The organism is Lentilactobacillus parafarraginis DSM 18390 = JCM 14109 (assembly GCF_001435895.1).
Lineage (GTDB): Bacteria > Bacillota > Bacilli > Lactobacillales > Lactobacillaceae > Lentilactobacillus > Lentilactobacillus parafarraginis.
On sequence record NZ_AZFZ01000019.1, the window covers coordinates 1 to 44309 of the forward strand.

Sequence of the window (44309 nt, forward strand, 5' to 3'; positions counted from 1 at the left end):
TTTTCATCCAACTATGGGGGTTCACTTCAATGAGATGATCAATCGTCCCGGCTTTTTTCTGTCAATTTTCCCGATTTTAAGGATCCTCATTTTCTGATTCGGCCTGTTTTTAAAAAAGCCGTAAAGAATCATGGAATTTGGCAGTTTTATTGTTGCAGTCAACCCGAGTATGCTAGAATTGAAGTTAATGATTAACTATGGGAGGCACTTTGATGTCTAAAGTAAAATATAACCGAATCATCTTAAAATTAAGCGGGGAAGCCTTAGCTGGCGACCGTGGATTCGGCATTAATCCACCAGTGATAAAGGACGTTGCGACAGAGATTAAAGACATTTTCGAAATGGGTGTCCAGATCGGAATTGTTGTCGGTGGCGGAAATATGTGGCGAGGTGTCGCCGGCCAAGAAATGGGCATGGAGCGCGCTCAGGCTGACTATATTGGCATGCTGGGGACGATCATGAATGGTTTGGCGCTTCAAGATAATTTGGAATCCCTTGACGTTCCAACCAGGGTGCAAACTTCCATTGAAATGCGCCAAATTGCTGAACCCTATATTCGGCGCAAGGCTGTGCGGCATCTTGAAAAGGGCCGCGTCGTCATTTTCGCTGGCGGCACCGGTAACCCGTACTTCTCAACCGACACAACTGCTGCATTGCGGGCAGCGGAAATTGATGCGGATGCCATTTTAATGGCTAAGAATGGTGTTGATGGGATATACTCAGCTGATCCTCGCAGTCACAAAGATGCCGTGAAGTATGATTCGTTAACTTACATGGATATTTTGGAAAAGGGATTGAAGGTTATGGATTCCACTGCAAGCTCACTTTCAATGGATAATCACATTCCGCTGGTTGTGTTTAATCTTAACAAGCCCGGTAATATTCGTAAGGTTGTTTCCGGTGATAGTATCGGAACAACTGTGAAGGAGAAATAACAATGGCAGATTCTCAATCAATCATTAATGAAGCAAAAACAAAAATGAAAAAGGCTGAAGAAGTTCTGGAACGTGAACTTGGCACAATCCGGGCAGGGCGCGCAAACGCCAGCATTTTAAGCAGTGTCACCGTGGATTACTACGGTGCCAAAACACCGCTGAATCAGATTGCTTCGATTTCAATTCCGGAAGCCCGGGTGATTTTAATTACTCCCTATGATAAGTCTTCGTTGGAAAACATCGAAAAGGGCATCTACGAAGCCGATCTGGGTTTGAGCCCAGCAAATGACGGTTCCGCAATTCGGCTGGCAATTCCAGCGTTAACTGAGGATCGCCGTAAGGAGATTGCCAAGCAGGTAAAAGCAACTGGCGAAAAGAGTAAGGTTGCGGTTCGTAACGTTCGTCGTGAAGCCATGGATACCTTTAAACGGGACAACAAGGCTGATGATATTACCGACGATGAATTACACCGCCTTGAAGATCAAGTTCAAAAGTTGACTGATAATGCAATTAAAAGTGTTGACACGATTGTTGCCAACAAAGAAAATGAAGTTATGAACGGCTAGAAAGAGGGGCTTCCTATGGCAGACAAGAATGATGGTAGCAACGACGAAGTATCCGTAGTACCTGGCACTGATGAATTTCAAAAGATGTTATTTAAGTTGAATAAACCGGTGACTCAGGATAATCTAGGTGACCTAGATTATAATGGCAGTCGGCTTCAGCCGGTCCAGGATGATATGTACGCGATGCCGGCGTTTGTAACTGATGACTTTAACCTATTTTTCATCGTGTCTCAACTTGTAGAAGATGATTGGGTGATTGCGTTCTCGACAGCAACAATCGAAAATGGCAATGAAATTACCGATTTATCAGAACCAATGACAACCGGCAAGGGGCTAAACGAATTAGGGCAGAAGAGCCCGGCAGATGCTAACAAATTATTGAAATATTTCAATACGTTGGCCGAAGCAAATCGCGGTGAATGGCGAATGGTTGAACGTCCAGATAGTGCAGAAAACTAATAATTAAGTGCATTTTAGGATGAGTTTAACTTCTCATCCTTTATTTTTTCCTTAATTACCCAATAGGAGAACGCAATGTTTAACAATACCAAAAAGGATGCAATTGATGGCAATGAACTGGATCCCAATCGAATTCCAAATCATATTGCCATTATCATGGATGGTAATGGTCGGTGGGCACAGAAACGGCACCTTCCGAGAATTGCTGGTCATAAACAAGGCATGGAAACTGTGAAGACCGTCACGAAGGCTGCGAGTCACCTTGGCGTGAAAGTACTAACCCTCTACGCATTCTCTACTGAGAACTGGAAGCGACCAAAGGATGAGGTCAGTTTTTTAATGAGTTTACCCGTCAAGTTCTTTAACAATTTTGTTCCAGAACTTATCGAGAACAACGTTAAGGTTGCCGTAATGGGAGAAATTGATCAGCTGCCTCAGGCAACTCAAACGGCCGTTCACGATGCAATCGAGCAAACCAGCAAATGCACTGGTATGATTTTGAATTTTGCTTTAAACTATGGCAGTAGATTGGATATTCGCTTGGCAGTTAAGCAACTTGTCGAGGAGGCAAAAACCAATGCGATTTCGGTTGACGATATTACCGATCAGCTGATCTCTTCTCATCTGATGACTGGATTTCTCGGTCAATATCAGGATCCGGACCTTTTGATTCGGACCAGTGGGGAAGAGCGAATTTCCAATTTTTTGCTGTGGCAAATAGCGTATAGTGAGCTGGTGTTTACGGATACGCTTTGGCCAGATTTTGATGGTCAAACACTCACTGAAATGATTGCTGATTATCAACAACGGGATCGGCGCTTCGGTGGGATTAAAAATGAAAAGCAGGGGAGAAAATCTTGAGACAACGTGTCATAACCGCAGTCGTGGCGTTAATTATTTTTATTCCAATTATTGTATTAGGCGGTATCTGGATTGACATTGCCGGAGTTGCCCTGGGGGTTGTTGCCGTCTCGGAAATTTTGGTCATGAAAAAGCGAATCCTGGTATCCGGGGAATCAATTATTGCCTATTTGGGTGCTAGTGCGCTGATTCTTCCTGATAAATGGACGAGCTTTTTGCCAAGTAACTTTACGCCAACGTTCATTTTTTTCTTATTCGTTTTGGCACTCCTTTTAGTGACCGTTTTGAGCCGAAACCTATTTACATTTGATGACGCGGGTGTCATTATCTTAGGGATGCTATACGTTGGGATGGGATTTCACTACTTTATTGCTGCCCGTGGCGAATCCTTAACAATCTTGCTTTACGCATTGTTTATTGTGTGGGTCACCGACAGTGGGGCCTATATCTTCGGCAGGAAGCTTGGTAAACACAAACTTGCACCGCGAATTAGCCCGAATAAAACTTGGGAAGGATCCATTTGTGGGTCCTTAGCAGCGACAATTCTTTGCTCAATTTTCATTTTTTACTATCCAATTGCCGGATACTCAATGATCGAAATGGTTCTTATCACTATCTTTCTGTCAATTGCCGGCCAATTCGGCGATCTAATTGAATCCGCCTTGAAGCGTTACTATGGCGTGAAGGATTCTGGCAAGATTTTACCTGGACACGGTGGGATTCTGGATCGATTTGACAGCTTGTTACTTGTATTGCCAATGCTTCATTTGGTTGGCATCATTTAAGTCACTTTAGGAGGAAAACGCCGCTTGATAACTACAATAATTGTATTCGTGATTGTCTTTGGAATCCTGGTTATTTTTCATGAGTTCGGTCACTATATCATGGCAAAGCGATCGGGGATCCTAGTTCGCGAATTTTCTGTTGGAATGGGGCCGAAGGTTTTTTACCACCGAAGCGGCAGCACAACCTTTACATTGAGGCTGTTACCGCTGGGTGGCTATGTTCGAATGGCCGGTGAAGTTGATGATGGTGAAGAGGAGCTCAAGCCTGGAACACCAGTGACCCTTCAGTTAAATGATTCTGAAGTGGTTACCCGGATCAATACGAGTAATAAGCACTCCCTGTTTCAAGGAATTCCGTTAACCGTAACCGGTGTCGACCTCGCTCGTGACTTGTACATAGAAGGTTACGAAAATGGTGATGAATCAGCCGTTAAACGTTATTCGGTAGATCATGATGCTGTGATTATTGAAACTGATGGTACCGAGCTTCAAATTGCTCCGGAAGATGTCCAGTTTCAGTCTGCTCCCCTTGGACGGCGGATGCTGACCAATTTTGCCGGGGTATTTAACAACTTTATTCTGGCAATTATCGTGTACACCCTCTTAGGTTTTGTTCAGGGCGGCGTTCAGACGAATACGAATAAAGTGGATGTGATGCAGTCAAACTCGGTTGCCCGTTCAGCAGGGATCAAGTCCGGCGATCGAATTGTTGCCATTAACGGCCATAAAACCGCCGATTGGAACAAGCTGGCCGTTCAGATTCAAGCGAATCCCGGTAAGCGGGTGACTGCTAAAATTTCACGTGATGGCAAGTCAAAATCAATTCAACTGACACCTAAAGCGAACGTGCAAAATGGAAAAAAAGTTGGTATGATTGGGATTACCCAATCTCTTGACACCAGCTTCAAGGCAAAGGCGTTATCTGGCTTTACGACCACGTGGACGATGCTGACAACGTTACTTGGAGCCCTGTGGTCAATGGTCAGTGGTCACTTTAGTCTGAACGATTTGGGTGGTCCAGTGGCAATTTTCGCCACCACATCACAAGCTGCCTCAATGGGGCTTGCTGGGGTTTTGAATTTCCTGGCATGGTTATCCTTGAACCTGGCGATCATCAATTTAATCCCGATACCAGGTCTCGACGGTGGCAAATTAGTCCTAAATATTATTGAGGCAATCCGGAGAAAACCGGTTTCTCAGCGAACCGAAACCATTGTGACCTTAATTGGATTTGCGTTCTTAATGATTTTGATGATTTTGGTGACCTGGAACGATATTGAACGATACTTCCTGCATTGATTCTTTGTGGGTAAATAAAGGAGAACAAACTTAATTATGAAGCAGTCCAAAATTTTGATTCCGACTTTAAAAGAAACGCCAAAGGGTGCTGAAGCTCTGAGCCATAAGATGTTGGTGCGTGCCGGCTATATTAAACAAATTTCTGCCGGAATGTATGCGTATCTGCCGCTTGCTTACCGCGTTTTAAGGAAGATTGAAACCATTGTTCGTGAGGAAATGGAAAAGACTTCCGCTCATGAAATGTTGATGCCGGACGTATTACCAGCTGATTTATGGCGGGAGTCCGGGCGCTACGACACTTACGGACCTGAACTCTTCAAGTTCAAGAATCGTCATGATACTGACTTCATTCTGGGACCAACCCATGAGGAGACGTTCACGGAACTTATTCGTGATTCTGTCAAATCTTACAAGCAGTTACCGTTGGTGCTGTATCAAATTCAAAACAAGTATCGGGATGAAGATCGGCCCCGATATGGGCTTTTACGCAGCCGTGAATTTATTATGAAAGATGCTTATTCATTTGCCGCCAATGAAGGTGATCTGGATGTTGCGTATCGCGACATGGAGAAAGCTTACCGTCAGATTTTTGATCGGATGGGGCTTAAGTACCGGGTCATTATTGGTGATGGCGGTGCGATGGGTGGATCGGACTCGAAAGAATTTTCCGCAATGGCTGCCGTTGGTGAGGATACCATTGTCTATTCTGATAAAAGTGACTACTATGCTAATCTGGAGATGGCAAAGGCTAAAGTTACTGACGAGCCGTCAACCGAAGCAGAAGAGTCCCTTAAAAAAGTTGAAACGCCAAATGTAAAATCAATTGATGAAGTTGCGGACTTTCTAAAAGTTTCACCTCAGAAAACGATCAAATCCATGTTATACATGGCCGATGATAAACCAGTACTGGTTCTTGTCCGTGGGGATTATGATGTCAATGATGTGAAGGTTAAAAACTACCTCAAAGCTGATTTCCTTGAGCTGGCAACTGACGAGCAGGCCCAGAAATACTTAGGCGCTAATTTTGGTTCTCTAGGACCGGTTGGAGTCAGTGAGGACGTCAAAGTGCTGGCAGATTTGCGGGTTAAGAACGTTAAAAATGCCGTTGTTGGCGCCGATACCGATGGCTATCACTACATGAATGCCAACGAAGGCCGTGATTTCCGGGTTGATGAGGTGGATGATTTTGTCGTTGTCAAAGAGGGCGAGTTATCCCCTGATGGCAAAGGAACGCTGAAATTTACCCGCGGGATTGAAATTGGTCATATCTTTAAATTGGGGACCCGTTATTCTAAGAGTTTGAATGCAAACATTCTCGATGAAAACGGGCGTTCTATTCCAGTAATTATGGGATCTTATGGTATTGGCATTAGTCGGTTACTCTCGGCAATCTCTGAACAAAATGCTGATGAGAATGGTCTGGTATGGCCGGTTTCAGTTGCCCCGTATGCAGTTCACGTGATTCCGGTTAACGCTAAGAAAGCCGTTCAGATGGATCTGGCGAACCGGATTGAATCCGAGCTAACTCAGAGTGGCTTAGACGTTCTGGTGGATGACCGTAAAGAACGGGCCGGCGTTAAATTTGCCGACTCAGACTTGATGGGGATTCCCCTACGAATCACGATTGGTAAAAAAGCTGAAGAGGGGATTGTTGAGATCAAAATTCGTCAGAATGGCGAGACCGTTGAAAGCAAGGTCGAGGAATTAAGTGAGACCGTCAAAATTCTGTTAAAGAACCTCAAGTAGTTTTATAATTGCTAACAAATTGGATGTGGTGAGAAGATCAATGCTCATCACATGCAGGTAACGATGTTGAATTGAGAAGGTGAGACGACGCGTTGTTCTCAGCTTCTTTTTGTACTAATGAGGAGGATGCTCTTTGAGTTTGGATCAAAATGCGTTATTTGAAAAGTTGTTAGAGCAGCTTCAGTGGGACGATGCCAAAGCATCCCCATTTTTTCAAAATGCTAAAATTAATCGCCTGGAGGTTCACCAACAAAGCTTGCGGTGGCAGTTTGATGTTACATTGCCAAAAATTCTGCCTTTCGAAGTCTTTACCGACTTTAATGCGCGCCTTGCCTCGGCTTTCAAGGACATCGCAACGGTTTCGTTGAATATCACTCCTGAAAATGATCATTTTAATGAGCAATTACTGCGGCAATACTGGCAGTGGGTGGTGATGAATAGCGGCGTAAACTCACCTTTAATTCAGGAACTCTGTGAGGATCGATCGCCATCAATTGTGGATAATCGGATCGAATTTATTGCTGAAAATGAAATTGTGAAAGATTTTATGACCAATACCGCTTTGGGGCCGATTGAAGACATGTATCAAAAAGCGGGATTTCCAAACTTTACAATCCATACAATTGTTGATGAGTCCTCCTCACAAAAAAATATCGAGGCCCTCAAAAAGAAAAATGCCGCTCAAAACGCTGAGTTGGTGAAGAAAGCCAACGAAGCAATCAAACAAAATAATGAGATGCGGGCCAAGCATCCTGCCGGAAAGTCCGGGTCGATGATTGGTAAGAAAATCAAGCCGGATATTCCTGTCATGAAGATGGTTGACATTGTTGAAGAGGAACGTTCAGCCGTGGTTTCCGGTTATGTGTTTAATAAAGAGGTTCGCTCATTACGTTCAGGCCGGCAGTTATTGATGCTGAAAATTACGGATTATACCTCTTCTATTCAGGTAAAAAAATTCTCTAACCGGGGCGAAGAGGCGCTGTTTGAGAACATTAATGAAGGTGACTGGGTAAAGGTCCGGGGCAGTATTCAAGAGGACAACTATTCTCATGAACTGACGTTGAACGCTTATGATATCAATCCAGTTAAGACGGTTTCAAGAAAAGACACGGCCCCTGAAGGCGAAAAGCGGGTGGAGCTTCATCTGCATACTTCTATGAGTCAAATGGATGCCACCAATAACATTGCTGATTTTACCAAGCAAGCCAAAAAATGGGGCCATCCAGCCCTTGCGATCACCGATCATGCGGCTGTTCAAGGATTTCCGGACGCCTTTCATGCCGCTCAGAAGAACGACATTAAGATGCTTTACGGGGTTGAAATCAACTTGGTTGACGACGGCGTGCCAATCACTTACAACGATAAGCACGTTCCGTTGAAGGACGCCACCTACGTCATTTTTGATACCGAAACGACAGGTTTGTCAGCAATTTATGACCGGGTGATTGAATTGTCAGCGGTCAAGATGGTGAATAACAACGTTATCGATCAGTTTGAAGAATTTATTGATCCGGGCTTTCACCTGTCCGAACAAACCACTAATCTGACTTCAATTACTGATGAAATGGTTCATGGGTCCAAATCAGAAGAAGAGGTTTTCAAACTATTCCGTGACTTCTGCGGTGACGCGATTGTCGTTGGCCATAACGTGACCTTCGATATGGGATTTATGAACACCGGATACGCCAGACATGGGATGCCGGCGATTCCGAACCCAATCATCGATACGTTAACGTTAGCCCGTTTCCTTTATCCAAATATGCGGGGCTATCGGTTAAATACGTTGGCCAAAAAATTTGATGTGAGCCTCGAGCATCATCACCGGGCGATCTATGACGCGGAAACGACCGGTCATTTAAATTACCTGTTTGTTAAGGATGCTGAGGATCGGTATGGGGTTGTTTATCATGATCAATTAAACGATCATATGACTGAGAACGACGCCTATAAGCACGCCCGACCATCCCACGCCATTTTGCTGGCCAAAAATCAGGTCGGTCTGAAGAATATGTTTAAGATTGTTTCGTTTTCTAATGTTGACTACTTCTTCAGAGTGCCGCGAGTGCCGCGAACCGTTCTCGAAAAGTATCGGGACGGGATTATCGTTGGCTCCGCTTGTTCATCGGGTGAGGTCTTCACCGCGATGATGCAAAAGGGAGTTGATGAGGCGCGTAAGAAAGCCGCGTTCTATGACTATCTTGAAGTTCAGCCAAAGCGGGCCTACGCACCACTAATTGAAAGCCACTTGATTTCAGATGAAGCCAATTTGGAAGAAATTATTGGAAATATCGTCAAATTGGGGGATGAACTGGGCAAACCGGTTGCCGCAACTGGGGATGTGCACTACTTAAATCCCCAGGATTATATTTATCGAAAGATTTTGATTAATTCCCAAGGTGGGGCGAATCCCTTGAATCGCCAGGAGCTGCCCGATCTTCATTTTTTGACCACCAACGAAATGTTGGATGATTTCTCATTTTTGGGCGCTGATAAAGCTAAAGAAATTGTGGTCACAAATACCCAAAAAATCGCCAATGATATTGACGATGTACATCCGCTTAAAGATCGCCTGTACACCCCGAAGATGGCCGGATCCGAAGATGAAATTCGGCAGCGAACTATGGATACCGCCCATAAATGGTACGGGGACCCGTTACCCAAGATTGTTGATGACCGGCTTAAGACCGAATTGAAAAGTATTATTGGCAATGGGTTCTCGGTGATTTATTTGATTGCCCAACGACTCGTTGCAAAAAGTAACAAGGACGGGTACTTGGTAGGATCTCGAGGATCGGTTGGATCAAGTCTGGTGGCAACGCTCACTGGAATTACCGAAGTTAATCCCTTGCCGCCACATTATCGGTGTCCCAACTGTCAGCATACTGAATTCTTTACTAAGGGTGAGTATAGTTCAGGCTATGATTTGCCCCGTAAGAAATGTCCTAATTGCGGCACCCAAATGATTGGCGACGGTCATAACATTCCTTTCGAAACCTTCTTGGGCTTTACTGGAAACAAGGTTCCGGATATTGATCTGAACTTTTCTGGCGATTATCAGCCAATTGCGCATAACTACACGAAAGTCTTATTTGGTGAAAAGAATGTTTTTCGGGCCGGGACAATCGGCACGGTTGCCGATAAGACGGCCTACGGTTATGTAAAGGCTTATGAACGGGATAAGGGAAAGACGTACCGGCAGGCCGAAGAGGACCGACTGGCTAAGGGCGCGACCGGTGTTAAACGAACTACCGGCCAACATCCAGCTGGGATTATCGTTGTTCCAAGCGATATGGACATTTATGATTTCACGCCGATCCAGTATCCGGCTGATGATCAGGATGCCGCCTGGAAGACCACCCACTTTGATTTCCATTCAATCCATGATAATATCCTAAAAATTGATATTCTGGGACATGATGATCCGACTATGATTCGAATGCTTCAGGATCTGTCCGGAATTGATCCCAAGTCAATTCCCATGGATGACCCTGGGGTGATGTCGATTTTTTCCAGTCCCAAGATCCTTGGGGTTAGCGAGGATCAGATTCAGTCTAAAACCGGAACACTTGGCGTTCCAGAATTTGGGACCCGATTTGTGCGGGGGATGCTCGAGCAGACGCACCCCAGCAATTATTCGGAACTGCTCCAAATTTCTGGGTTGTCTCATGGTACTGATGTGTGGTTAGGCAATGCAGATGAATTGATTAAAAATGGGACCGCAACAATCGCTAACGTGATTGGTTGCCGGGATAACATTATGACCGATTTAATCCAGTGGGGTCTAGACTCCGAACTGTCCTTCCAGATTATGGAAAGTGTCCGCCATGGGCGTGGAATTCCCGATGATTGGCAGGCAGAGATGCGAAAGGCAAAGATTCCGGAATGGTATATTGATTCCTGTTTAAAGATCAAGTATATGTTCCCGCGGGCCCATGCTGCTGCATATATCTTAATGGCTCTGCGAATTGCGTACTTTAAAGTTTACTTCCCGTTGGTATATTACGCAGCGTACTTCTCCGTCCGGGCTGACGATTTTGATATCGTGTCCATGGCTCGCGGTAAGGAAGCCGTCAAGAATGCGATGCGGCAGATTAACGATAAGGGAATGGAAGCGTCGACCAAGGAAAAGAATCTATTGACCGTTTTGGAATTGGCCAACGAAATGCTTGAGCGGGGTTATCAGTTTAAGATGGTTGATCTTGATAAGTCGGATGCCAATCAGTGGTTGATTGACGGCGATACACTGATTGCGCCATTTAACTCGGTTCCCGGTTTGGGGCTAAACGTTGCCAAACAGATTGTGGCTGCCCGTGAAGATCGACCATTCATTTCTAAGGAAGATTTAGCTAAACGCGGCAAGGTTTCCAAAACGTTGATTGAGTTTATGACTGAAAATCATATTGTTGACGGATTACCTGATGAAAATCAGCTGAGCTTGTTTGATATGATGTAATCACTTGCCAGTTATCTTTCCCGTTAGTTAAGTTTAAACAATTATTTGTATAAATAAGGATGGTATGTTATACTTTATTTACTAAATAACTTGTAAGGGAGTGAGCAGAAATGCTCGCTCTTTTTAATGGAAAATTTTAGGAGGCCTATTATTGAGCAATGTAGTTGAAACGGTCAAGCAAGTTGTTAAGCCGATTCTAGAGAAACAGTCATTCTCCTTATTTGATGTTGAATTTGTTAAAGAAAATAAGAGCTGGTATCTGCGGGTATACATTGATAAAAAGGGTGGCGTCACCATTGATGATTGTGTCCTCGTCAGCGACGAACTGGGCGAGAAACTTGATGAAATGGATCCCGATCCCATTCCCCAACAGTATTTTTTGGAGGTTTCATCCCCTGGTGCCGAGCGCCCGTTGAGAAATGATGACGAGCTTTTACAGGCAGTTGATGAATACGTCCATGTATCGCTATACCAAAATTTGAACGGTCAAAAAACGTATGAAGGTTATTTAAGAGCGGTTGATAAAGACTCACTGACGTTGCAAAATGATCAGTGGGGCAAGCAAGATACCGTTATAATTCCCAAAAAATTGGTTGCTAAATCACGACTCGCAATTAAATTTTAGGTAAAGGAGACAGACGGAAATGAGTAAAGAACTTTTAGGGGCGCTATCAGCCCTTGAAACAGAGAAGGGTATTAAAAAAGAAGTCGTTATTGAAGCAATGGAAGCAGCACTCGTTTCTGCTTATAAGCGAAATTATGGGCAGGCCCAAAATGTGGAAGTTTCATTTGACGGTGTTAAGGGAGAAATGCACGTTTATTCAGTCAAGACGGTTGTTGAAACGGTTACTGATGAACAACAGCAGGTTTCCCTTGATGATGCCCTGCAGATCAACAAAGGGTATGAACTTGGCGATGATATTAAGTTTGAAGTTACCCCAAAGAACTTCGGCCGAATTGCGGCTCAAACTGCCAAACAGGTCATTATGCAGCGAGTTCGGGAAGCTGAGCGGGAAAACATATTTGATGAATATTCAAAATATGAAGACGATTTAGTTACCGGGACCGTTGAGCGTCAGGATACCCGGTTTGTTTACATTAATTTAGACAAGGTCGAAGCTGTCATGGGTCCCCGGGATCAAATGCCAAACGAAGTTTATCGGCCCCAGGAACGGTTGAAGGTTTACGTTACGCGGGTTGAGAATGCCACCAAGGGTCCCCAAGTGTTCGTCAGCCGGACTGATCCGGGAATGTTAAAGCGGTTATTTGAACAAGAAGTTCCGGAAATTTATGATGGAACCGTTGAGATCGTTTCGATTGCCCGTGAGGCTGGGGACCGTGCCAAGATTGCCGTGCGTTCCAATAATTCTGACATCGATCCCGTTGGTACGGCCGTTGGTCCCAAGGGCCAGCGAGTTCAGACCATCGTTAATGAACTCCATGGTGAAAATATGGATATTGTTGAATGGGATGAGGATGACGCTCGCTACATTGCTAACGCGTTGAATCCAGCGGAAGTCATCGATGTCATTTTCGATGAAGACAATGATCGGGCCTGCACGGTGATTGTTCCCGATTATCAACTGTCACTGGCAATTGGTAAGCGCGGACAAAATGCCCGGTTAGCCGCGAAATTGACCGGCTTCAAAATCGATATCAAATCCGAAACTGATGCCAAAGAATTTTTTGCTGAACGTCAGGCTGCTTCTGATCAAGCGGCCGATGACGGCGAGCAAGTAGCCGATCAGCCGGAAGATGTTGACAGCCCTGATGAAGAAGCGCAAACTAATTTGGATGAGGCTGATTCTGCCGATACCGATGACGCTTCAACTGATTTGGATGACGACACTTCAATTGATGATTCGGCAAACGATCCGCAAAGTGATTCGACTCATCTTGACTCTGATGACTCAGAATCATCCGACCAGGATTAAGGTTTAGGAGGCGATCATGATGAAAAAGCGAAAGATTCCAATGCGAAAAGACATTGTAAGCGGTGAAATGGCCCCTAAGAAAGAACTTGTTCGTATCGTTCGCGACGCTGACGGGAACGTCTCAATTGACGAAACCGGCAAGAAGTCCGGTCGGGGAGCTTACATCTCTATTAATGTTGATATTGCCAAAAAGGCAAAAGCTGATCACGTGTTTGAGAAAGCATTTTCAACCCAACTTGATGAGAGCTTCTACGATGATCTAATTGCTTACATTGATCATAAGCGAGCTCGAAAAGAGTTGTTTGAAGATGGAAAATGATCAAGCGGTTCTTAATTTTTTAGGGCTTGCCAAACGGGCGAACAAAATCGTGTCTGGTGAAAACAATCTGCTGGCAGAAATTCGGGGCGGTAAGATCCATTTCTTATTTATCGCAACGGACACCGGCGCGTCAACGACAAAAAAGTTTGTTGATAAGTCAAATTACTATCATGTGCCCGTTAATACCATGTACACTAAAGAAGTACTAAGTCAGGCAATTGGAATGCAAAGAACGATTATTGGCATCGCTGATGCTGGTATGGCAAAAAAGATTATTCAATTAACAAATAAGAAAAAGGGAGAGTGATGATATGGGGAAAAAGCGAATTTACGAATTAGCTAAAGAACTCAACATCTCCAGTAAAAAAATCGTAGACGAGGCTAGCAAGCACGGCGTTGCGGTCAAAAATCATATGTCGACGGTTGACGATGGCCAAGAAAAGAAGATTCGGCAGTTATTTAAAAAGCCGAGCGCTTCAAACACTCAAAGTCGGCCGGCTTCAAGTCAGAGCCATCATTCGGCCGCTGCTCATCAACAGCCCAGTCGGTCTGCCAAGACTGACAACCATGTGACTCATAGTGACTCGGCTGCGGCTCACCACGACTCAGCTCGACAACAATCAAGCGGTCGGTCTGATAACCGAGGGCGGTCAACCCAAAACAGTCGAAATAGCGATCAGAATCGCTCGCGAAACACATCCCATTCGAATAATAGCAGTAACTATGGGAATCACAATTCTAACCGCAGTCAATCAGGGAATTCTTCGGCTAATCAAACTAACCATAGTGGGAATGCCAGCCGCCATACTGATAACCGTTCTGAACGTCATCAAACAAGCGGTAGCACCAATAGCCGCCAAAACGAAAATCGGTATCAGCGCTTAAACGAGAACCGATCCCAAAATACAACGAATCAGAGCCATAGCAGCAATAACCGTTCCAATCAGTCCACTTCGACGCATAGTAATTCCCAGTCCACTCAGAATCGTTCGCATACCAGCGAAAATAGTAATACTGGGCATCACAACACAGGAAGTGGCCGCTTTGGTGGCAGCTTGAATCGTCGCGGCAATAACGGTGGTTCCCGGAAGGCAAATAAGAAACGAAATAAGAAGCAGCGCAAGCAGCGTAATCAACGGCTTCGTCAAGTTGAGCATCATGGTGCTCCAGAGCGTAAGGCCCGTCCATTACCACAGGTTTTGGAATATGAAGACGGCATGAACGCTCAAGATTTGGGCAAGCTGCTTCATCGTGAGCCAGCTGAAATCGTTAAAAAATTATTCATGTTAGGGGTCATGGTTAACCAAAACCAGTCACTGGACAAGGATACCATTGAAATTTTAGCTGCTGATTACGGCATTGAAGCTAAGGAAAAGGTCCATGAAGACCTTTCCAACTTGGACGAGATTTTTGAAAAAGAAATGAAGAATGCCAAGCACTTAGTACCTCGGCCACCAGTTGTCACGATCATGGGTCACGTTGACCATGGGAAGACAACGCTGTTGGATCATTTGCGTCATTCTCACATTACCGCTGGTGAAGCTGGTGGCATCACCCAAGCAATCGGTGCCTATCAAGTTCGCCACGGCGATAACATCATTACATTCTTGGATACCCCAGGGCATGCGGCCTTTACCGAAATGCGGGCTCGTGGGGCAAACATTACTGATATCACGGTTCTGGTGGTTGCTGCCGATGATGGCGTAATGCCTCAAACGATTGAAGCCATTAACCATGCTAAGGCTGCCAAGACGCCGATTATTGTGGCCATCAATAAGATTGATAAGCCGGATGCTAATCCGGATCATGTCACTGAACAGTTGAGCAAATATGGTTTGGTTCCCGAATCATGGGGTGGCGACACCATCTTTGTCAACATTTCTGCTAAGTTTGGCAAGAACATTGATGAATTGTTGGACATGATCATTCTTGAATCCGAAATGCTCGAATTGAAGGCTGACCCTCAACAACCAGCTGTTGGATCCGTCATTGAAGCCCGTCTTGATCAAGGTAAGGGCCCAGTTGCCACATTACTTGTGCAACAAGGGACCCTCAAGGTTGGGGATCCGATTGTTGTCGGCCATACCTTTGGTCGGGTGCGGACAATGACTAATGAACGGGGTCGTGATCTGAAGAAAGTAACCCCTTCGATGCCAGTATCCATTACTGGTTTAAACGAAGTTCCTGAAGCCGGTGATCGATTCGTTGTCTTCTCAGATGAAAAGACCGCCCGCTCAGTCGGTGAGGAACGAGCTGAAGAGGCTCAAGTCCAAGAACGCCGAAAGACTAACCGGGTAACGCTTGACAACTTGTTTGATTCACTTGAAGAGGGTGAAATGAAGGAAGTTGACATCGTTATTAAGGCCGATGTTCAAGGATCAGTTGAAGCGCTGGCTAACAGTTTGAAGAAGATTGAAGTTAAGGGCGTGAAGGTTAATATTATTCATTCCGGTGTTGGGGCGATTAACGAAAGTGACGTTGCCTTAGCCGAAGCAAGTAATGCGATCATCATTGGCTTTAACGTTCGGCCGACGCCACAGGCAAAGTCACAAGCTGACAGCGACCATGTTGATATTCGTCTTCATCAGGTCATTTACAATGCCATTGATGAAGTTGAATCAGCGATGAAAGGGATGCTTGCGCCAACCTATGAAGAGCAGGTAACTGGTGAAGTTGAAGTTCGCCAGATTTACAAGGCTTCCAAGGTTGGAACAATTGCTGGTGGAATGGTCGTTGACGGTTACGTTAACAAGGATAGCAAGGTTCGCTTGATTCGTGATGGTGTTGTTGTCTACACTGGCGAGTTGAATAGTTTGAAACGCTTTAAAGATGACGTCAACCAAGTCAAACAAGGGTTTGAACTTGGCCTCACGATTCAAGATTACAATGATATCAAGGTTGGCGATGTCATTGAAGCCTATATCATGAAAGAAGTGCCGGTTAAATAATTTCATTTAATCACGACAATATTTCATTTAGGAGGTGTTTGGATGGCTCATTATCGAGTTGGCCGGTTGGAACAAGAAATCCAACGAGAAGTTAACGATATTTTACTGAAACGAATTCGCGATCCGCGGGTCCAAGGGGTAACCCTGACCGGTGTTGAAGTGACCGGCGATCTGCAGCAGGCAACGATTTATTACAGTATCCTATCTGATGATAAAAAGGATGAAGATACAACGCAGAAGGGGCTTGAAAAGGCTTCTGGTCTCATTCGCGGTGAACTTGGATCACGATTAAGCATCTATAAAACACCTGAAATCAAGTTTGAACTGGATACTTCAGTACAATATGGTGACAAGATCGATCGATTAATCAACAAGTTAAAGCAACAGGATTGATAATTTTAAACTTTTCAAAAGTGCCCGGGCGCCAAACTGCTCGGGCACTTTTTTGTGATATAATTTGAGTAATTGAAATTTTTAGGAGAATTTAATGGATGGCGTAATTGCATTATACAAAGAACGGGGAATGACTAGTCATGATTGCATTAGTCGCCTCAGAAAAATTTTACACACTTCCAAGATTGGCCATACTGGGACTTTAGATCCGAATGTTGATGGTGTGTTGCCGGTTTGTATCGGTCAGGCAACTAAAATTAGTGAAATTCTGATGGGGTCTGGCAAGGTCTATCAGGGAGAAATTACCCTGGGGATGGCTTACGATACCGAGGACCTTGATGGCAAGATTATTGCCCAGCAGCCGGTTGAAACGCCCTTGACCGACCAGGAGATTGATCGGGCCCTTGCCCAATTAACCGGTGATATTATGCAGACGCCGCCGATGTATTCGGCGGTTAAAGTTAACGGGCACAAGCTTTATGAGTACGCGCGGCGTGGGGAGACAATTCATCGTGATCCCCGGCAGATTCATATTTCTCGTTTTAACCAGATCAAGCCGGCAATTTATAACCCAACGTCCCAGCAGCAAACCATCTTCTTCGAGGTTGCCTGCTCCAAAGGGACGTATGTCCGGACGTTGGCGGTTGATTTTGGAAAACTACTGAACCTTCCCGCCGTTATGAGTTCTTTAACCCGGATTCAAAGTGGTGGTTTTCAGTTATCCCAATGCGTCACCCTGAAGCAGGTGGCTGATGCGGTTGCCGATCACAATCTCGGCTCAGTGATGAGATCGTTGTCTGAGGCGCTGGCCGGCTATCCGGGATACCAAATGGATGATAGCCGTTGGCAAATCATTTTACACGGTGGCTTTTTGGATCAAAGCATTTCAAAAAATCGCGACCCCATTATTCGGATGGACTTTGAGGGAACAACGCGCGCCCTATATCAATTTGATGCAAAACGGCACGTTTACCGCCCATATAAAATGTTTTTAAACAAGAACTAAAGGAGACCTTTTGAATGGATGTTATTAAACTTCATTATCCATTAGCTAATAAGCAGTACCTCACTGAAAAAACGGTGATTGCGATGGGATTTTTCGACGGCTTTCATCGAGGCCATCAAGCCGTTTTGCAGCAAGCTAAGGCCGAGGCTGAGAAAAGGGGGGCCAGCCTTGCTGTGTTGACGTATGATCATCATCCTGCACTCGTGTATAAGAAAATTGCTCCCCACGACAAACGCTACATTACCCTTTTGAATCATAAATTAGCGTTATTGGAAGACTTTGGCGTTCAAAAAGTCCTGCTGGTTAATTACTCTTACCAATTCCAAAGTCAGACGCCCAGTGAATTTGTGGAACATTTTCTGAAGCGCTTCAATCCCGTTGCCGTGGTTGCGGGCTTTGACCACACCTATGGCGGATCGCCGGACGACAACATGGAAAACCTACCGAGGTTTGTTAACGGCGCTTTTGATGTCCTAACCGTCCCAGCTCTTACCCAGGATAACCAAAAGGTAAGTTCGAGCCGAATCCGTCGGGCATTGGATGCCAGTGACGTTGAGACGGTTAATCAGCTATTGGGGCGGCCGTTTCAAACCCAAGGCGTCATTGTCCATGGTGAGGAGCGCGGCCGGCTTCTCGGCTATCCAACGGCTAACGTGGAGCATTCCGAGTACCAGTGGCTGCCAGCAATCGGCATCTATGTCGTGACGGTTGAAATTGCCGGCCAAAAGTATCTGGGAATGGCTTCCATCGGCAGAAACGTGACCTTTGGCGATGATGGGCCAATGACGGTTGAAATTAATCTGATTGATTTTAATCAAAACATTTATGGTGAAGTTGTTCGGGTGAACTGGCTGGCCCATGGCCGTGGTGAAATTAAATTTCAAACCGCTGACGAACTGGTGACCCAGTTAGGAAAGGATGAAGCCGCGACCCGTCAATACTTAAAGAATCATCCGGATATTTTGCATTAGCACCATTAGCACTCAAATGAATTTATTGCTAAAAATCGTCCTTAATCCCTTGACTTATAAGACATGGTTTGTTAAATTATAAATGTGCCTTAGCACTCCGTTACTTTGAGTGCTAAAAAGAGGTGATGTTAGTGCTAACGGATAGGCAAAAAGATATTCTTAAAATAATCATTAGAGATTATACAAGAACCGGAATGCCCGTTGGATCTAAGGCGCTGGCCTCAGAATTTCCAACGCATGTCAGTTCGGCAACTGTCAGAAATGACATGGCTGCACTGGAATCAAAGGGCCTGATTGCCAAAACCCATTTTTCATCCGGGCGGGTTCCTTCGATGCGGGGCTACCGATACTATGTGGATAATCTCGTTCAACCCGATCCGCTAGATGATAGTGCAGAAGATTTGATCAAAAGTTCATTTAACAGTGAGTTCAACCGGATTGATGAAATTGTTCAAGAATCGGCCAAGGTGCTTTCCGATCTGACCAATTACATGGCGGTGACGTTTAATCCTGAGCCAGGAAGCAATTTGAAGCTTGGCGGTTTTAGGCTGGTTAAGTTGGATGAGCGTCAGGTAATGGCGATTATCGTGACCAATACCGGGCACGTGGTCAACAAGATTTTCCGACTGACCAACGTGTCATCAGAGCAGTTGGAAACCATCGTCAACATTATTAACTCCGAGTTGGTCGGTAAGCCGTTAACACAGGTTGCCGAGAAGCTTCGGGTTGATTTACCGTTGCTGATGACCAAGTACATCCAAACTCCCGAAGGCTTTTTGAAGATCTTCGGAGAGATGTTGAATGAGGCTGGGCGCGACCGGGTTCACGTTGATGGCGAACTGAATTTACTTCAGTTTGCTGAGCGGCAAAATCTTGACCGGCTCAAACCCTTGTACAACTTATTGGACACTGAAGGAACCGTTCAAAAGATTATTAATCCGAATTCTCACGATGTTCAGGTACGCATTGGCAGTGAATTGCCAAACGACCTGTTGAAGGACTACAGCATTATTACCGGCACGTACGATCTGAATGAATATGGTCAGGGCGTCATCGCCGTCATTGGGCCGACGCGAATGCCATATTCCAAGATCATCGGGATTGTTGGTGCACTTCGAGAGGAATTGACTAAGAAACTTCTCGGTTACTATGATGATAACTAATTTTAAGGAGGCGATTGTTTGGCAGAAAACAAAGATCGGTCTGTGGATCAAGAAAATGACAATCTTAAAGGCGATGCTGAGTCAAAGCCGACTAGCGGTTCAGAAAAGCAGGTTGATAAAAAGGGTGCCGAAAAAAAGTCCACTCATTCAAAGAAACAATCCACCGATTCGACGGCTGAATCGGCAAAGCTAAAGCAGACGATTGTCAGTTTAAAGCAAAAGCTTGATCAAATGGAAGATCGTTATCTGCGGGCTGAGGCCGACATGAAGAACATTCAAACGCATGCCAAGAAAGAACAGGCTGATTTAATTAAGTATGATGGCCAACAATTGGCCCATGATATTTTGCCAATTGTTGACAATTTGCAACGAGCCCTTGCTGTTGACGCGACTGATGATAACGGCAAACAGTTAAAGAAGGGGGTTGAAATGGTTTTTGAGCATCTGAACAAGGCCCTTGCCGATAACGGCGTGGTCAAGATTGATGCGCTTAATAAACCATTTGATCCAAAGTTCCATCAAGCGATTCAAACGGCGGCCGCTGATGATGATCACCCAGCCGATACGGTCGTTAAAGTACTCCAAGATGGTTACCGGTTAAAAGATCGAATTCTGCGACCGGCAATGGTTATCGTAGCAAAATAAATCTGTAAAGAAAAAGAGGATTATTTATGGCAAGTAATAAAATTATTGGTATTGATTTAGGAACAACCAACTCTGCCGTTGCCGTTCTTGAAGGCAACGAGCCTAAAATTATTCCAAACCCGGAAGGTTCACGGACCACACCATCAGTTGTTGCGTTCAAAGATGGTAAGCCTCAGGTTGGTGAAGTTGCCAAGCGTCAGGAAATTACCAATCCCAACACTGTTCACTCAATTAAGAGCCACATGGGTGAAGAAGGTTACACGGTTGACATTGAAGGTAAGAAGTACACGCCCCAACAAATTTCTGCGATGATTCTTCAATACATCAAGGATTTTGCTCAGGATTACATTGGTGATACGGTTGAAAATGCCGTTATTACCGTTCCGGCTTACTTCAACGATGCCCAACGACAAGCAACTAAGGATGCCGGAAAGATTGCCGGCTTAAACGTCAAGCGAATCATCAACGAACCAACAGCTGCCGCATTAGCCTATGGTTTGGATAAGCAGGATAAGGATGAAAAAATCCTCGTTTATGATTTGGGTGGTGGAACATTTGATGTTTCCATCCTTGAATTAGGCGATGGGGTCTTCCAAGTTCTCTCAACAAATGGGGATACCCATCTTGGTGGGGATGACTTTGATCAACGGATTATGAATTGGTTGATTGACAACTTCAAGCAAGAAAATGGCGTTGACCTTTCAAAAGATAAGATGGCATTGCAACGGTTGAAGGACGCTGCTGAAAAAGCAAAGAAGGATCTTTCAGGGGTTACTGAATCCGAAATCAGTTTGCCATTTATTTCGGCCGGTGAAAACGGTCCGTTGCATTTGCAAACCACTTTAACCCGAGCAAAGTTCAACGAATTAACTCACGACTTGGTTGCCAAAACTAAAGTGCCATTTGATAATGCCTTGAAGGACGCCGATCTTCAAGTATCAGACATCGACCAGGTTATCTTAAATGGTGGTTCAACTCGAATTCCAGCCGTTCAAGAAGCTGTTAAGTCATGGACTGGCAAAGATTCTAACCACTCAATTAACCCTGATGAAGCTGTTGCTATCGGTGCTGCTGTTCAAGGTGGGGTTATTACCGGTGATGTGAAGGACGTTGTTTTGCTTGATGTCACCCCACTGTCCCTTGGAATTGAAACCATGGGTGGCGTGTTCACCAAGTTGATTGATCGCAACACAACGATTCCAACATCCAAGTCACAAGTATTCTCAACCGCTGCCGATAACCAGCCAGCCGTTGACATTCACGTTCTCCAAGGTGAACGCCCAATGGCTGCTGATGATAAAACGCTTGGCCAGTTCCAATTGACGGATATTCCGCCTGCACCACGTGGGGTTCCTCAAATCGAAGTTAAGTTCGATATTGACAAGAACGGGATTGTGAACGTTTCTGCCAAGGATAAGGGAACCGGCAAGCAACAAAAGATCACCATCAAAGATTCTTCAGGCCTTTCAGATGACGAAATCAAGAAGATGATGAATGAAGCTAAGGAAAACGAAGAGGCCGATAAGAAGCGTAAGGAAACCGTTGATCTGAATAATGAAGTTGATCAATTGATTTTCCAAACTGATAAGACCTTGAAAGACGTTAAGGGCAAGGTTTCGGATGACGAAATTAAAAAGGCTGAAGATGCCCGTGATGCCCTGAAGAAAGCCAAGGAAGCCAACAATGTTGATGATATGAAAGCTAAGAAGGATGATCTTAATAAGATTGTTCAGGACCTGGCCGTTAAATTATATCAACAGCAAGCTCCTAAGGATGGCCAAGGCGCTGCCGGTGCCCAAGGTACTGGTGCCAAGGACGATTCATCGGACAAGGGCAATGATGATGGTACGGTAAATGGTGACTTCCACGAAGTCCACAATGATGATGATAAAAAGTAATTTTTAGCATCGTTTTAAACGAAAAAGTCAAGGCCAACTGGCTTTGGCTTTTTGTTAAAATGTGATATTCTATCTAGGTATAGATTTGATTGAAGATGGGAGTTTCTAATGGCAAATAAAGATTATTATGAAATCCTGGGTGTCGCTAAAGATGCCAGCGAGGATGAAATCAAACATGCCTATCGTAAGTTATCAAAAAAATGGCATCCGGATATTAATAAGGCACCGGATGCTGAAGCAAAATTTAAGGAAATTAACGAGGCCTACGAAGTTCTAAGTGATCCGCAGAAGCGGGCTAACTATGATCAATACGGGTCCGCTGACGGTGCTGCCGGCGGCTTTGGTGGCGGCGGTGCCGGTGCTGGCGGATTCGGCGACTTTGGTGGTGGCCAAGGCTTTGGCTTTGACGATATCTTTAGTCAATTCTTTGGCGGTGGCCAGCAGAGTGCCAATCCATCCGCACCTCGTCAGGGACGAGATCTCCAGTACCAAATGACGTTGGAATTTGAAGATGCCATTTTTGGTAAGACAACCCGGATCACCTATAATCGCGAAGCGGAGTGTCAAACTTGTGGTGGCTCTGGTGCTAAACCAGGGACCTCACCGGTTACCTGTTCACGATGTGGTGGCCGCGGCTATGTGGTCACGGAGACCAACACGCCTCTTGGCCGGATGCAGTCACGGCAGACCTGCCCGGTATGTCACGGCACTGGTAAAGAGATCAAAGAGAAGTGCCCAACCTGTGGCGGCTCTGGTCATGTTGATGAACGCCACGAAATTGAAGTCAAAGTACCAGCTGGCATCGATGACGGTCAGCAGATGAGACTTCAAGGCCAAGGAGAAGCCGGCACGAACGGCGGTCCTTACGGTGATTTGTACATTGTCTTCAGAGTAAAGCCAAGTAAAATTTACACTCGCGACGGCTCAACCATTTATGTGGACCAAAAGATTAGTTTTGCCCGGGCTGCATTAGGCGGCAAGATCAAAGTTAAGACCGTTCACGGCGATGTGGAGCTTAAGATTCCTGCTGGCACCCAAACTGGCACCAGTTTCCGGTTAAAGGGCAAGGGTGCGCCTAAGTTACGGGGCAATGGCACTGGTGATGAACGGGTAACCGTAACCGTCTCCACGCCAAAATCCTTAAACAAGGAACAAAAGATCGCCTTGGAAGCCTTTGCCAAAGCAAGTGGTGAGGACATTAATTCTAAAGGTGCAAATAATTTTTTTGACAAGGTGAAGGACGCATTTGATAAGAAGTAATCAATAAGTTGCCAAGTAATTTGGCATGCGGCCGTCAGCTAACGAATAATGAAGGGACTGTGGTTAATTTAGCAAACTTGGCCACGGTCTTTTTCTGTCAGGGTCATGCTCAGGATCGGCTATAAGTGTTGCCACATGACCGATTTTTCATTACACTTAGTGGTGTTGAAACAAATTTGAAGATAATGAAAGTGAGAGCACAGAATGGATTTACAAAAAATGAAGGACCATCAAAAGTATATTCGGAATTTTTCCATTGTTGCTCATATCGACCATGGGAAATCAACGCTTGCCGATCGAATCCTCGAAATGACGGATACCGTTGCGAAGCGGGATATGAAAAACCAGCTCCTTGATAACATGGATCTCGAACGTGAACGCGGCATTACAATCAAGTTAAACGCTGTTGAGCTGACCTATCACGCCAAAGACGGCCATGACTATGAGTTTCACCTAATTGATACACCGGGGCACGTAGACTTCTCCTATGAGGTGTCACGGAGCCTGGCGGCCTGTGAAGGCGCCGTATTGGTCGTTGACGCGGCACAAGGAGTTGAGGCCCAGACGCTGGCAAATGTGTACCTTGCCATCGATGACGACCTGGAAATTGTTCCGGTAATCAATAAAATTGATCTGCCATCTGCCGAACCAAAGAAGGTTCAAAAAGAGATTGAAGATATGATTGGCATCGATGCTTCAGACGCGGTTATGGCCAGTGCCAAGAAAGGGATCGGTATTGAAGATTTGTTGGAGCAAATTGTTCATAAGATCCACGCACCAACCGGTGACGTTGCCGGCCCACTAAAAGCGCTGGTGTTTGATTCGGTTTACGATGACTACCGCGGTGTTGTCTTGAGTGTTCGGTTATTTGAGGGGACTGTGAAGCCTGGCGATAAAATTCGGATGATGAACAGTGGAAGTGAATATGAAGTCACAGAAGTTGGTGTCAATTCACCCAAACCAGTTAAACGAGATTACTTAATGTCTGGTGATGTTGGTTATCTGACTGCTAGTATCAAGGATATTACAACCACTCGAGTCGGTGATACCGTCACCAATGCCGCTGACCCGGCCGACAAAGAACTGCCGGGTTATCGGGTCATGAATCCAATGGTTTATGCTGGGCTTTACCCGACGGATAACGCGAAGTTTGATGATCTGCGGGAAGCCTTAGAAAAATTAAAGCTGAATGACGCGGCCTTGGAGTTTGAACCAGAAGTTTCTCAAGCACTTGGTTTCGGATTTCGTTGTGGCTTTTTGGGTCTGCTGCACATGGACGTTGTTCAGGAACGATTGGAACGGGAATTTAACCTTGATCTAATCACGACTGCACCGTCGGTTACCTATCACGCCAAATTGACTGACGGCACCACGAAGACGGTGGAGAATCCCTCTGAAATGCCGGATAGTTCGACAATTAAGTCAATTTCAGAACCCTACGTTAAGGCCACCATCATGGTGCCAAATGACTATGTTGGTCCGGTGATGGAACTTTGCCAGCACCGCCGCGGCATTTTTGACACAATGGCTTACCTGGATGATTATCGGGTGAACGTGGTTTATCACATTCCGCTTTCCGAAATCATCTTCGACTTCTTCGATAAATTAAAGTCCAGTACCCGTGGCTATGCCTCGCTTGATTACGAAGTAGAGGATTATCGGGACAGTGACCTGGTTAAAATTGACATTCTGCTGAATGGGGAACAGGTCGATGCGCTGAGCTTTATTTCTCACCGGCAGTTTGCTGAAACCCGGGCGCGCGACATTGTTGGCCGCCTAAAGAATATTATTCCCCGGCAAAATTTCGAAATTCCGGTTCAGGCGGCGATTGGGGCCAAAATTATTGCGCGAACTAATATCAAAGCTTACCGGAAGGACGTTACCGCCAAATTGTATGGTGGTGATCGAACCCGACGGATGAAGTTACTGGAAAAGCAGAAGGCCGGCAAGAAACGAATGAAGGCCGTTGGAAAAGTTGATATTCCTCAAGAAGCTTTCATGGCTGTTTTGCAGACCGATGAGGAAGAAAAGGGCGACAAATAAGCGTCCTTAATGATTGCGCTTTTTCTGACTGAATTATAGTAGTCATTATTTGGATCTTGGATGGGCGTGGTTGTTAATAAACACCGATTATTGAAAATGATGTAAACAGTATGAAAAAAGCTTTGAAAGTGATGAATTACCACATTTCAAAGCTTTTTATGATGCCCGGCTCAATTAGTAGGTGAGCCGCTTATTGTTGTCAGCTAACCGGTTGTAAATTGCTTGGAGCTTGTCGATTTCTTCGGCGTCGTCTAAGACATCGTCGAATAATTGCTCAATAACGGCGGTCATTGCATCTTCATCATCCAATTCAGGTTGCTGTTTATCGCGGACTTCCTGGGCCTCATAAAGCTCCTGAAGCAGATTAGTGAGGCGATGACGGAAATAGGATAATTTAGCATTGTTGTCGGTGTTCTTAATTAAATGTGCCAGACGATAATCGTAATATTGTTCTAACTTTTCAGCCGTTGCTAATGATAGTTTGCCAATTGTTCGGGAATGATTACGCAATCGGATGATGATTGATGAATTCACGCCCGTTAACTGTTCAATTTTATAAGCACTGGCTTTACTGTCAAGCACGGCTTGAACTTTTTCTGATAACGTCATTTGGTTGCCCCCGGAATTAGGATAGATGATTAATCAGTCTCACTTAACGAACCCTTTATAATTAATGAGACTCACGTTAAACTAAATCTAATCTTTCTTTAATCTAATTATATGATAGTTTGGCCTGCCATGTCAAAAAGAATGACTACAAAAAAACCGCCCTTTCTCATACGCAAGGCGGCTTTGACGTGGTAAATAGGATGGTTAACCAAAATCATTAGCCGATTCGCAGCTCGGTAATCATCTTGGTATCGATGATGATTTGGCCATCATGATTTTTGTGATTTGAAACCCGATTGAGATGGTGCTGATCAACAATATATTGGTCAAAGGCAGCCTTTGAAGGGACCTTTAAGATCTCTGGGTCGTGGGGTTGCTCAAAACTCAATTGATCCAGGATCAGGTCATCAGGCAGCGCAGAAAAAATATTTCCGATTGACCTGAGTGCCACTTCCCCGGTTTTTAGTAGTTCAGGTTTTAGGTATTCCCGGTGAAAAAGCTGGGACCCTTCGAAGATCGTATCGCTTGAATTCGTCTCTAAAACTGCTCGGTACCGCAGCTCAATTGTGTCCGGGCGAATTTTGTTAATGAATCGGACTTTGAAATTTGCCATGCTCAATCAGCTCCTTATAATATCATCATAGGAAAGAACGATTCTTAAATCAAGTTTGATTTTTTTATGAAATAGTTGCGTTTTCAAAGATATTCTATTAATATATATATTAATTCGTTTTGATTCGATTAGAGATTTTCATCCTTAATGAACGTTTCCTCATGAATGAACGTTCGCAGGTCAATGAGGATGATTGAAATTAAAAGTATCATGTGACGATTATCAAATATAACGGCAGCGAATTGCTTGGGCTGCTGATACTTAGGAGGTGTTAATCATTCTTAGCCGAACAAAGCAATATTTACGAAAAAATGGTTATTTTTATAAGAAGGAATATATGCGGCCGCTGTTGACGCCCGACAATATCTATATTTTTCGATTTGGCCGTGAACGGCTTAACAATCGACTAATTATACGATATAGCCACAGATGGACTGGTCGCCAACGCATTAACGAGATTGATTTGCGTCTTCATAAGCAGAAACACCCCCGGATCTTTTACAGTGAATCCGAATTATTGAATTATCTGGAAGGTCATTTATTGAAACACGAAGCGAAGTTACGGGCCCGTGAAGCCAGAAAATCAAATGAAGTGACGGATGGAGCATCCAAATAGGGTGCTTTTTTCGTATCATGACGGCGCCAGGTCATCACAACTAAGGAGAAATTATATGCAGTGGACTGAAGTATCGGTAATGACATCAAGCGAAGCGGTTGAAGCCGTTTCAAATATTTTAATGGAATATGGCGCCACCGGCGTGTCAATTGAGGACGCGAAGGATTTTGAACATATCACGAAGGGCCGATATGGCTCGCATGGTGAAATAATTGATCCAACGACCGTCCCGCATCTCACCAGCGGGGCAATTGTCTCGGCGTACTACCCGGAAAGTAACCATATTGCGGACAAAGTGGCTGAATTATCAGAGAAAGTCACGCATTTGCGGGCATTTGGCTTAAATCCCGCACCGGCGGAGGTCAAAAGTAGCCCGGTGAAGAATGAAGATTGGCAGACTTCTTGGGAAAAATATTACCACCCATTTTCCGTCAGCCGCTATTTAACGGTCGTACCGAGTTGGACTGATTATCAGCCAAAATCTTCGCTGGAACAGATTATTCGCCTGGATCCGGGGATGGCCTTTGGTACCGGTACGCACCCAACAACTCAGTTATCACTGCAAGCACTGGAAATGACTTTACGAGGCGGTGAATCAATGATCGACGTTGGCACTGGTTCTGGCGTGCTGAGCATTGCGGCCAAGTTAATGGGTGCCGGCGATGTGGCCGCTTACGACGTTGATGAAATTGCGGTGGCTTCTGCCAAGAAAAACATGGCGCTTAATCCAGTAGCCAAATCAATTCCGATTGCTGCAAACGACTTATTAAAGGGGATTCATCGTCAGGTCGATCTGGTTGTCGCCAATATTTTAGCAGAAATCATCGTTCCTTTGATCCCTCAAGCCTTTGAAAATCTTAAACCCGGTGGTCATTTGTTGATGTCGGGGATCATTAGTGACAAGTATTCGTTGGTTGCCGATACGTTGATCCGCCATGATTTTCAAATCACCGAGACACTGAAAATGGGTGACTGGTATGGTGTCATTGCTCAGAAGCCGAAGGAAGAGGCGTCATAATGCAGCATTATTTTAGCGATCAACGTCTGACAACCGGTCAAACCGTCTGGCTCGACGACCAGATTGGGCACCATCTAACCCGCGTCCTGCGGGCAACCGTTGGTGACCAGCTGCAATTGGTGGGGAACGATCAGCAGGTTTATCTGGCTGAAATCCACGAGATCTCAGGTCAACGAGTGGCGGTGGCTGTCAAACAGCCACTCCATATCGACGCGGAACTTCCCGTCGATGTCACCATTGTGAGCGGTCTTTCAAAGAAAAACAAGCCCGAGTGGATTGTTCAAAAGGCGACCGAGTTGGGAGCTGCTCAAGTGATCTTTTTGCCCCTGTCTCGGTCGATTGCCAAGTGGGATCAAAAAAGCGCCAAAAAAGTGGCTCGGCTTCAAGAAGTTGCCCAGAGCGCCGCTGAACAATCTCATCGAAATCGCATTCCGAAAGTTGGGTATCTTTCCAGTTTGCGGATGTTGGAAAAGCAGCCTTATGATGTTAAACTAATTGCTTACGAAGAGGCGGCCAAAGCTGGTGAAGAGACAAGGCTGGTAACGGCCCTCCGGCACCTGACGCCTGGCCAGTCATTAGTTGGTCTGTTTGGCCCTGAAGGTGGAATTACCGAAGAAGAAGTGGCCGATTTGACGGCCAACGGGTATCTTCCGGTCGGCTTGGGACCACGGATTTTGCGCACCGAAACGGCACCTATGTACTTGTTAACGGCCATCTCTGTGATGACCGAGATGATGGGAAGCTGAATTCACGGCAGAACAATGATAGAATAAAAGTCAGGTATTTAAGAAGCCATTTACCCCAACCAAATGTGGTGGTGACTGCCCGGATTAAAAGAGAAGAGTTGATTTGAAGTGGCTACTAAAATTTGGACTGCTGATGCCGTTATCAAAAAGGTATCCGAATACATGAACGATGCGCATGTGAATATGGTCAAAAAAGCCTACGAGTTTGCGCGGGTTGCGCATCGCGACCAAATGAGACAATCAGGAGAACCCTACATCACCCATCCGATTCAAGTGGCCGGGATTCTTGCCGATCTTCATATGGACCCTGAGACCGTCTCAGCTGGGTTTCTTCACGACGTGGTTGAAGATACCGGCGTTGAGCTAAGTGACGTTCAGGAGCTGTTTGGCCACGATGTCGCCCTAATTGTTGACGGGGTTACGAAGTTATCGAAAATTAAGTATAAATCAAGCGAAGAACGGCTGGCTGAAAATCACCGTAAGTTGCTTCTGGCAATGTGTCAGGATATTCGGGTCATGATTGTCAAGCTGGCTGATCGATTGCACAATATGCGGACTTTAAAGTCCCTGCGGCCAGATAAACAGCGGCGCATTGCCAAGGAAACCCTTGAAATCTACGCGCCAATCGCTGACCGTTTGGGGATTGGGACCATTAAATGGGAACTTGAAGATATTTCGTTACGCTATCTCAATCCGCAACAGTATTACCGAATTGTTCACTTAATGAACTCCCGGCGTGATCAGCGGGTTGATTACATCCAAAAGGCCATCAGCGAGGTTAAATCCGCGATTGCTGATTTGGATATCAAAAGTGAAATCTACGGCCGACCAAAGCACATCTATTCGGTTTACAAAAAGATGGTTGAGAAGCACAAGCAATTCAGCCAGATATATGATTTGCTGGCAATTCGGGTCATTGTTGAGTCAATCAAGGATTGTTATGCGGTTTTGGGGGCCATTCATACGGAGTGGAAGCCGATGCCCGGCCGCTTTAAAGATTACATTGCAATGCCCAAGGCAAACATGTACCAGTCGCTGCATACAACCGTGATTGGACCCGAAGGCAAACCTTTGGAGGTGCAAATTCGAACTGAAGAAATGCACCGAGTGGCTGAATTTGGTATTGCTGCTCACTGGGCTTACAAAGAGGGGATCACCAACGGCGTTAAGACCAGCCAGGACAATAATAAATTAAACTGGTTTAAACAGATTATTGAACTGCAGGAAGACACCGATGATGCCGCCGACTTTATGGACAGTGTCAAGGGTGAATTGTTTGGCGACCACGTCTATGTTTTCACCCCAAAGGGAGATGTTTATGAGCTTCCTAAAGGAGCTGGCCCGCTGGATATGGCGTACATGATTCACACTGAAGTGGGTAACCATACCACCGGTGCGAAGGTTAATGGCAAGATTGTTCCCCTGGATCATCAGGTGAAAACTGGTGATATTGTTGATATCATTACTTCCACCAGTTCATCCGGGCCCAGTCGCGACTGGGTGAAGATGGTTCATACTAGGCGGGCACGAAACAAGATTAAGCAGTACTTTCGGCTTGCTGATCGGGAAAAGAACATTGAAAACGGCCGCAACATTGTCATTCGTAAGCTTCGTGATGAAGGATTTGATTCTCATAAGATTTTGACTCCCGACAACTTGGATCACGCGGCCAAGAATATGCATTACCAGCACGCTGACGACCTATTAGCTGCGATTGGGTTTGGCGACGTTCAGCCCACCGGCGTGGTTAATCGGCTGACGGATGATGTCCGCGCTCGGCTGAAACGTGAGCGCCAGGATCAAGCTGAAAAAGAGGTGCTTGAAGAACACCAGACGATTTCGGAGAGCACTGAATCTAATAAGCAGCATAAGAAGGCCCGTAAGGCATCAAATGGCATTATGATTGAGGGCGTCGACAACCTGTTAGTTCGTTTAAGCCACTGCTGTACTCCCGTTCCCGGCGATAAAATTGTCGGCTACATTACCAAGGGCCGCGGGGTTTCCGTCCATCGAGTTGACTGCCCTAATATTGCTAAAGCCGAGCAGGAGGGCCAGCGATTGATTCAGGTTTCCTGGGCTAATGAGCCGGGCGATCGGACTATTTACTCAGCGATTTTGACCGTTCAGGGATACAACCGGGCGGGTCTGTTAACGAACATCTTGAATGCTGTTAACAACGTCACCAAAACCGTTTCATCCGTCAATGGACAGGTTGATAATAACAAGATGGCGACAATTTCACTATCCGTTGGGATTCGTAATTTGGAACAGCTTGAGCGGTTAATCAACACCATCAAAAATATTCCGGATGTTTATCTGGTTAAACGAAAATTCAGGTAAGGAGACGATCCCTTGAGAGTTGTACTACAGCGTGTTAAGCATGCTTCAGTCAGCATTGATTCGAAGGTTCATGGCAAAATTGGAAGAGGATACGTGCTATTAGTCGGCGTTGCCGATAGTGACGGGGACGATGAGATTGCTTATCTGGCCCATAAAATTGATAAGCTGCGGATTTTTGAGGATGATGCTGATAAACTGAATTTAGATATTCACGCCGTTCACGGGGCAATTTTGTCAATTTCTCAGTTCACACTGTATGCCGATACCAAGAAGGGCAACCGGCCAAGCTTTACGAAAGCCGGCGCTCCCGACCATGCCAATCAGATCTATGAACGATTTAATGATCGTTTGCGGGAAGCCGGTCTGGACGTCCAGACTGGGATTTTTGGTGCCGATATGCAAGTTGAGCTACAGAATGACGGTCCCGTGACGATCATTTTTGATACGGATCATCGATAGGGCTGAATAGCAGTCGATTACTAATCAGGCTGAGGCAAAGCAATTATGTTGTCCCAGCCATTTTTGGGGAGAAAACACATGATTAATCAATTATTTTGGGATTTTGACGGCACCCTGTTTAACACTTACCCGATGATGGTGGCCGCCTTTTCGCATGCCCTGCGTGAAATGGACATTGACGAGGTTGAAATTGATGCGCGTGACATTTATGTCACCATGCGGCAACATGACGTTGGGACTGCCATTCGGAAGGCCGCCGCATTTTATGGTATCGATGAAGCAACGCTGCGAACTTTGAACAAGCGTTACCAAGTCGAAGCGGTTACAACTGCCCAGCCATTTTCCGGGGTTAAAGACGTGTTGGCGCTGGCCATAAATCAGGGGGGAGCCAATTATTTACTGACTCACCGTGATGATCAGGCCAAGCAGTTATTAACAAAGTTTGATTTGTTGGATTTCTTCAGTGACTTTGTGACTTCCAACCAAAAGTTTCCCAGAAAGCCCAACCCGGCTTCCATCAATTGGTTAATCGATCATAATCACGTGGAACGCAAAAAAGCGATCATGATTGGTGATCGCAAGTTGGACGTGCAGGCCGGCAACAATGCCAACGTTGCATCTTGTTTATTTGATCCGGATGGCATTATTGTTGAAACTGGGCACCCAGACATTAAAGTGACTGAAATTAGCGACTTAATTCCGTGGCTCACTAAGCGGGATTAATACTTATCGAGAATCCGGTCAACCATTGGACCGTAAGTCTCCCCAAATAAATTGAGATGGGCCAATAAATAATTAAGCTGATACCAAGAAATCCGCTCATCTAGGCCGGCGGTTAGGGGATAAACGGCGTTGTAGCCGTCGTAGAAGTCTTTGTAAAAGCCACCGAAAATGGTGGTCATGGCAATGTCAAGTTCCCGATCGCCGTAAAAGACATCCGGATCAATTAATATTGGCTTTCCAGACGCTTCAAACATGAAATTTCCTGCCCATAGATCGCCATGCAGTAAACTGGGGTGAACCTTGTGGGTGGCATAATACTGTTTAAACTGATCGCAGAGTGATTCAAAGTGGGTTTGCCGCCAATCATTCCAGCGGTTATTTTTTTTCGCCAACTCAACTAATGGCTTTAACCGCTGGTTGAGATAAAAGGTGATCCAATCGCTTTGCCAGGTATTGACCTTTGGCAGCTTTCCGACGGTAAAATCATGGTCCAGACCAAACTGAGAGCGATGCTGCTGGTGAACTTTTGCGACCATCTTTCCAAGTTCATACTGACTGCCTTCACCAATATCGACCCAGTCTTGGATGAGGTAACCATCGCCATTAATTTCGCCGCTGGCAACAACCGTTGGCGTATTGGAGACTTGCCCCAATAGTTTGAGGCCCTCAACTTCATGGTCAAAGAATTTCTTTCCCCGGGCAGGCTGAACCTTCATGAAATAGTGGTGATTGTCAGTCCTGAGGGAATATGAATCATTGATGTCACCGCCGGAAACCGGTTGAATTGCGTTCACCGGTTCAATTGGCAACTGTGCGAGCCATTTTTCATCAACTGCCATTAATAAGATCTCCTTAGTGATTATTTTGAAAATAGGTTTGTAAACCGGCGACCACGTCGGAAGCAAATTTTTCTTGGTAGGTTGGGCTTTGAATCGCCTTAAAGTCCTTATCGGTATTAATATATCCTCCTTCAATGAGGATGGCAGGTACTGAATTGTCCCGGATGACTAAGAAATTGCCGAATTCGGATCCCCGGTTTGTTAACTTGAGATTACTCAATTTGTGATCCACTGATTCAGCGAGCACTTTTGATTGCCCGTCGTGATAATAATAACAGGTAAATCCGGACGCAGTGTTAGCCTGGTCAGATGAATCGAAGTGAAAGCTGACAAATGCATTGGCAGCTTTTGATGTGGCCAGCTGTGGTCGTTGATAAAGGGCGACGGTCCGATCAGTGTCTCGAGTCATGACAACCTTTGCGCCCTTTTCTCGGAGCTTTTTAGCAACCAGTTTGGCAAATATTAACGTATAGGTCTTTTCTTCCTGACCGGTGGTGGAAAGGGCGCCTGAATCGCTGCCGCCATGCCCAGGATCCAGGACAATGGTGGCTTCCGATAATTTGGTAACCTTTTTAATATTGTTGTTGGTAACCAGCCAAGCCGCCACCCAGCCGATTGTTTTATGGTTGTAAATGACTTTAATCCAGTTATCTTTTCGGGTAATGACTTGGAGGCGTTGTCCCTGTTTGACCTTGGCCTTAACTGAGTAGGTGACCGAGGGGCCGGACCGAATGTTTAATTGATTTACTTTAACGGTGACCGAGTTGGCATAAAGCGCCACAAATAACACCACAAACGTGACGACAATGGTGAGAATGGCGATTATCCAGCTGGTGTTTTGGGTCATTTTTCTCATGAGTTTGACTTCCTGTCATTTTATCAAATAACTCCATTATAAATAAACCTGCCAGGCAGTGCGAACTATTTATGCTTAAGTCATTTTAAAATTTTGGCAATCCTAATTCCCCCTTGACTTTTCGCCAGTCCTCAACTAATGTTATAAACAGTTAAATAATCAACCGATTAAAAAGATTAGTAGTTGAGCTGGTCAATTGACAGAGAACGTTCACTCGCTGAAAGAACGTGGCCGACTTATCGAAGTGACACTTTTTATAAACAATGGTAATAGCTAATGCTATTCGCGCGAGCGTTATCCTAGAGTAATTATTAAGGTGGTACCGTGCAATGCACCCTTGTCTTTGGACAGGGGTCTTTTTTTTCGGAATTTAATTGGGAGGAAACATCATGAGATATCAACGACCAAAAGGAACGGCTGATATTTTGCCTGAAGAGGCCAAAAAATGGACGTACGTTGAAGAGACAGCCAGAATGCTCTTTAACGATTATCGTTATCAGGAAATCCGAACGCCGATGTTTGAAAGTTTTGACGTCTTTTCCAGAACCTCTGGCGATACATCAGATGTCGTGACTAAAGAAATGTATGATTTCAAGGATAAGGGTGATCGGCACATCAGCCTGCGTCCTGAAGGAACCGCTGGCGTTGTCCGGGCCTTTGTTGAGAATAAACTCTACGGCCCAGAACACCAACGTCCCGTGAAGGTCTTCTACATGGGGTCCATGTTCCGCTATGAGCGGCCCCAATCTGGTCGCCAACGGGAGTTTCATCAAATCGGGGTTGAAGCTTTCGGCAGCGATGAGCCGGAATTGGACGTTGAAGTCATTGCAATGGGAATGGACCTCCTATCACATTTTGGCTTGAAAGACATTCGATTGGAAATCAACAGTTTGGGTGATAAGCAGTCACGAGATGCCTATCGCCAGGCACTCATTGACTACCTGGATCCCCACTTTGATGAGTTGAGTGAAGATTCGCAAACCAGACTTCATAAAAACCCGTTGCGGGTGCTTGACAGCAAGGATAAGCACGATCAAGAAATCGTTAAGGATGCGCCATCAATCCTTGACTACTTGGATGATGAATCCAAAGCCCATTTTGATCGCGTCAAACAGCTGCTTGACGCCCTGGGAATTAAATACGTGATTGACCCGGATATGGTTCGCGGGCTTGATTATTACACCCACACAATCTTTGAAATCATGGTTGATTCCAAGGCGCTGGGTGAAGGTTACACCACCATTTGTGCCGGCGGTCGTTATAACGGGCTGGTTGAACAGCTGGGCGGCCCAGAAATGCCTGGAATCGGCTTTGGCCTTGGAATGGAGCGCCTGATGCTGTTAATGGATGCCCAGAACGTGAAGTTCCCAGTTCTTGATCAGCTGGATGCCTACGTTGTTGGTATTGGTGAACAAACCAGCGTTGAAACCCTCAAGGTTGTTCAAGCGTTGCGGGCAAATGGCTTTGCTGCTGATCGTGACTATCTGGATCGCAAGCCAAAGGCCCAGTTTAAATCCGCAAACAAATTGAACGCCCAATATACGATTACCATTGGCGAAAGTGAGCTGGCTTCTCACACCGCCAACGTGAAATCAATGGCCTCCGGAACGGAAATTAACGTGCCAATGACTGAAATTTTGGCGGATTTTGATGCCGTCATCACAAAAAATTTTAACGACTAAGGAGAGATTGTGAAATGAAGCGAACAACATACGCTGGTTTGGTTAATGAGGACCTGATCGGCCAAGAAGTTGTCTTAAAAGGATGGGTCCAAAAACGTCGGGACCTTGGTGGTTTGATCTTTATCGAACTACGAGACCGTGAAGGAATTGTTCAATTAGTATTCAGTGAAGAATTCGGTAAGGATGCGCTCGCCGTTGCGGACAAGCTCCGGGGTGAATACGTTGTTGAAGCCAGGGGCAAGGTTGTTGCCCGCGCCGACAAAGAAATCAACCCGAAGATGAAAACGGGTAAAATTGAAGTTGATATCACTGAGGCCAAAATTTTAGCAGCTTCTAAAACGCCGCCATTTTACATTGAAGATGGCATCAACGTTTCAGAAGATTTAAAACTGAAGTATCGCTACTTGGATCTCCGCCGGCCGGAAATGCAGGCTAATATTTTATTGCGAAACCGAATTATTCAATCAATTCACAGCTTCTTTGACGGTGAGGGCTTCATTGACATTGAAACGCCGACGCTTACCAAGTCAACTCCTGAAGGTGCCCGGGATTATCTGGTGCCGTCACGGGTTTATCCTGGTCAGTTTTACGCGTTACCACAGTCTCCCCAACAATTTAAGCAAATGTTGATGGGGGCTGGATTTGATAAGTACTATCAAATTGCGCGGTGTTATCGGGATGAAGACTTACGTGGTGACCGTCAGCCTGAATTTACCCAAATTGATATGGAAATGTCATTTGCCGATCAGGAAGAAATCATGGACGTTACCGAAGGCTTTATTGCCAAGGTCATGAAGGATGCAATGGGCAAGGATGTTAAGCTGCCGTTCAAACGGATGGACTGGGATGAATCAATGGCCCGCTTTGGGACTGACCAGCCAGATGTTCGTTTTGGCATGGAACTCAAAGATCTGTCCGATATCATGAAGGACGTTGACTTCAAAGTCTTCTCCGGGGCAGTTAAGGATGGCGGCCAAGTAAAAGCGATTGCCGTTCCCGGTGGGGCTGAAAAGTATTCCCGTAAGGATCTTGATCAGTTTGCCAAGTATGTTGAACGTTTTTGCGCTAAGGGGCTGGCTTGGCTGAAAGTCACCGAAGATAGCTTTAACGGGCCAATCGCTAAGTTCTTTAAGGATGCCGATCTGCGGGCCAAAATTCTTGAGAAAGCCGACGCTAAGCCGGGCGATCTGTTATTGTTCGCTGCTGACAATAGCCGAATTGTTGCGGACACTCTGGCCTATCTGCGGGTTGAAATTGCCAAGGAACAAAACATGATTGATGAGTCGAAGTTCGCATTCCTTTGGATTGTGAACTGGCCACTGTTCCACTGGGATGTTGACTTGAAGCGCTACGTGGCAGCCCATCATCCATTTACCATGCCCAATGAAGACGATGTTCACTATCTCATGAACGATGATGAGGATCCACACAAGGCTTACGCCCAGAGCTATGACATCATTCTAAACGGTCTCGAGTTGGGTGGCGGTTCCATTCGTATTCATACCCGCGCCTTGCAGGAACGCATGTTTAAGGCCCTTGGATTCACCAAAGAGAGTGCCGAAGCCCAATTTGGCTACTTCCTGAATGCACTTGATTACGGATTTCCGCCTCATGGTGGTCTGGCAATTGGGTTGGATCGATTTGTTCGCCTACTTGCTGATCGCGATAATATTAGAGACGTCATTGCCTTTCCTAAGAACTCAAAGGCTGTTGAACCATTAACCAGCGCACCATCACCAGTTGCCAATAAACAATTGGATGATTTGGGAATTTTCGTTGCGGATCAGGATAAGAAGCAGTAATATTTTCATTTGATCATTGAAGCGAGACGCGAGATAAGACATACTAATCTTATTGAGTGGCTTGCTTTTTTAATGAGCAAGTGATGACCAAATCGTAACTCTCTATTCAGATATGAAAGGATCTTACTATGGATGACGTTTCAAAATTAATGCGTCGACATACTTACGTGACGAAGGCGTCAACTTCGTTTATCTACGGTATTTTAGTCTCTATTGCGGTTAACTTCTTTTGGACTCCTGGACACATCTATTCCTCTGGGATCACTGGGTTTGCTCAGTTATTGAACACAGTCAGCAGCCGCACATTTCCATTTACCATCTCAACTGGCCTCGGCTTGTTTCTGTTGAACATTCCGTTGTTCGTTTTGGCATGGCGTTCGATTGGGCGGGAGTTCACAATTTTTACTGTGATCACCGTGTTTTTATCGAGTTTTATGATTCAACTGCTCAAACCCATCCCCTTAACCCACGACCCGATCATCTGTGCCATCTTTGGTGGGGCGGTTAATGGGTTTGGTACCGGAACCGCTTTGAAGAACGGCATTTCCACTGGTGGGTTGGACATCCTGGGGCTGGTCATTCGGGACCGAACGGGGCGCTCAATCGGGTCAATCAACATCGCGTTTAATGTCATTATTGTATTAGCTGCCGGTTTTGCCTATGGGTGGCCTTACGCGCTTTATTCGACCCTGGGACTCATTGTAAACGCCAAAGTCATGGATATGACCTACACCAAGCAGCAGCGAATGCAGGTCATGATTATTACCAACCGGCCAAATACGGTGATTGACAGCGTTCAAAATCATTTGCGGCGGGGGATCACCATTGTGCATAATGCGGAAGGGGCATACCAACACGATGCCAAGACCATTCTGTTTACGGTCATTTCCCGTTATGAAATGGGGGAGCTCGAAGAAGCGTTGCTCGAATCCGATCCCAACGCGTTTGCCAGCATCTCCGATTCCGTTAAAATTTTGGGCCGATTTTATGAACCCAAGCCCTAGTTAATGGTCTCAAATCCCATGCCTACCCAATTCTAAAGATTTTTTAAGAAAGCCGTTCTGCAAATAGATTATGTTATAATACTCGAGTGTGTTTATAAAAAATTGAAATACGGTGAATAAATTGAAAGTAGTGTATCTTTGGTTAATCCGATTTTTATCAATTCTCAATCTGTGGCAACCCCGAAAAAAGGTGGTTTACCTGATGAGCTTTGACAATAACCTGGATTTCATCAAACAATTCGCCCAGCAGCTTTCCAGTCGAACGCGCTTTGTGGTCCTTTATCGCCCGGAAACCGAAGCCGCGGCTACTGACCTGGCTGCATTCGGGATTGAAACCCACCAATTTACCGACGGGATTCGGTTTGTGCTGGATTTTGTACCGTTGTTGATGGGGGCTCGCTTGATATTCTGTGACAATTACTATGCGTTTTTGGGTGGCTTTGTTCATCCGAAGAACATGACGATTGTCCAAATGTGGCATGCGAACGGGGCAATTAAAAAATTTGGCTGGCAGGATCCGACTACTGATAAGCGCAGTGATACGGATAAGAAACGATTTCAGGAAGTCTATGATCACTTCGACGAGTACGTGGTGTCCTCCCAAGCAATGGGGAAGGTCTTTGAGCGGAGTTATCACGAAGGCGCCGATCACATTCAACTCTTGGGTTACCCACGTTCCGATCAGTATTTGAATCCTGAATGGATTTCCAGTGCCCGTCAGCGTATTTTTCGCGCTGCACCCGAGTTGAAAAGTCACCGGGTAATTTTGTATGCCCCAACTTATCGGCCGGATAATAGCTTTAAGCTACCATCCGGGCTGGGAGCCGCGTTATCCGCAGATCCCAACGCAATCGTGGTTGTTAAGCTGCATCCGGTTTTAAGAAATCGGGAAACCGCGATGCAGAAGATCGGCAATCCGCGGATTAAGTTTTACCACGAATTACCAACCGATGACCTTCTAACGGTTGCCGATACATTGGTCACTGACTATTCCTCAGTGGCGTTTGACTTCAGTTTGCTGCCAAACGCTAACTCGATGATTTTCTTTATGTTCGATCTTGACCGTTATCAGCGGGATCCTGGAATTCAGGACGATTATGCTGATTGGCTGCCAAGTAAACCATTGTTCACAGTCAGTGAATTGAAACAAGCCATTATTAATCAGGAACCAACCGATTTTCATGCTTTCAACCATCACTGGAACACTTACAATGACGGTCAGGCTACGAAACGCGTGATCGACCGGTATCGTAATTTATTGAAAAAGTAACTTATTAAACTTAATAGATTAGTGCGCTGGTCTATTTGTTAAGGAGTGGCAGAACTTGAAAGAAGTTTATACGTTAATTAAGGAGCAGTTCGAAAACATTGGGATTGTGTTTCGAATTTCGCAGTATGAGGACAAGGCTGAGTATCAAAGCCACTATCTCGGATTGGTATGGGAATATTTATATCCATTAATTCAGATCGGAATCTATTGGTTGGTATTTGGGATTGGGTTAAAGCATGGAAACTCAACTCACGGTATTGATTATCTGCCCTGGATGGTTATTGGAATCACCCCATGGTTCTTCATGAACCGGGCCAGTTTGGATGCCTCTAAAAGTATCTACCAGCGGGTTGGGATGGTTTCCAAGATGAAATTTCCGGTCAGCATTTTGCCAACTATTAAAATTGTCAGTAATTTAAGCTCGTTTTGGACAATGCTGGTTTTCTCGATTCTGGTTGGCTTCTTGTACGGGGTTCATCCATCAATCTACTGGCTGCAGGCAATTTACTACTTTATTTGTATGATTGCCTGGATGCTGGCCTTCGGGATTTTTAATTCCACCATTTCAGTTCTGGTTCGGGATTGGCGCATTTTACTGCAATCGCTGATGAGAATGTTATTTTACATGTCCGGCGTGCTGTTTAACTTTGAAACCAATTCGTTTCCCGCACCGTTCGTTCATATTTTGCAATTAAACCCATTCTTCTATGTTGTTTCCGGTTTCCGGGATTCCATGCTGGGGACGGCCTGGTTCTGGCAGAAACCAACCTTGAACATTGTGTTTTGGGGAATGGTCCTGTTCTTCTTATTGGTTGGATCGCACCTCCACTACAAGTTCCGTTCAAGGTTTGTTGATTTGATTTAGCCATTGAAGGTGAGCTTTTGAAGAAAACAATTATTAATTTCATCAAATTAATAGCTCGCTATATACTCATCGCGTTAAACGGTGGGTTTATTTGTATGGGCACGAAAAAAAATCGGATCATTTTTGAAAGCTTTAATGGCCGTGATATTTCCGATAATCCTTTGGCAATTTATCGCCAGCTTATTTCCGATCGTCCTGAATTGCGCCAATCCTGTTACTTTAGTGTCAAGCCTTCAGAATATCGCCGTCTTGCCCAGGCGTTTCCAACGATTCAGCTACTGAAGCGATTTACGCCAGGGTGGGTCGGCTACATCGGTCGTGCTGACTACTGGGTCATGAATTCACGAATGCCAAAATGGTGGAAGAAGAATCGGCGAACCACCTATATTCAGACCTGGCACGGAACGCCCCTTAAACGGCTTGGTGTTGACATTGATCAGGTGGAAATTCCTGGTAGTTCAACGGCTAAATACCATCGAGATTTTGTGGAAGAAGCCGCTCGTTGGGATTATTTGATTGCGCCTAATCAATACTCCAAAACCATTTTCAGTCGCGCCTTTCAATTTCATAATCGATTTTTAGACATTGGTTATCCGCGTAACGATATCTTATACCAGCAGGATAACTTAGCCGCGATTAATCAGCTTAAGCAATGCCTTTTTGGGATGGTTCCAAAAAAGGTTGTCATGTACGCGCCGACTTGGCGGGATGATGATTATCGGGCAAAGGGCGTTTACAATTTTGAACTACCATTTGATTTAGCCACTTTTTTTAAGAACGTTGATGCTGACACCCGGCTGATTATTCGTCCACACTATCTGGTGAAGGATCACATTGATATTACCGGTTTTGAAGACCGGGTCAGCATTATGGCTGATGCCGATATTAACCAGCTTTATTTAGTGACCGATTTGTTGATCACCGATTACTCTTCAGTGATGTTTGATTTCGCCAATTTGAAACGACCGATGCTCTTTTTCCCTTATGATTTAGCGCATTACCGTGATGAATTGCGTGGCTTTTACTTCAATTACGATCAGCAACACTTACCTGGGCCGATGGTGACGACAGCCGCTGATTTTTATCAGCAACTGGCTATTTTTAATCGTGATGGCGAGTTTTCTGCGTCGGCCGCTCAACTGGCTGCGTTTAACGACCAGTTTTGTGCCTGGGAGAATGGTTTGGCTGCTGAAAAGGTCAGCCAATTAATTTTAAGGGGGAATTCAAATGATTGATGAATCACCATTTCTAATCGGTTCACATGTCAGTATGAACGGCAAGGATATGTTTTTGGGATCAGCTAAGGAAGCTGCCGGTTTCAAAGAGACCGTTTTTATGGTCTATACAGGAGCACCACAGAATACCGTTCGTAAACCAATTGACAAGCTAAACGGTCCCCAAGGTCGGGCCTACATGCAGGATCACGATCTTAAGGAAGTTGTCGTCCACGCCCCGTATATTATCAATTTAGGGAACACCTTCAAGCCCCAAAACTTTACGTTTGGTGTTGAATTCCTGCAGCAGGAAATTCAGCGGGCAGAGGCCATTGGGGCTAAACAAATTGTGTTGCATCCCGGTGCCCATGTTGGTGCCGGTCCTGAAAAGGCAATCGCGCAAATTGCGAAGGGCCTTCAAGAGGTGATTACCGATGACCAGCAAGTCCAGATTGCCTTGGAGACAATGGCCGGTAAGGGGACCGAGGTCGGCATCACGTTCGAGCAGTTGGCTCAAATTATTGATCAGGTTCCCAATAACGACAAGCTGTCGGTCACTTTTGATACCTGTCACACAAGTGATGCCGGCTATAATATTAAGGACGACTTTGACGGGGTCCTCAATGAATTTGACCACGTGATTGGCTTGGACCGCCTTAAAGTGATTCATTTAAATGATTCAAAGAACCCTCAGGGAAGTCACAAGGATCGTCATCAAATTACTGGCTTGGGCACGATTGGCTTTGACACGCTTAATTACATTGCGCATCATAAGCAGTTAACCAACGTTCCCAAGATTCTGGAAACCCCGATCTTAAAAGACCCTGAAAACAAAAAGATCAAGTACAATCCCCACGGATATGAGGTGGCAATGCTGCGGGCTCAGAAGTTCAATCCGAATATTATTGCTGATATGAAAGCTGATAAGCCGTTTTAACTGATTGAAGGATCAATAAAAATACGGCTCAAACAACCATTCAATCTTTTGAATAGTCGTTTGAGCCGTATTTCTAAATCCATTAAATATTCCAGTACCCAGCTTTCATGGTTTTGACTACAGTTAGGAATCGTTCAACGTTAATCTTCAAACGTTGTGGTGTCCAGATTGAGACTTTCCAGAATGATGGTGGCCGTCTCTTCGATTGACTTATTAGCAACGTTGATGGTCAGACAGCCAATCTTTCTGTAAAGTTTTTTGGCGTACGCCAATTCGACCCGAATATTATCGGTATCCGAATAGGGCGTATTGGCGTCAAGCCCGTAGGATAACATCCGCTGCTTGCGAATTTTACTGAGCTTTTCCGGGGTATTTAACAACCCGAAAATTCGGTCTTTTTTAACTTGGGCCAGCTCATCGGGAATGTGCAGGTCCGGCCCGATTGGCAGATTGGCAACCTTCTGGTTCTGGTTTGCCAAGTAAAGTGACAGGGGTGTTTTTGATGTCCGTGAAACCCCCAGCAACACAATGTCAGCTTCCAGTAATCCCTTGGCATTTTTCCCATCGTCGTTTTCCACGGCAAATTCAATTGCTGAGATCCGCTCAAAATAATTTTCGTTCAGATCGTGAATCAGCCCAGGTACATGAGCTGGGGATTCACCAGTGCTTTCCGCGATTAACTTCATCGGCGTCTGAATGCAATCAAAATCGTAAATGTGGTTGGCCTGACAAAAATCGCGCACCATCTGGCTGAGTTCAACCGATACCAACGTATGAAAGATCATGGCATTTTTGGTTTTAGCGAGGTTCAAGATTCCCTTGAGAATTGATTCGGTCTGAATAAATGGGAACCGCCTAATTTCAGCTTTGATGTCCGGAAATTGAGACGTTGCCGTTTGGGCGAGCGTTTGAGCCGTTGCCCCGCTTGAATCTGAAATGATGAAAATTATTTGTGCTTTCACTGTTTTGCCCCCGGTTTTCGCAAAATTTTAGTCGTGGTAATAGGGTCCGTCTGAAAACTTTATTTCAGGC

At 45.3% G+C, this 44309-nt stretch carries 39 protein-coding genes; 34 read left to right on the forward strand and 5 right to left on the reverse strand.

The window, feature by feature from the left end; translation table 11 throughout:
• Nucleotides 1-212 precede the first annotated feature (212 nt).
• The 21 genes from pyrH (at nucleotide 213) to lepA (ending at nucleotide 25684) form a co-directional block, all read left to right on the forward strand.
• Nucleotides 213-935 (forward strand): UMP kinase, encoded by a 723-nt coding sequence (gene pyrH / locus FD47_RS06125; RefSeq protein ID WP_040538026.1) that lies wholly within the window; start codon nucleotides 213-215, stop codon nucleotides 933-935.
• 2 nt (nucleotides 936-937) lie between these two features.
• Complete coding sequence (gene frr / locus FD47_RS06130) at nucleotides 938-1501, forward strand: ribosome recycling factor (protein ID WP_008214814.1); 564 nt, start codon at nucleotides 938-940, stop codon at nucleotides 1499-1501.
• A gap of 15 nt (nucleotides 1502-1516) precedes the next feature.
• Nucleotides 1517-1960, forward strand: coding sequence for a hypothetical protein (locus FD47_RS06135; protein ID WP_056980241.1), 444 nt, complete (start codon nucleotides 1517-1519; stop codon nucleotides 1958-1960).
• Between the two features lie 75 nt (nucleotides 1961-2035).
• Nucleotides 2036-2821 carry an isoprenyl transferase gene (locus FD47_RS06140; protein ID WP_054733960.1) on the forward strand — a complete coding sequence of 262 codons (786 nt, stop codon included), beginning with the start codon at nucleotides 2036-2038 and terminating at the stop codon, nucleotides 2819-2821.
• Nucleotides 2818-3606: a phosphatidate cytidylyltransferase gene (locus tag FD47_RS06145; RefSeq protein ID WP_054733957.1), complete on the forward strand. Its 789-nt coding sequence runs from the start codon at nucleotides 2818-2820 to the stop codon at nucleotides 3604-3606. The genes FD47_RS06140 and FD47_RS06145 overlap by 4 nt, the downstream gene beginning before the upstream one ends.
• A gap of 24 nt (nucleotides 3607-3630) precedes the next feature.
• Nucleotides 3631-4905 (forward strand): RIP metalloprotease RseP, encoded by a 1275-nt coding sequence (gene rseP, locus FD47_RS06150; RefSeq protein ID WP_056980243.1) that lies wholly within the window; start codon nucleotides 3631-3633, stop codon nucleotides 4903-4905.
• Nucleotides 4906-4941: 36 nt separating this feature from the next.
• Nucleotides 4942-6651: a proline--tRNA ligase gene (locus FD47_RS06155; protein ID WP_056980245.1), complete on the forward strand. Its 1710-nt coding sequence runs from the start codon at nucleotides 4942-4944 to the stop codon at nucleotides 6649-6651.
• Nucleotides 6652-6790: 139 nt separating this feature from the next.
• On the forward strand, nucleotides 6791-11104 hold the full coding sequence (locus tag FD47_RS06160) for a PolC-type DNA polymerase III (RefSeq protein WP_056980262.1): 4314 nt from the start codon (nucleotides 6791-6793) through the stop codon (nucleotides 11102-11104).
• Between the two features lie 151 nt (nucleotides 11105-11255).
• Nucleotides 11256-11729, forward strand: a complete 474-nt coding sequence (rimP, locus tag FD47_RS06165; protein ID WP_054733953.1) for a ribosome maturation factor RimP — start codon at nucleotides 11256-11258, stop codon at nucleotides 11727-11729.
• A 19-nt stretch (nucleotides 11730-11748) separates the two neighbouring features.
• Nucleotides 11749-13038: a transcription termination factor NusA gene (gene nusA / locus FD47_RS06170; RefSeq protein ID WP_056980247.1), complete on the forward strand. Its 1290-nt coding sequence runs from the start codon at nucleotides 11749-11751 to the stop codon at nucleotides 13036-13038.
• Between the two features lie 19 nt (nucleotides 13039-13057).
• Nucleotides 13058-13357: an RNase P modulator RnpM gene (gene rnpM / locus FD47_RS06175; protein WP_054733950.1), complete on the forward strand. Its 300-nt coding sequence runs from the start codon at nucleotides 13058-13060 to the stop codon at nucleotides 13355-13357.
• On the forward strand, nucleotides 13347-13664 hold the full coding sequence (locus FD47_RS06180) for a L7Ae/L30e/S12e/Gadd45 family ribosomal protein (RefSeq protein ID WP_008214800.1): 318 nt from the start codon (nucleotides 13347-13349) through the stop codon (nucleotides 13662-13664). The genes rnpM and FD47_RS06180 overlap by 11 nt, the downstream gene beginning before the upstream one ends.
• 4 nt (nucleotides 13665-13668) lie before the next feature.
• Nucleotides 13669-16305, forward strand: coding sequence for a translation initiation factor IF-2 (gene infB / locus FD47_RS06185; protein WP_056980249.1), 2637 nt, complete (start codon nucleotides 13669-13671; stop codon nucleotides 16303-16305).
• Between the two features lie 42 nt (nucleotides 16306-16347).
• Nucleotides 16348-16698, forward strand: coding sequence for a 30S ribosome-binding factor RbfA (gene rbfA, locus FD47_RS06190; protein WP_008214797.1), 351 nt, complete (start codon nucleotides 16348-16350; stop codon nucleotides 16696-16698).
• 94 nt (nucleotides 16699-16792) lie between these two features.
• Nucleotides 16793-17704, forward strand: coding sequence for a tRNA pseudouridine(55) synthase TruB (truB, locus tag FD47_RS06195; protein ID WP_056980251.1), 912 nt, complete (start codon nucleotides 16793-16795; stop codon nucleotides 17702-17704).
• Between the two features lie 14 nt (nucleotides 17705-17718).
• Complete coding sequence (gene ribF / locus FD47_RS06200; RefSeq protein ID WP_056980254.1) at nucleotides 17719-18675, forward strand: riboflavin biosynthesis protein RibF; 957 nt, start codon at nucleotides 17719-17721, stop codon at nucleotides 18673-18675.
• A gap of 125 nt (nucleotides 18676-18800) precedes the next feature.
• Nucleotides 18801-19838, forward strand: a complete 1038-nt coding sequence (hrcA, locus tag FD47_RS06205) for a heat-inducible transcriptional repressor HrcA (RefSeq protein ID WP_054733947.1) — start codon at nucleotides 18801-18803, stop codon at nucleotides 19836-19838.
• Nucleotides 19839-19856: 18 nt separating this feature from the next.
• Nucleotides 19857-20483 carry a nucleotide exchange factor GrpE gene (gene grpE / locus FD47_RS06210; RefSeq protein WP_054733944.1) on the forward strand — a complete coding sequence of 209 codons (627 nt, stop codon included), beginning with the start codon at nucleotides 19857-19859 and terminating at the stop codon, nucleotides 20481-20483.
• A 26-nt stretch (nucleotides 20484-20509) separates the two neighbouring features.
• Nucleotides 20510-22381 carry a molecular chaperone DnaK gene (dnaK, locus tag FD47_RS06215; protein ID WP_056980256.1) on the forward strand — a complete coding sequence of 624 codons (1872 nt, stop codon included), beginning with the start codon at nucleotides 20510-20512 and terminating at the stop codon, nucleotides 22379-22381.
• Between the two features lie 108 nt (nucleotides 22382-22489).
• Nucleotides 22490-23641 (forward strand): molecular chaperone DnaJ, encoded by a 1152-nt coding sequence (dnaJ, locus tag FD47_RS06220; RefSeq protein WP_008214789.1) that lies wholly within the window; start codon nucleotides 22490-22492, stop codon nucleotides 23639-23641.
• A gap of 204 nt (nucleotides 23642-23845) precedes the next feature.
• Nucleotides 23846-25684 (forward strand): translation elongation factor 4, encoded by a 1839-nt coding sequence (gene lepA / locus FD47_RS06225; protein WP_054733941.1) that lies wholly within the window; start codon nucleotides 23846-23848, stop codon nucleotides 25682-25684.
• A gap of 174 nt (nucleotides 25685-25858) precedes the next feature.
• On the opposite strand, the gene FD47_RS06230 is transcribed toward lepA, so the two are convergent.
• The gene (locus FD47_RS06230; protein ID WP_054733938.1) at nucleotides 25859-26293 is read right to left on the reverse strand and encodes a hypothetical protein; all 435 of its coding nucleotides are present in this window, start codon (nucleotides 26291-26293) and stop codon (nucleotides 25859-25861) included.
• Between the two features lie 217 nt (nucleotides 26294-26510).
• Nucleotides 26511-26906 carry a hypothetical protein gene (locus FD47_RS06235; RefSeq protein WP_008214786.1) on the reverse strand — a complete coding sequence of 132 codons (396 nt, stop codon included), beginning with the start codon at nucleotides 26904-26906 and terminating at the stop codon, nucleotides 26511-26513.
• Nucleotides 26907-27174: 268 nt separating this feature from the next.
• On the opposite strand from FD47_RS06235, the gene FD47_RS15820 reads away from it, so the two are divergent.
• The 6 genes from FD47_RS15820 to FD47_RS06265 all read left to right on the forward strand — a co-directional run bounded on the left by FD47_RS15820 (nucleotide 27175) and on the right by FD47_RS06265 (nucleotide 32808).
• Nucleotides 27175-27522: a hypothetical protein gene (locus tag FD47_RS15820; RefSeq protein WP_008214785.1), complete on the forward strand. Its 348-nt coding sequence runs from the start codon at nucleotides 27175-27177 to the stop codon at nucleotides 27520-27522.
• Between the two features lie 55 nt (nucleotides 27523-27577).
• Entirely contained in the window at nucleotides 27578-28540 is a 963-nt protein-coding gene (gene prmA, locus FD47_RS06245) for a 50S ribosomal protein L11 methyltransferase (protein ID WP_054733932.1), read from the forward strand.
• On the forward strand, nucleotides 28540-29286 hold the full coding sequence (locus FD47_RS06250; RefSeq protein ID WP_054733930.1) for a 16S rRNA (uracil(1498)-N(3))-methyltransferase: 747 nt from the start codon (nucleotides 28540-28542) through the stop codon (nucleotides 29284-29286). The genes prmA and FD47_RS06250 overlap by 1 nt, the downstream gene beginning before the upstream one ends.
• A 162-nt stretch (nucleotides 29287-29448) precedes the next feature.
• A complete protein-coding gene (locus tag FD47_RS06255; RefSeq protein ID WP_171034977.1) occupies nucleotides 29449-31626 on the forward strand; it encodes a RelA/SpoT family protein in 2178 nt (725 codons plus the stop codon).
• A gap of 12 nt (nucleotides 31627-31638) precedes the next feature.
• Entirely contained in the window at nucleotides 31639-32085 is a 447-nt protein-coding gene (dtd, locus tag FD47_RS06260) for a D-aminoacyl-tRNA deacylase (RefSeq protein ID WP_054733924.1), read from the forward strand.
• Nucleotides 32086-32163: 78 nt separating this feature from the next.
• On the forward strand, nucleotides 32164-32808 hold the full coding sequence (locus FD47_RS06265) for an HAD-IA family hydrolase (protein WP_056980257.1): 645 nt from the start codon (nucleotides 32164-32166) through the stop codon (nucleotides 32806-32808).
• Here FD47_RS06265 and FD47_RS06270 read toward each other — a convergent pair.
• Nucleotides 32805-33647 carry a fructosamine kinase family protein gene (locus tag FD47_RS06270; protein WP_054733921.1) on the reverse strand — a complete coding sequence of 281 codons (843 nt, stop codon included), beginning with the start codon at nucleotides 33645-33647 and terminating at the stop codon, nucleotides 32805-32807. The two genes, FD47_RS06265 and FD47_RS06270, sit on opposite strands and share 4 nt — an antisense overlap.
• A 13-nt stretch (nucleotides 33648-33660) precedes the next feature.
• Nucleotides 33661-34503 (reverse strand): N-acetylmuramoyl-L-alanine amidase family protein, encoded by an 843-nt coding sequence (locus tag FD47_RS06275; RefSeq protein ID WP_054733918.1) that lies wholly within the window; start codon nucleotides 34501-34503, stop codon nucleotides 33661-33663.
• 389 nt (nucleotides 34504-34892) lie between these two features.
• Here FD47_RS06275 and hisS point away from each other — a divergent pair, with 389 nt between their 5' ends.
• The 7 genes from hisS to FD47_RS06310 all read left to right on the forward strand — a co-directional run bounded on the left by hisS (nucleotide 34893) and on the right by FD47_RS06310 (nucleotide 43277).
• On the forward strand, nucleotides 34893-36185 hold the full coding sequence (gene hisS, locus FD47_RS06280) for a histidine--tRNA ligase (RefSeq protein WP_008214768.1): 1293 nt from the start codon (nucleotides 34893-34895) through the stop codon (nucleotides 36183-36185).
• A gap of 14 nt (nucleotides 36186-36199) precedes the next feature.
• The gene (gene aspS, locus FD47_RS06285; protein WP_054733915.1) at nucleotides 36200-37987 is read left to right on the forward strand and encodes an aspartate--tRNA ligase; all 1788 of its coding nucleotides are present in this window, start codon (nucleotides 36200-36202) and stop codon (nucleotides 37985-37987) included.
• A gap of 128 nt (nucleotides 37988-38115) precedes the next feature.
• Entirely contained in the window at nucleotides 38116-38991 is an 876-nt protein-coding gene (locus tag FD47_RS06290; protein ID WP_054733911.1) for a YitT family protein, read from the forward strand.
• A gap of 112 nt (nucleotides 38992-39103) precedes the next feature.
• Nucleotides 39104-40261 (forward strand): CDP-glycerol glycerophosphotransferase family protein, encoded by a 1158-nt coding sequence (locus FD47_RS06295; RefSeq protein ID WP_054733908.1) that lies wholly within the window; start codon nucleotides 39104-39106, stop codon nucleotides 40259-40261.
• Nucleotides 40262-40316: 55 nt separating this feature from the next.
• Nucleotides 40317-41126 (forward strand): ABC transporter permease, encoded by an 810-nt coding sequence (locus tag FD47_RS06300; RefSeq protein WP_008214764.1) that lies wholly within the window; start codon nucleotides 40317-40319, stop codon nucleotides 41124-41126.
• Nucleotides 41127-41143: 17 nt separating this feature from the next.
• Entirely contained in the window at nucleotides 41144-42361 is a 1218-nt protein-coding gene (locus FD47_RS06305; RefSeq protein WP_054733906.1) for a CDP-glycerol glycerophosphotransferase family protein, read from the forward strand.
• Entirely contained in the window at nucleotides 42354-43277 is a 924-nt protein-coding gene (locus FD47_RS06310) for a deoxyribonuclease IV (protein WP_082402604.1), read from the forward strand. Before FD47_RS06305 ends, FD47_RS06310 begins: the two co-directional genes overlap by 8 nt.
• Before the next feature lie 140 nt (nucleotides 43278-43417).
• Here the strand turns inward: FD47_RS06310 and FD47_RS06315 are convergent, their stop codons facing one another.
• Complete coding sequence (locus FD47_RS06315) at nucleotides 43418-44239, reverse strand: pyruvate, water dikinase regulatory protein (protein ID WP_056980260.1); 822 nt, start codon at nucleotides 44237-44239, stop codon at nucleotides 43418-43420.
• Nucleotides 44240-44309: the final 70 nt, after the last annotated feature.

Coding starts and splice junctions, on each gene's coding strand:
- pyrH (WP_040538026.1), top strand. CDS start 213: ATGTCTAAAGTAAAATATAACCGAATCATCTTAAAATTAAGCGGGGAA.
- frr (WP_008214814.1), top strand. CDS start 938: ATGGCAGATTCTCAATCAATCATTAATGAAGCAAAAACAAAAATGAAA.
- FD47_RS06135 (WP_056980241.1), top strand. CDS start 1,517: ATGGCAGACAAGAATGATGGTAGCAACGACGAAGTATCCGTAGTACCT.
- FD47_RS06140 (WP_054733960.1), top strand. CDS start 2,036: ATGTTTAACAATACCAAAAAGGATGCAATTGATGGCAATGAACTGGAT.
- FD47_RS06155 (WP_056980245.1), top strand. CDS start 4,942: ATGAAGCAGTCCAAAATTTTGATTCCGACTTTAAAAGAAACGCCAAAG.
- nusA (WP_056980247.1), top strand. CDS start 11,749: ATGAGTAAAGAACTTTTAGGGGCGCTATCAGCCCTTGAAACAGAGAAG.
- rnpM (WP_054733950.1), top strand. CDS start 13,058: ATGAAAAAGCGAAAGATTCCAATGCGAAAAGACATTGTAAGCGGTGAA.
- FD47_RS06180 (WP_008214800.1), top strand. CDS start 13,347: ATGGAAAATGATCAAGCGGTTCTTAATTTTTTAGGGCTTGCCAAACGG.
- infB (WP_056980249.1), top strand. CDS start 13,669: ATGGGGAAAAAGCGAATTTACGAATTAGCTAAAGAACTCAACATCTCC.
- rbfA (WP_008214797.1), top strand. CDS start 16,348: ATGGCTCATTATCGAGTTGGCCGGTTGGAACAAGAAATCCAACGAGAA.
- truB (WP_056980251.1), top strand. CDS start 16,793: ATGGATGGCGTAATTGCATTATACAAAGAACGGGGAATGACTAGTCAT.
- ribF (WP_056980254.1), top strand. CDS start 17,719: ATGGATGTTATTAAACTTCATTATCCATTAGCTAATAAGCAGTACCTC.
- hrcA (WP_054733947.1), top strand. CDS start 18,801: ATGTTAGTGCTAACGGATAGGCAAAAAGATATTCTTAAAATAATCATT.
- dnaK (WP_056980256.1), top strand. CDS start 20,510: ATGGCAAGTAATAAAATTATTGGTATTGATTTAGGAACAACCAACTCT.
- dnaJ (WP_008214789.1), top strand. CDS start 22,490: ATGGCAAATAAAGATTATTATGAAATCCTGGGTGTCGCTAAAGATGCC.
- lepA (WP_054733941.1), top strand. CDS start 23,846: ATGGATTTACAAAAAATGAAGGACCATCAAAAGTATATTCGGAATTTT.
- FD47_RS06230 (WP_054733938.1), bottom strand. CDS start 26,293: ATGACGTTATCAGAAAAAGTTCAAGCCGTGCTTGACAGTAAAGCCAGT.
- FD47_RS06235 (WP_008214786.1), bottom strand. CDS start 26,906: ATGGCAAATTTCAAAGTCCGATTCATTAACAAAATTCGCCCGGACACA.
- prmA (WP_054733932.1), top strand. CDS start 27,578: ATGCAGTGGACTGAAGTATCGGTAATGACATCAAGCGAAGCGGTTGAA.
- FD47_RS06250 (WP_054733930.1), top strand. CDS start 28,540: ATGCAGCATTATTTTAGCGATCAACGTCTGACAACCGGTCAAACCGTC.
- FD47_RS06255 (WP_171034977.1), top strand. CDS start 29,449: ATGAACGATGCGCATGTGAATATGGTCAAAAAAGCCTACGAGTTTGCG.
- FD47_RS06265 (WP_056980257.1), top strand. CDS start 32,164: ATGATTAATCAATTATTTTGGGATTTTGACGGCACCCTGTTTAACACT.
- FD47_RS06270 (WP_054733921.1), bottom strand. CDS start 33,647: ATGGCAGTTGATGAAAAATGGCTCGCACAGTTGCCAATTGAACCGGTG.
- FD47_RS06275 (WP_054733918.1), bottom strand. CDS start 34,503: ATGAGAAAAATGACCCAAAACACCAGCTGGATAATCGCCATTCTCACC.
- hisS (WP_008214768.1), top strand. CDS start 34,893: ATGAGATATCAACGACCAAAAGGAACGGCTGATATTTTGCCTGAAGAG.
- aspS (WP_054733915.1), top strand. CDS start 36,200: ATGAAGCGAACAACATACGCTGGTTTGGTTAATGAGGACCTGATCGGC.
- FD47_RS06290 (WP_054733911.1), top strand. CDS start 38,116: ATGGATGACGTTTCAAAATTAATGCGTCGACATACTTACGTGACGAAG.
- FD47_RS06310 (WP_082402604.1), top strand. CDS start 42,354: ATGATTGATGAATCACCATTTCTAATCGGTTCACATGTCAGTATGAAC.